Origin of the sequence: Corallococcus aberystwythensis (assembly GCF_003612165.1) — a bacterium.
GTDB lineage: Bacteria > Myxococcota > Myxococcia > Myxococcales > Myxococcaceae > Corallococcus > Corallococcus aberystwythensis.
In genome coordinates this window covers 1-55362 of record NZ_RAWK01000017.1, presented here as the reverse complement: position 1 = coordinate 55362, position 55362 = coordinate 1, and the positions used below count along the sequence as shown (strand labels likewise).

The following is a 55362-nucleotide window of genomic DNA, read 5'->3' as shown; positions in this document are numbered from 1 at the left end:
CCTCCGCCCCGTCGCAGGACGAGCCCGCCCCGGTTGCCCGGCCTGGACTCGCGAACACGCGAGGGGCCTTCGTGGTGGCGCTCGCCGTGCTCGTGGGCGGTCTCATGCTCTGGCACTTCATGACTCCATCTGAGTCTCGTCCGGCGTTACAGCAAGCGCTGGTAACACCCTCCTCCGCACGGCAGGAGGCCCCAGCGTCGAAGCCACCTGTTCCCCCTCCAGCGCCCGCCACGACGCCCCCTGAAGTAGCCTCTCCCGTGTCCGCACCCGAGCCGAAGGAAAGTCCTCCCGTGAAGCGCGCTCCCGCTCCTATATCGTCTCCGCCCGCTCCCTCCTCCGGGAAACCGCGGCCTTTGGCTGTCTCTCAGGGCTGGCCCTCGGTGCAATGGGGTGGATTCCTTAAGACGTGCGCGGGCCTGACGGCCGCAGCCGCCCTCCAGCTGGGGTGCCCGGGAGCCCAGGTTCGGCCCGAGCCTGCGGAATGTCCCGAGGCCGCACGCCGGGCGATGTTCAACAGGAAGAAGGACGGCGGTCTGGCGATGGAGAGGGAGGCCACTGTCCCCTTCTGGGTGGACGCGCGTCAGAAGGGCATGGGGGACTTTGGGGTCTACCGCGAGGGGCCTGTGACGGGCGAGGTGTATACCGACGAAGTGACCGCACTCCCCAAGGGCACGCTGCTTTCCGGCTACCTGTGGACGGGGAACAAGGACCGGCTGTTAGCTCGCTACACCGAAGCCCGACTTCCGAATGGCCAGAGGGTGCCGGTCTGCATCGAATTGGGAGATCGGAATGAGTCCGGTTGGCCCACTCTCGAAGAAGAGTCCAAGCCGGGCGAGATCGTGACCCGCCGTAATTTGGCCGGCATCGCCGTCGAACGTTGGCGTTGAGGCGTCTGCCCGACGTAACGCCTGTTTACGATTCAGGCCCGGTCCTTCTCACCCGGAGTGCGAGGGATTTCGGAAAACGTTGAACCCGCCGCGTCGTTCCCCTTGGGCGGTGCGAGCCCTACCTTGCACATTCCTTCGCGCGAACTCCTATCGCGCGGTCGCAAGGGGGTATCCGCATGGCCCATCCATCTGATCCGCCGCTCTCCAGCGGTGTCGTGCTCTTCACGCAGGGGGACACCTCCTACGAATTCTTCCGGGACCTGGGAGTAGGGCGGCTCGGAGAGCGCGTTCTGCTCGCCTTCGTCAGAACGCCCCAAGGGCTGGGTGATTGCGTGGTGCTCAAGTGCATCCCGCTGCCGCAAGGCGAAGAGCCGCCCGAAGGCTTCCAGCGCACGCGGATACGGTTGGAGGAGGAGGTGCGGCTCGCGCGCTACCTTCAGCACCCGCGCATCGCGCGCGTCCATTGTCTTGTCGAGATGCCACATGGGCTGTGCGTGGTGATGGAGAAACTGGAGGGCTTGTCCCTCAACACGCTGCTGTCGGTGGCCCAGGCGCGCGGACGCTACTTCTCCGAGTCCTTCGTCCTCTACGTAGGCGCGGAGGTGGCGGCAGTGCTGGATCATGCGCATACGCGCACGGATGAAGCGGGCACGCCGCTGGGCATCGTCAACCGTGACGTCAACCCGGGCCGTATCCGCCTGGGGCCACGCGGCGAGGTGCGCATGACGGACTTCGGCGTGGCCCTCTCCCGGCTGACGGGACGCGTGGCGACGTCCTTCCCCAGGCCCCAAGGTGAAGTCCTCTATGCTGCGCCCGAGGCATTGCTGGGCGACGAGGTGGACGCGCGGGCGGACCTCTTCTCCCTGGGGCTGACGCTGCTGGAGTTCGCCACCGGCCGACACCTCTACGACCCGGGCCACCTGCTCGCGGAAGGGGTGGAGGCGCGGCTGTCGCGGGTGGAGCGGGAGAAGGTGCTGGCGGCGTCCGTTGCCTCTCTGGGGCTGACGCTGCCTCCCTTCGCGGAGGACCTCATCCGGTGTGCCATGTCCTACCGCTCCGTGGACGTGGAGCGCGCGGCGGAAGGGCTGTCTGTGCCCCTGCGCGACATCCTCCACACGCTGCTGAAGCCCGAGCCCTCGGAGCGCTTCGCCACGGCATCGGAGTTGGAGGGCCTCTTGCGTGCGCGGCTGGCGCAGTTGGGGCCCTACATGGGTGAAGACGCGGTGAGGGAGGTTCAGCGGGCGCTCGTAGAGGCAGGTGACAGGCTCTGGGATTTGGAGATATCGGACGACGAAGGTGGCATCACTCCTCCCGTCGCCGAGACGCGCAGCCCGGACGAAACTCCAACAGAGGATGCGTGAATTTCATCAGGCGTGGGGACAGCCCGGAAAACGCCTCGCGCTGTAGCACCGCTCACGGTTCCTCGCTGCTCATACCCTGTGCCGCCGCCAGCACGCGCAGCCTCTCCCTTGGCGTCCACTTCTTCGGCGCAGGCCTCTTTTCTGAAGGCGAGGCGTTATGGCCGCCACTCCATCTGCTTCGCGCAGCCACTGTGACAGCGTCAACTGCGAGACTACCGCGTGGCGGGTCAAGGCTGCGGCACTCACCGAAGCCGAGCCCACCATCGGCTTCACCAGCTGCGCCTTGAGCCCATCCGTGCACGGCACCTCGTCCTGCCTGCTCTCGCCCCCAGGGCGTCGCTAGCTCGGCACGTTATCCGAGGCGACAACTTCCCTGACACCGGGGGCTGGCGGGGGCGTCGCCGGTAGACTCCACGGGGAAGAAGTGGAGCTTACCCGGTGGCAAAAGGCACCCATCCCCGCGAATGGTGCCGGTGCAGTCGTGGTGGGCATCGAGGGGAGCGCGCGCAACTCGGCTGCCCCTGTACCCTCAAGCTGTGGGAGACAGGGGCCGCGCACCGTCACTCACAGGAGCGTCATACTCCCGGCCGGGTCGAAGACGGAGCATTGAGCAAAGCCCGCCATGTACTCCCAATGTGCTCCTCCAGTATAGACGTCTAAAAGTGAAGCCCAGTTGTAAGCTTCATGTGGAGTTCAATGAATTCTTCGGCTAGTTCGCGCAGTTCACGCTGCTGTTTAGTTGTACTCCTCTTCATGCGCGCAGCGTGATAGGCGATTTCTCTATTCAATTCATCCATACGAATCAGCAATGCCAGAACCCTCTTAAGGGCTTTAGGCTGTCCCAATTTCAGATCATTTTGCGCCAAGTACACAGACAGAAGCTCCCCGAATCGCTTCACAAGTGCGCTGAAACGCTGGTCGTGTATATACTCATACTCTGCGTCTTCATCGGACTCGTCAGGTCCGAGAAAGGCCATAATTGAACCATGGAGCCGGTGAAATACGGCATCTAGGTCTAGTGTTTCTACATTCGCAATCGCCGTGAGGAAGTCACTGGCTATCTTAGCTGCGAAAGACGTACTCGGGACATCCGTGGTGGACGCGACCTCAACTACAGTTCCTGGCGCAGCACCAAGCAACTCAAGGAACCGATCGAACGGAAGTATCCAGAAGCGATGTCCTGTCGTACGATGGAATTCTGCAATCAATTCAAATTTCGGAAACAGTCCTTCGTCTCCCCCTCTGACCATCCAATCAGGCTTGGCATCGTTGGACACGAAGATGACATCGCGTTTCCGATCACTTCCCAACTTCAGGATTGTATGCCAGATGGCCACGTCGCCAATCCCACCGTCCGGTTTCGCCTTGTCCTTGAAACCCGGCGGAATGCCATGGGTTGTGCGCCGCTCAAGGTCGACTGACAAGTCTTCCAAGTTCTTACCATGCTCGATGACATGAGACTCAAGGAATATGCTCGCATATAGCGTGCTGACCGGATCGTCGCCGTGCCAATTCCGAACTTGAGATAACAATTCTTGCAGCTTTGACTTGTACTCTTTAACCGCACTGCGCACTTTGTCGGCCCCCTCCCCAACCGCTGTGTATGCCGGAACATCCTCGAACATGGGAATTGCCAGCGGTTGAGGATTGGACGGCAAAGAGGAGAGCTTCTGCTGAATGTGCGTGTAGATGTCCGCGATCTTTGATGCCCGATGTTTGGCATACTCACGGACTGCCTGCGCAGGCAGAAATAGACGATCTTGGCTAACTAGGCTTGCGAAGACCTTCTTTACGTCTTTTAAGCTTTCTTTCCCGATTGAAAATGGCGCGAGTAGCGTGTTCGCATCCAAGACGAACAGACATTCCTTCGCCATGACGTTCACTGCCGGTTGCTTGTCCACCAGAAGGGCTGCTGGGGCAGGAAACACCTTCTCGATGACAAGGGGATCGTATTTAGAGTCCTTTTCCGCCATGGCGGCGTAACCTACCCGAGCGTTCTAATAAGCGCCCGCTCCTTCTTTTGAGAGTTCCCCGGTTCCGTGGACACCCCCGATGTGATGGAGGTGTGTTTAATGGAGGAACGCGCTGTGTTGAGGGTGGTGGGTAGGTGTATAGACGCCAAGGAGAGCTGCGGCTGGATGCCTCCTGGCTGTGCGCCGAACCGGTTCAGAAGCCGAGCAGCCCTTGGGGTACACACCTGCCTATGCGGCCCACTCAGGTGGCAGGCAGCAGTGGCGTGGGCTTGTGCGGCAGCGTGAGAGCTTGGGGCGCAACACCATGCGCTCTGGTGCAGCCCTTGCGCTGGCGCCATCTGAACCCCGGCCGCGTAGGCAGAGCCAAGTGCTCAAGAATGGCGCTTACCCTGTCGAGGGCCGTCAGTTACTCCAGCAACCGGCGCCGACCTCCACACCGAACGCAGGTCAACACGTCCAGCACGAACGGCCTGTGTAGCAGTCCCGCCCAATCCATGTGGGGCGTGCGCTCCTTCTGCAACTCCTCCACTCTGGCGCCCACCAACGCGCTCTCCTCCTGCGGCCCCGGCTCCGCCCTCGCTTGAGGGGCGCCCTACGCCTCGTGCTCCAGCGCAATCTCGCGGTACGGGTAGAAGGGCTCGGCCGCCAAGTTCAGCCTCTTCCTTTTGGCCCTGAGGAGGTCCTGGAAGGAGATGCCACCGCTCAGTACGGCGTACAGGTCGACCCCGTCGGTCAGCAGGATGGACTTGTTTGGGTTCTGCTTCAGGAGGGGCACCACGTTCGGCGACCAGCCGTTCATCGACAGGAAGAGCCCCATCGTCTGCCTGCCCGAGCGCGCCACTTGGCCGAGCAAGCCATCCAGGTCCCGCCCATCGGCCGGTTTCCGGCGCCAGCGGCACTCCACGAGGTAGTACCAGCCGTCCAACTCGAACGCCCCGTCAATCTGCTCCCCACCCTCGCTCCGGGTGAAGCTCTTCGCCGCAGGCACTTGGTGCAGGGCGAGCAACTCATTCAGCAAGTCCTGGAGCGCGTAGCCGCGCGTCTGGGCGAAGCCCGAGGTTGCCAGTTCCTCGAAGCGCGTCAGCAGGGCCCCCCGCGTGCGCTCAAACTGCGCGCGCCGCTTCGCCCGCTCCTCGTTCTGGAGCGCAGTGACATCCGGAGGGGCGGCCGTGGTGCCCGGGACGTCGAAGCTGGCTCGGCGAAGTGCATCGTCCAGCCTGGTGCACAGTTCCGGTTTGTGGTGGGCCAACTGGTGAAGGAAGGTGCGCACCGCCTGAGAGCGAGCCGTCGGCTCCATCTCCGTGCGCCCAACGGTGCAGAGCCAGTTGAAGATGCTCTTCGCCCGCTGTGAGGTGATGCCCACCATGGGGAAGGGCTCGACTGCAACCCGGAACACGGCTGCGCCGAAGCGGTCAATCTCGTTGAGGGCCGTCTCGGACTTCAGCAGATCGCCGGCTTCGACGGCGAGGACGCGGATGTCAGGCTTCATGGCACGGGCTCGCGCTCGGGGAGGCCAAAAGGGTACGCGCCCGGCGGACGACTGCAAATAAACCTCTCCGCACCTGACTGCAGTCCGAGAGCAGTCCCACATCCTTGAGTAGCCCCCACCGGCCCCAGTGCGGAAAAGACAGCGTTCACTTCCGGTAGGGCACGTGCGGCAGCACCCGCTCCACCAAGTGCACCGCCGTCACCTGTGCGCCCATCGCGTTGCAGGAGGGAACACCCCTCGCTCCTTACATACGGCGACGAGAAAGCAGTGTGGCGAGGTTGTCCCTCACAGCCTCGTACAGCACCGCCCCCTCCGGCTGTCTCCGCCGGTACGCGCACCCGCGATCCTTCACCTGCCCCTCCCCACCAGTCACGCCTTGCCAGGGCACACACTACCGTCAGCCTCCCACGGGCTTCTCATGAGCCCTGGGAGACCGGGGAACCCTGGCCGCTTGCGTCCGTGAGCGGATTGACCTGATTGGGCTGCATGTGCCCCCAGTGTGCCCCTCCGACGTGGAGCGAGGCGGAACATGGGGGCACGGCGTGGGACGGAACGGGATGACGAACCCGAGGGAAATCAAGGCGATGGCGGGTAACAGCGCGTCCTGCTTGAGGTTTCCTATCGCCTTGCCCACGGGTTCAAGTCCCGTACTCCTCGCCACTGAGAAGGGCCCGGAATCGAAAGGTTCCGGGCCCTTTGCTTTTCCGGCCGCCTTCGTCGCACCGCCGTCTTCTTCAGTGGGAACGCGCCTGGGAACGGCGGGAATCGAATCCGCCACGGCCTCTTGGGGCTCGGCGGCGGCCTTCGCCTCCGCTTCCCGCCTCGCGAGGATGGAGGCGCTGGCGGGAACCACCACGAGACTGCCCATCCAGCAGAAGAAGCCGAGGGTGGGATAGGACAGCTCGAGTCGGCTGCTCCGGCTCCCGCCACCCTGCGCGGGGCGCGATGGGGCCCATCCATCCGTTGATGAGCAGGGTCAGGCCCCACATCGAATCCGTCTCCCGGGTGCCGGTGTTGTACGCGACGACGGTGGGCAGCGCGCAGGACACGACGAAGAGGAGCCTCGACACGAGCACGGCTTTGCCTCGCGTCAACCGAGGAACGGCGGGGGCGGCAGCCTCGGAGCCGGCAACCCCTTCACCGACAGTGAGCGGCGGGGAAAGCCCCGCCGCCACCTCAGGCACCCGAGCCGGTGGGCTTCAGGGGGTATACAGGTCCGCCGCCCGCAGCTCGCTATTGGTTACTTGGGCGCTCCATCCCCCCAGGGCGAGCACCTTTCCATTGGCCAGTAGCGTCGCCGTGTGCTCGGCGCGCCGTTGGACCATGGAGCCGGTGGCGTTCCAGGTGCCCGTGGCCGGGTCATACAGCTCCGCCGCCGCCAAGGGGAGACCACTGCCACCGGGGGTGTATCCCCCCGTGGCGAGCACCTTGCCCGTGTTGAGCAGCGTCGTCGTGTGGAAGTGGCGCGGCGCGGTCATGGAACCGGTGGCGCTCCAGGTGCCCGTGGCCGGGTCGTACAGCTCCGCCGTCGCCAGGTTGGCACTGCCCGCGCCCCCCGTGACGAGCACCTTGCCATTGGGCAGCAGCGTCGCCGCGTGATAGCCGCGCGCCGAGGTCATGGAACCGGTGGCGCTCCAGGTGCCCGTGGCCGGGTCATACAGCTCCGCCGTCGCCTGGTAGCCGACGTTGTTGCTCCCCCCCGTGACGAGCACCTTGCCATTGGAGAGCAGCGTCGCTGTATGGGCATAGCGCCGGAAGACCGTGGAGCCGCTCGGGGCCCAGGTGCCCGTGGCCGGGTCGTACAGCTCCGTCACCGACGCAACGCCGCTGGCGTCGAATCCCCCCACGGCGAGCACCTTGCCATTGGAGAGCACCGTCGCCGTGTGGCGCTCGCGCGGGGAGACCATGGAGCCGGAGGTGCTCCAGCTATTCGTGGCCGGGTCGTACAGCATCGACGCCGCCGGATAGCCCGTGTGGTTGGTTCCCCCCGAGACGAGCACCTTGCCATTGCCCAGCAGGACCGCCGCATGTTGGCCGCGATTCGAGGGCATGGATTTGACGGGGCTCCAGGTGCCCGTGGTCGGGTCGTACAGCTCCGAGTACTCCATGCTGCCAAAGATGTTGTTGCGTCCCCCCGACACGAGCACCTTGCCATTGCCCAGCAGGACCGCGGTGTGGTCGCTGCGGAAGTCGAACATGGGGTTCGCCGCGGCCCAGAAGGCCGAGGGGCACGCCGGCAGTCCCGTCACCGTGAAGCTCTGGGTCGCCTTCAGGCCCAGGGTGTTGCCCACCGTGGCGATGAGGGTCGGGGTGACGCCCGTGTTGAGACACGAGGGCGCCGTCCAGGTGAGGATGCTGCCGTTGGCCCCCGTGCTCGGGGGGCTGCTCGTGCCCACGTTGGCCGCCCAGGTGAAGCTCAGGGCCAGGCCCGCGGGATCCGTGGCGTTCACCTCGAAGGTGAGCACCTGGCCGGCCGTGGCCGTCTTGCTCGACTGGGTGGCGCGGGTCATCGTCGGCGGCGCACGCACGACGGCGTCCTTGGACACGCACAGCATCAGGCTGCCCGTGTTCTGTCCCCCGCGGCCGTCCTTCACCACCACGTTCAGCTGGCAGTTGTTGCACGCCCCCGTGGGCTGGGCCGAGGGTGTGAAGGTCGCGGTGGCGGTGCTCGCGCCCGTGAAACTGCCCGCGCAGGTGGCGCTCCACTGATAGCTGAGCGGGTCGCCGTCCGCGTCGGTGGCCGAGGTGGACAGCGCCGTCTGCGCGCCCACGTTCAGATAGGACTGGGTGGACGTCAGGGTCACCACCTTGGGCGCGACGTTGAAATCCGCCGTCACGGTGCTCGCGCCACTGCCCGCGGAGACATTCAAGGTCAGGTTCACCGACAGGGTCGCGCCGCGCGAGTCGCTCACCGTGAGCACCAGGGTCACCGGGGCCTGCAGGGTGGGCGCCGTCCAGGTGGTATTGGCCGAGGTGGGCGCGGAGAAGCTGCCCGAGGGAGCCGCCCAGGAGTAGCTCACGGTGTCACCCGCGTTGGGATCATGGGCCGTGGCCGTCAGGGTGACGCTGCCCCCCGGGGCCACGGTGGTGGGCGTGGCCAACAGGGAGTCGAGGATGGGCGCCTCGTTGGTGAAGGGCGGTGGGCCGGAGACATCCTGCAGGGTGAGGGTCACCAGCCCCGTGGCGCCGGCGGTGACGGTGACGTCCTCGACGCGCCCCTCGTAGCGCAGGGTGTTGGACGAGGTGAAGGCCTGCGCCACGAAGGTTCGCTGGAGACCCGCGGGAATGTCACTGATGACTCCGCTCCACGCTCCGCTGGTGAGCACCAGGTCCTTGGAGCGCGAGACCATGTCCGCGCCGGAGACGGTGACGGTGACGCGCGAGACGTCCCCGGGCACGACCGCTGCGGTGTAGACGGTCAGCTGCATCGCACCCGAACCGGGCACGCTGGTGGGGGGCTCGGAGTCACAGCCAGCGAGCAATGCCAGCACGAGCGGGAGGACTGCGGACAAACGCAACGAAGACACGGGATTTCCTTGTCTGACGGCAGAAGGCCGCACGCGGCAATGAAGCGGCGGGCACTGTAGCGCAACGGTGTGCCAGCACCTCCGGGGTTGACTCCAGGTAGGTGCCCCTCTGCCCCGGGGTACGGGGATGGGGGAGGACTTCCTCGCCGCGCTCCCCAAGGTCCGCCGAGGCAACGTGCTCCAGTTCGTCTGGGCCTTCCTGCCCGACACCTGCACGCAGCGGCAGATCGTCTACGAGCCCGAGGAGCCGGCACAGCCCCGCAGGGCGAGTGACATCAACGCTGCCCTCCACACCACCACGTCGCGCTTCAAGAAACCCTTCATCACAAACATTCCTTGTTGTTGGTGGAAAGATTTGCCATGGCATTGAGATGATGATGTTTCATCATCCGTCGCGGAGGGCTTGGCCTTCGCCCTGCGATGATCCGTCCCAGGCCTGATAGAATCCTCGGATGGACTGGCCGCTTCTGATCGAATTCGTCCGCCAGCGTGCCCCGGCGTTCCTGGCGCAGCTGGAGGGTGTCCCGGATGCCTCCATCTGGGCCCTGGCGGCCGACCGCGGCGCGGCGCTGCCCGCCTCCTATGTGGAGTTCTTGCGACGCATGGGCAGCCACTGCAGTGGCTGGGCTCCGTTCGGCGCCACGCTCGACCACCATTTCGCCGCCATCGTCGAGCGCCTCGACGCAGAAGATGAAGACGCCCCACCGTCCGACCGCTTCTTTCCCGTCGCCATCGAAACGGACGAATCCCTGGTGGCCTTGTACGATCACTACCTCGATCTACAGCGCGTCGAAGGGGACGATGCTCCGCTCGTGATGCTGGAGGCCGGCGTTCCCTATCAATGGCAAACGCCAATCGAAACCCACGAAACCTTCAACGAGCGGGTCACCTTCAGCCTGTTCCACCGCTTCCAGTTGCGCCTCTGCGCCGAACGCGACGTGGTGACCCTCGGCGGCACCCTGCGGGCCGGTGAAGGACGCGCCGGGTTGCAGCAGGCCCTGGTGCTGCTGCAACGCGCAGGGTTCGAGCCAGCCCTTCCACTGCTGGGCCGGACAGCCTGTTTACGAGCGGGAACCCTCAGCGTCCTTGCTCGCGTGAACGAAAACCACGAGCTGCTGACGCTGCTGCTTGGCAGCGACAACCGCCTGTCCTTGAAAGCGCTGGCTGATCAGCTGCTCGCGGGCCTGCCCGGTGCGAGGCGTCCATCGGGTCCGTTCGTAGGCTGAGGCAAGCTCCTGCTTCCCATGGGGAGCACACGCCGGGCTCAGTCCTGTTTCAGGATGCGGAACACGGCGCGCAGCTCCTGCTCACCCAGGCACGCATAGGGGGGAATGGGAGGGTGTTGAGGGGGTAGCAGGGGCGTGAGCTTCTGGAACAGCGCGACTGCTTGAGCCTCAACACCCCGCCAGGTGCGGTGGTCCCTGTGTTGGGGCAGGGCGTGCGCCACGGCATTGCGAATACTTCGCTGCCCATCGGGCACCGCGCCGACGATGGGCACCCGGCCCAGAGCACGCTTCACTTCCTCCTGCAGCGGCACGAGTTCCTGCTCGCCGCCAGCCAGCAGGGGGCGCGCCAGCAGCACCGTTGTACGAGGTACCTCAGGGACCTTGAGCATCCCGCCTGGGGTAGAACCACCGGCGCAGGCTGTCAGACCGCGAGGGCATGCTCCCTTCGACGGACACCCGAGCGAAGGACGTTCATGGCAACCCTGAAACAGCTGGCGTTCCGGATGGCGCGGACCCCTGCCTCCGGCTCCCTGGTGCGCTTTGGCTTCGCGCATGCGGACCGGCTCCTGCCCCTCACCTCCGTGGACCGCTCGGAGCAGGCTGCCCTCTATCGCCACCCGCGCCCCGTCTACGGCACCTTCCACCACATCGCCGTCCCCCTGCGCGGTGTGCCGGACATCTTCGCCCTGGCACACCCTCGCCACTCCGCGCTTCGCGCGAGCCTCTTCGCGCTCATCGCGGCTGCACGGCAGCGCGCCCCTGCTTCGGTGCTCGTCAACGCGGGCCCCCGGCAGGACGTGGGCCAGGTGCACTTCCACCTCACGGACGACACGCCCTTTGGCGACGCCGTCCGTTCGGAGCAGCTCACCTGGCCGGACTGGGACTCGGCCGTCCGCGCACTGACCTCCGTCCCCGACATCCAGGAGCGCTACCGCGTCGGCTTCTCCCTGCTCCAGGACGCGGGGGACCCTCGGGTTCGACTCATCTGACCGCTGTGGGGGACCAGAAGCCCTTCAGCGCTCCCGAGGCGTGGGCCTCGGTGTAGCGGCGCAGGTCCTCCGCGTTGTCCGCCTCCAGCCAGCCGGATGCGATGGGGACGGCGTGGACCGCCACGCCCTCTGTGATGAGGTCCTGGAGGAAGGCGGTCATGGAGATGTTCCAGTAGCGCGGATCCCTTGCTACGCGCTGGTCGAAGCGCTCCAGGAGCGCGTGCAGGACTCCGGGCCCGAACCGCAGCAGCCCGATGTACTGCCCCTGCACCTCCTCCACCGAACGCACCCTCGCGCCGATGTCCACGATGCGCTCGCCTTCCAGCCGCAAGGACTCACAGTCCGTCGTGGGGTCCTCCATCCTCAGCTCCCAGAGCCTGCGCCACTGCGTGTCGATGGCGACTTCGACGTCCCGGGACGCGGCGAGCATCCGCGCCAGCACCTCGTGCGAGAAGACGATGTCCCCGTAGGAGACGAGCACCGGCTCCGTCCGGGACACCACCGGCAGGCTGAAGCGCAGTGTGGAGACCATGTTGCCGGTGGTGTAGGCCGGGTTCACCACCACGCGCACGTTACGGCCTGCCCCGGTCAGCTCGGGATACGCGCCGGCCATCACCGTGACCTCCACGCCAAAGTGCTCGTAGACGGCCAGTTGATGGTCGAGCAGCGGGGCTCCCGCCAGCTCCACCAGGCACTTCGGCCGGTTCGCCGCGAGCGGTCCCATGCGGGTGCCCAGGCCCGCGGCCAGGATGATGGCTTTCATGGTTCGTATGTCTCCATGACTTCGAGAACTGCGGGAAGGTGACGGGGCTCGCGCTCGGGGTGCCAGAGGATGCCCAGTGAGCGCCGCTCCCTGTTCGCGAAGGCCTCCACCGCGCCGTCCTCCGAGCGCGCGAGGACGTCCCATCCGTCCGGCAGGGAGTCCTCCGCCACGCCCCAGTGGTGGAAGCTCGCCACCTCCGCCGGGCCCCGCCACTCCCTGGCGAGTGGCCCCGTCAGCCTGTGGCGCGCGCGCACGTGGCCTTCAACAGGCACCAGCCGCATCCCCGCCGCAAGCGCGAGCATCTGCGCGCCCCGGCACACGCCCAGCACCGGCGTCCGCGTCCGGGTGGCGAGCGACAGGAGGACGGACTCCGTTTCATCGCGCGCGGGAACCAAATCCGGCCCCGTTCCCGGCGCGTCGTTGCCTCCACTCAGGATGACGAGCCCCGGACGGAGGGCTTCGAATTGGGCCTCGGCCGCGGCGGCCACGTTCACCACGGGGAACGGCACCCAGCCGGCCTTCCACAGGCCCGAGGCCCAGGAGTCCTCGAGCCCATCCCGTACCTCCGGCCGGCCCGGGACCCGGTCGCTGCGCTGGGTCACCAGGGCCACGCGGCGCTCACTCATGGACGAGCCTGCGCCCCCCGCAGTCCAGCGTCATCACGCGCCCACCCGATAGCCGCCGGAACTGCTCGCGTCCCACTCCGATGGCGGCGGGCAGTTGCAGTTCGGTGCAGCGCACCGCCATGTGCGAGTTCGCGCCCCCGTATGCCGTGACGATGCCGGCGACGCCCAGCGCGAGCAGCCCGTCGTAGCCGGGGTCGGCTCGCTCCAGCAGCACGATGTTGCCGCGCACCCGCTCCGGGTCTGGCAGCCCGTCCGCGACCAGCACCGGCGCGCGCACGCACGCCTGGGTGACGAACAGGGGCTGCTCTCCACTGCTCACGTGGAAGAGCAGGTGCGACGTGCGCACCAGGATGTCCGGCAGCTCGATGAGGTTGACGGCGGCGGCGTGCTCGCGGGCCTCCTCCACGGCGTCGCGGCACCACGACCGGGCCTCGCGCGGCGGAAGCGCCAGGGCGGTCTCCACCTGCTTCAGTGACAGGTGCGACAGGTCATCCCGGCTCAGCCCCAGCGGCTCGCCCCACTCCGCGAGGTATTCGAGGACGCCACTCAGCGTCTTCGTGAAGACGTGCTTGCCGTACTCGCGCCCCGCGATGCCCGCGCCCAGGTGCGCGAGGAACACCTCGCTGGTCATCGACAGGCCGGCGCTCCGGAGGCCTGCGCCCAGGCGGTCGTGGAGACTTCGGGATAGGGGAGCCTCGTGCCTGAACGGCTCCTCCGCTCCGGAGATGAGCGGGCCAAAGTAGCGCTCCGGATCCGCGCCATAGCGGGGCATCCGGATGTCATAGGTCCCCGGGCGCAGGTGCCCGAACTCCGCGACGAGCGCCTCCAGGCCCAGCTCGCCCCGCCGCACTCGGAACGCGTCCGCTTGCAGCTGCCCCGCCACCGTCCGGATGCGCTGGAGCACTTCGCGCTGCTCGCCCGAGTCCATTACGCCTTCGCGCACGAAGCTCTTGAGCAGCGCAGTCACGACGAACGCCGTCCGCGCCAGGTGCGCGAAGGGCAGGGTGCCCAGCTCCCGCAGGCGCGCGAGGATGGGACCGAGCCCGGCCTCGAAGCCCGGCGCGAACGGATGGGACCGCAGCCGCTCCACCTGCTCCACCTGCGCGGGCAGGTCGGCAAGCCCGTGCAGCGTGATGTCCCTCAGCGCGGTGGCCAGCGCGTCCAGCTCCCCTGCATCCAATGCGGACGCGTAGAGCCTCCGGAGCCGCTCGCGCAGGCCGAGGCTCGCGCACGTGTCCGCGATCTCGAACTCCACCTTGTCATGCAGCTCGGGGGCGTGGGCCAGCCGGGCCAGCTGCCGGGTGACCAGGACCTCCGCCACCCGCGCAGGGGTGACGGCCGGAATGAAGGAGTTGAGCGAGGCGCGCACGTCCACGTAGGCGTGCCCCGCGAAGTCGCGCAGCAGGGGAATGCCGCGCAGGTCGCGGTACCCGTAGGCCGCGCGCTGCTCCGCCCAGGTCCGGTCCGTGATGAGCCTGCCGTAGAGCGTCCGCGCGAGCGGAAGCGGGCGCCGGCCAATCATCTCCGCCGGGTTCCAGTCCGTCATCGTGCTGTAGACGGGCCCGTCTCCGACGACGGGCGCCTGGGGCCGCAGCAGCGCCTGGTGCGCCGTGCAGGCATCCGCCAGCAGCATCGCGCGGCGGACCTCGCTTCCCTCCGGCAGCGACGCGCCCCTGGCGATGGGTCGCACCTGGAAGAGGTGGAAGTCGCCGCCCGCCAGCGCGAACTCGATGTCCAGCGCCTCCACGCCCATGAGCTTCACCAGCTCACGTCCCACGGTGACGACGCGACGGAGCGAGTCCGGCAACAGGCCCCGGGGCACGCCGTGCTCCACGTACGCGGAGGAGGGCTTCTCCAGGGCGCCGGAAGTAATCTGATCCGTGCGCCCGCTGGAGACATCCGACGCCACCACCCAGTACGAGGCCAGCGTCTCCGGGTGCCGCGCCATCAGCACGCCGCTCTCGCTCACCGGATGCACATAGGACTGGAGGAAGACCTTCTCCTTCGCCGCCCCGGGGCCGTACGAATCGAAGACATCCGAGATGGCGCCGCCCACGGCCACGGCATCGTCCGCGTCCACGTCGAGCACCGAGAGGAAGCGTCCCGCGTTCGACTCGGTCCACGCATCCTCCGCGGAGCAGGAGGAGCGCACCACGACGCGGTCGCTCCCGAAGCGCTCCCGCACCCGCCGGAGCACGGCGTCCCGGTCCCGGGCCCAGTCCTCGCCCCTCACGATGTGCGGCGGGGAGATGCACCACGGCCCGTGCAACTCAGACAGGAGGTCGAGCGTGCGCGCCTTGTCCCCCAGGACGAGCCGGCCCACGGGGGCCAGGGGCTCGCTCGAAACCTCGTCCTCTTCCAGTTCGAAGCGTGCCACGTCTCCAGCCTGGCCAAGCCGGTCCGCGGCCTCGTCCAGGTCCCATCCCTCCAGCGCCTCACGCACCGCCTGGGTCCTCCCGACGATGAAGCGGCACTCTCCCCGCCAGGTCGCGATGACGGCGGAGGCAGCCTGGAGCCGCACACGGATTGCTCGCGGACGCGGGAGCACCGTTCCCTTGAACACGAGCGTCAGCGGCACGCCGTCGTACGTCTGGGCGAGCGTGTCCAGGACGCGCTCGGCCCAGATGCGCATGGATGCGTGCACGGGGCCGACGCCACGGATGCGGCAGTCAGGAGGGATTCCAACCAGAGGGGTGAGGCGAAGCGTCGCGGCTTCGCGTTCCAGGGCTGTCACGGGCGACCTCGCACGAGCGGACGTGGTGCATGGCGCGTGCGCGGCATCGCATTGTGGCCACTGCCCACGTGTGGTGGATTCAATGCATGAGAACCTTCGCCACGGATGAGCGGCTGGCGTACCGCCGCGCGGGCAACGAGCTTCAGCCCCGCCCGTCCGAGGACCATGTCCTCTCCTACGAGTACCGCTTGATGCAGCTGCCGCTGGTGCGGCCCGACCACCCGGAGGTCGTGCCGTTCGACCTCAAGGCCGGCTACGACTGGCTGGGCACCTACCGCGCGCCCCGCGTGTCGCTGGTGGGCTTCGTGGACTTCGGCGCCTTCGCGCAGAGCCCCCAGTTCAACCGCTTCATGAACGCCGTGGCCATGACCGCCGCGGCGCGGAAGATCTCCTGGGAGACCGTCGAGCGGCGCAAATACAGACACCACTTCACCATCTGCAACGGGCTCCACGAACGGATGCCCATCGCGGACATCGTGCCCTTCGTGAGGCAGCGGCTGGAGGGCTTCCCCCGCTTCCGCGTCCAGGTGAAGGGTGGCTGGTTCTGGGGCAAGAAGAACGGCCGCATCTACTTCCCCGTCTACCCGGAGCTGACGGACGGCCCGAACCCCGTGGACCACCTCACCGAGGTCCAGACGCGCCTGGGCCACTCGCTCCACCCGGGCTTCTACATCGGGTGTCTCCAGTTGATGGACCACCTGCGCTTCAACTCCGAGCTGGACGTGCACGAGGCGGACGAGCTCTTCGGCGTGCTGCAACGCTTCCGGGAGACGACCATCGTGGAGCTCGACGTGACCGAGCTCTCCATCCTGCGCACGCACGACGACCTCATCCTCAAGAGCCGCGTGCTCGAACGCGTGCCGCTGGCGGGGTGAGGGGCTCATTCGAACTCCTGGAGCGCGCTGCGCAGGAGCACGCGCTCGTAGGCGTTGCGGACCAGCGCCCCCAGCGGACCGATGATCCGCGTGAGGTCCGTCTCGCGGTACAGCGCCGGGTGGTGGAGCAGCTCCAGCACCGTGGCGCCGAGCGCCGGCTCCACGCGGTAGTCGAACATCCCGGGCCGGCGCGGGTGCGAAAGCCCCGCCTGGACCGCGTCGTTCACCAAGGCCGCTTCGCGCGCCACGACGCGCAGATACACCTCGCGGGACGCGGCGGGGTCGGAGCGAAGCCCCTCCAGTTCGCCAGCTGCTTCCCGCCAAGGCGAGATCAGTTCCTCCGGCAGGGGAGCGACGAGCTCCACCTCTTCAGCAAGGCGCAGGCGGAGGTGGACCAGGAACTCCAGGGGCGAAGGCCGCCATGCCCGCCCCACGACGGCCCCCGGCAGTTGCTGGACGGCGGAGCCCGCGCGCCGGGTGGGACGCCCTTCCGACTCCAGGAGCATGCGCAGCTCTCGCGGATCGAACGCCGTGGCGGCCTCTTCAATCATGGCGCGCGTGTCGTCCGAGGAATGCATGAGGCTCAGCGCGCGCGTTGGCGCCTGGAGCCGGCTGCGCAGGTGGTGCGGTGAGCGCTTGCTCGGATTCGCAGACCCCTTGAGCGACTTGAATGCCTCGCAGGCGGACCGGCCCGGGGTGCGGAGGATGAGCGCGCAGGAGGACTCCAGCAGGTACACCTCGCTCGGGACGGCCCACGTCTTGTCGACCGCGATGGGGCGGTTGGGGCTGTAGACCGCCTCGATGCTGCTCTGCGTGTATTGGACGAAGCGCCGGTCCACGGCGCGGAAGCCCTCGCGCTCCAGGAACGCGAGCGCCTCCTCCGCGAGCCCCAACCCGATGGCGTACGGGTCGAAGAACGTGAAGACGAACTCCTCGCTCCCCGGACGCGAGCCGAAGGACTCCACGAGGCCGGACACACTGGCTGCGTTTCTCATGTGAGGTCTCCACTCCCGGCTTCCACCAGCCACAGTGCTTCTGAAGGCGCGAGCAGGACGTCCCCTCGCCCCTGACGCCCGCCGAGCAGGTCCTTCCACTCCTGCGGCGGCACGGGGACGGACACGGGCTCCGCGCCGAAGTTCACCAATACATGCAGGGGCTGACGGCCATGGCTTCGCGCCAGGTGCAGGACCCCGGGAGCAGGCATCCGCGCCTCGCAGCCGTGGTCCTCCCGCAGCGCGGGTGTCCGGTCGCGCAGGCGGATGAGGCCAAGCATCGACTTCAGGATGCGCGCGTGCACCGGCTGCCGCACCAGCGCACGCAGGGCGCCCTCCGTGTAGCGGTGCCGGTTCGCGGCTCGGGGATTGGAGGGCTCGACGCCCACCGCGTCCGGCAACCCGAACAGGGTGGGGAAGTAGAGACACGGCGTGGCGGGGAGCGCGAAGAGCAGCGCGTGCGCGGCCAGGTAGCGCTCGACGTCGAGCCCTGCCTCCGTGGAGAAGATGCGATGCAATGAGCTGTTGAGCTCGTACGGCCGGGGCTCTCCGCCCACGTCCGCGTGGGACACCCGGACACCGGCGCGTTCCATCCGCTCCAGCACCCGCCGCAGGGTGGAGGCATCGAGCGGCGGGTCCATGGGACGCAGGTGCACGCCGTCATGCGTCTGGAGGAAGGCGTAGCCGTCGCGGCCGTGCGGATCCGCCGCGGACGCGTTCACCCAGTCCACCAGCGGACCGCCCTCGCCCGCGAGCGCCGCCGCGAAGACAAGCAGCGGCACCGCGAGGTGGTTGTCGTGCTGCGCCAGCGCCTCGCCCAGGTAGCACCGCTCTCCTGTGCGGTGGTCCGTCTCCGCGAGCAGGCGCACCGAAGGATCCACCAGGTCCGCCACGGCGCGCAGCGCTCGCACCAGCAGCTTCGCCTCCGGCTGGTGCGGCCCTCCGGGAACGCGCTTCCACACGTGGGGAATGGCATCCAGGCGCACGACCCGCGCGCCCGCCTCCACCAGCCGCAGCAGGGTCTCCGCCATGGACCGGAAGACGTCCGGCGAGCCGTGGTTCAAGTCCACCTGCGCGCGCCCGTACGTGCACCACGCCCAGACCGCGCGGGTGCCCGTGCCGAAGCGCTGGAGGATGGAGGAGGTCCGCACCCGCGTGCCCCATTCAATGTCCCGCGGCTCGGAGAAGAGGTGGAAGTCCCCGGGCCGTCCCTCTCCGCGCAGCACGTCCCGGAACGCCGGGTGCGACGTGGACACGTGGTTCATCACCAGGTCGAGCATCAGCCCGCCGCCCACCTCTGACAGCCGCTCCAGGTCCTCCCATCCCCCCAGGCGCGGATGCACGGCCTGGTGGTCCACCACCGCGAAGCCGTCATCCCCGTCCGACACATAGGGCGGGAGCACATGCAGCAGGGCTGGCCCCACGCCACCCACCTCCTCAAGGAGGAAGCGCCGCAGCGCCGCGAGCGGCGCCAGGTCCCCGCTGAGCACATGGTCCGGGTACACGGCGATGACCGCGGGCCGTGCGTCCACCGCCGCGCGCCCGGGCTTCAGGCGCGCGCGGGCGCCCTCCGCCGCCGGGGCCAGCTCCCGGACGAGCGCCTCCGCGCGCTCCACTCCGTAGAGCTGTCCCAGCGAGTCCCCCAGCCGTGCCAGCGCGGCTGGGGTCGCCGTGTTCCCGGACGTGCTCATCCCTGGTGCTCGAGGACGTAGGTGATGCTGCCCTGGAGGAACTCCACCGCGCGCGCCAGCTCCGGCTCCGCGGCCATGCGCTGGGCCATGCGCTGGTGGAGCGCTTCGATGCGCGTGAGGCATCCGCCCAGCGGGCCCGTCGCGCAGTCCGCGTGGATGGAGAGCCCTTCGGCCAGCAGGGCCCGGTCCACCTCGCCCGCGGTGGCCATGGCCTTGCGCGATTCGATGAGCAGCCACTTGCGCGCCGCGCTCGTCACGCCCAGGGCCGCGAGGATGGAGACCAGCGCCTCCTCCACCGCGATGCGCGCCACGTGCCGGCTGGACTCCTCGCTGACGGCGCGGTGGCCAATGGCGTCCTCCAGGTACTCGTGGACCTCCATGAAGTGCCGCACGGTGAGGTAGGTGGGCAGCAGCTCCACCAGGAACTCGTCCCGCCAGCTGGCCACCAGTCCCGGGTTCATCAGCGGAAGGCCCGTGCGCAGCCGGTGCAGGAAGCGCAGCTCCGGGCCGTCGATGATGGGGATGAACTTCAGCTCGGACGGCTTGTAGAGCGCCGGCGCGATGGCCGTCATCCACGTCATGATCTCCGCCACGCGGCCGCGCTCCGCCAGCTCGATGTTGACCTCGATGCCGTCGCAGTACTGGAGCGCTTCACTGAAGCGGCTGTTCTTGAAGCGCACGCTTCCCTTTGTCGAGATGAGCGACGTGCGGTGCGGCACCAGCACCATCAGGTCCACGTCCGAGCTGGGCGTGCCGTTGCCGGCCGCGAGCGAACCCGTCAGCAGCACACCGCACGAGGCGGGGTCGCTGACCAGCTCCGACAGGATGTGCTCGACGTCCACGCCGTGGGCGCGAAGCGTCTGCGTGGTGAGCGTTTGACCACTGGAGAGCTGATGTGTGCGCTTCATGATGCCACCTTCCCGCGTCCCTCATGGGACAGCTGCAAGTCCGAAAAAACGTCCGCGCACGCGTCCGCGACGGTGCGCACCATCTGTTCCTCATGCGTCCGCATCACGCTCAGGCGCAGCAGGCCGTGGCCCGCCGGGACCGCCGGATGGATGACCGGGTTGGCGTAGATGCCCCGGTTCCACAGCAGCCTCCACGCCTGGAGCGTGTCGAAGTCCGCGCCCACCTCCACGCTGACGATGGGGCCGTCGGACGGAATGGGCCGCAGCCCGCGCGCCACCAGCGCCTCGCGCAGCGTGCGCACCCGTTCCTTCAGCTGGGCCACCAGCCCCGGGTCCTCGTGGAGGATGCGCAGGGCGGCCAGCGCCGCGGCCACGGAGGCCGGCGTGTTGGCGGCGGTGAAGAGGAAGGGCCGCGTCAGGACGCGCAGCGCTTCAATCTGGTCCTTGTCCCCGATGATGGCGCCGCCGCAGGAGCCCAGGCTCTTGGAGAAGGTGATGGTGATGAAGTCCGCGTCCTGGACGACGCCGTCCTCCTCCACGGTGCCCAGCCCTCGCGCGCCCACCGTGCCCAGGCCGTGCGCCTCGTCCACGACGAGCGCCAGCCGTGTCTCGCGGCACACCTCCAGGAACCGGCGCAGCGGGGCCCGGTCCCCGCGCATGGAATAGACGCCCTCCACGACGCAGAGGCCTGAGGCGGTGTCTTCCTTTGCCTGGGCCAGCAGGTGCTCCGGGTCGTTGTGGCCAAAGCGCTTCATGGTCGCGCGCGCCAGCCACACGCCGTCCAGGACGGAGGCGTGCATCTCCTCGTCCACCCAGGCGCGGTCATTGCGGCCCAGGAGCGAGCTCATCAGGCCCAGGTTGGCGCCGTAGCCGGTGGAGAACACCATGGCGCCGGTGCGGCCATAGAAGCGCCGCAGGGCGTCCTCCAGCTCCTCGTGGAGCGCCAGGTTGCCGTTGAGCAGGCGCGAGCCCGTCACGCCCGCGCCCCAGCGGGCAGTCGCCTCCTGCGCGGCGGCGATGACGCGCGGGTCGTTCGCGAGCCCCAGGTAGTTGTTGGAGCCGAAGTTGAGGATGTCCCGGCCCTCCATGCGGGTAATGGGGCCGGTGGCCGACTCCACCCGCGTGAAGTAGGGGAGGCGGCCAATGCGCTTGCCCAGACGGGCCTGCGCCACGCGCGGGTCCCCGAGCAGCCGTTGGATGACGGGCGCCGGAGCGCGGCCCGCCGTGTCTTGTTCAGGTCGTGTCATGTTTTTGGTCTCGGAAGTCGAACGTGAGGCTCGCGGCGGTAGCGCAGACAGCGGTGAAGGTGAGGATGACGGCGGTGCTCTGGAGCACGACGCTCCAGCGGCCCTGGCCGAAGGTGGCTTCGTTGAGCGCACGCAGGGCCCAGTAGTGCGGCGTGGCGTAGCCGAGCGTGCGTGACCAACCCGGCAGGGCTTCGGTGGCGACGATGGCGCCACCCACCGCGCTGAACGTCACCAGCACCAGGTAGGAGAGGTTGGAGAGCGTGGCGGTGCTGCGCGTGATGGCGAAGAGGAGGAAGCCCAGGGCCGAACCGCTGGTCACCAGCGCCGCGCCGGTGAGGGCCACCTGGAGGACGTTGCCGTTCAGTGGCAGGCCCAGGAACACCGCCGCGAAGCCCGTGAAGAGCAGCAGCTGCACGAACGACATCGCGCACGCGGGCAGCACCTTGCCCATGGCGAACGCGAGCCGGGCAGGGCGGATCAACGCCTGCCTGCCGTGGGTGTGGTACCAGAAGTCCCGGTAGAACGCGTGACCGGAGTAGGTCACCACCATGTAGCTGAACATCACCGCGAAGCCGATGGTGGCCCGGCCCATGGCGCCGGGGGCCGTATCAAGCCCTGACACACCCGGGCCCAGGATGGCGGAGAGCACCGCGGGCAGGATGAAGATGAACACCATGGCCGTGCGCTCGCGCGCGAGCACGCGCCACTCCGTCAGCGCGTAGCAACGCACCACGTTGACAAAGCCCTCCACGCCGCTGGGCGCGGTAGGGGCACTGGAAGCGATGTCTGGATTCATGGCCCTTCCGACTCCCGGGCGAAGGCGCTCAGGGATGGGTCCCGCAGCAGGATGTCGCGCAGCCGGTTGCCGGACAGGCGCAGCTCGGACAGGTGGATATCGGAGGGGACCTCGCCCAGCTTCGTGCGGACCTCCTCCAGGCTGCTGGTGGCGAGCGTGAGCTCCCACGAAGCATCGGGACGCGCGCCCCGCAGTGACAGGGTGCGCGCCTGGTTCGACAGGACCGTTCCCAGCGCCCCCAGGTCGCGCGTCTTCCCATCCCGCAGCAGCACCAGCTCCGTGGACAGCTCCTCGATGTCCTCGGGGTAGTGTGCGGTGACCAGCACCGCGGCGCCCTCCTCGCGCCAGGCGCGCACCCGGCGCACCACCAGCTGGCGGGCCTCGAAGTCGAGCGCGACGGTGGGCTCATCCAACAGCCGGATGGGTGGCGCATGGACGAAGCTCGCCGCCAGGTGCACAAGGCGCCGCTGCCCCCCTGACAGGTGATGCACGCGCGTGCGGGCAATGGGACCCAGCGCGAACTCCTCCAGGGTCCTGGCGATGGCGGCCTTCGCCTCCGCACGCCCCAACAACAGCCGGGCCAGGTGCCCGACGTTCTCCTCCACCGTGAGCACGGGATAGAGCGCGATGGCCTGCGTCGCGAACCCGATGGCGCGGCGCGCGGGCAGCCCGCCCACGTCGAGCCGCACCGAGCCTCCCGTCGTGCCCCGCACGGTGCCGGTGAGCGCCCCCAGCAGCGTCGTCTTGCCCGCGCCGTTGGCGCCGAGCAGCCCCACGGAGCTTCCCCCCTTCAAGTGAAGGGAGACATCGCGGAGCACGGGCGTCCCCTGGGCGAAGGCGAAGGAGAGCCGCTCCGCGGAGAGCAATGTCTTGGTTCGATCCTGAAAAGCTGACTTCTCAGGAAAAATTGTTTTGTCGGTCATCGTCGGGATGACCTTCTACAGACGCGGTCTGACATCCAGCGTCAGCACGTCGCGTCGACGATGACGCGCCCGCAACCCATCACGGCGCCCGCACGGAATCGTTTTCCAACCCGGCGCGTGACCCGAGGACTCCATCTGTACACAGGTCGCCATGGAAGGCCGGCGTCCCGCTCTTCCGGCTCGGGTCCGTAGTAGGAACGGCCCGATGTCCCAACCCGACGACTCCTCGCTCCTGGAACTGCTGGACCTGGCCTTCGACGCGCTCTGTGCGTCCCGCGTCTCGGATTGGGTGGACCCCGACCGGGTTCTCGCCGCGGCCGACCTCGCCCTGACGCCCGAGCGGGTGACGGGTTGGCATACCCGGCTGATGGTCCCCCTGCGCACGCGCCTGCTCGCGCGCGCGGCGAAGAGCGACATCAAGCTGGGCGCGTGGCTCCCCGCCGGGGCCACCGCGTCCCTGACAGAACTCCTGGGTCAGCCGGTGCGCCTGCCTCGCAAGGCCATCGACGAGATGGTGGCGTCCGAGCAGGTGCGGGAGACCGTGCGCACCACGCTCCAGGAGACCCTGTCGTCCCTGGTGAGCAAGGTCATCGCGGGAGCTCCCGGGGCGGGCGTCTCCGGCGGGCTGCGGGATGCGCTGAGCTGGGGCGCGCGAGCGGCGGCCTCGGCCGGCAAGGGAATCCTGGGAGGCCTGGGCGGCAGCTTGCAGGACCGCGTGCGCGAGGTCATCGACGGCTCGATGGCCATGGTGCAGCGGCGCATCGCCGAGCGGCTCGCCAGCGAGGAGACCGCCCGCGCCCTGGGGGCACGGCGCCAGAAGCTCTTCCTGTCCACCCTGGAGAAGACGGAGGCCGAGGCCGCGGAGGCGCTGGGCCGCGTGCCCCATGAGCACCTCGACTCCCTGGCGCCCCAGGTGATTGCGCACAACCTCGCGCGCCCCGAGGTGCGCGAGGGGCTGAAGGCAGAGCTCCACGCGGTCCTGGAGGACCTGTCCCGGCACACCGTGGGGGAGTTGTTGGATCAGGCCGGGCTGCGCGACGCGACACGCCAGTGGCTGCACGCGCACGGCCTGCCCTTCGCGCGCACGCTGGCGCGCTCCGCACCCTTCATCGCCCGGTAGCCGGTGCTTGAGGCTTGGGGACCGGCTTCACGTCCGTGTTCTGGCCCACGACGATGCGCCACTGCTTCTGGGTGCGCTTGAGCACATACCGCATCTGTGTGCGCAGCAGCCCCGCTTCGGTGTTCTGCACGCCCGGAGGGAGGCCCGTGTGGCCGGTGACCTCGTGCACCGTGTCCACCACGGCGATGTCCTCGCTGGGGAAGCGGATCTTCCGCACGGTGACTTCGGCGTGGCTGGTCTTGAAGATGCTCGCGAAGATGGCGGCGTGGCGTGTTTCAATCTCCGCGCGGCCCTGGAAGACCGTGCCGACGATGTTGATGAAGTCGGCGTCGTCCGTGAAGTCGCGCGTCCATGCCGTCGCGTCGTGGGCGTTCCAGGCCTCGGTCTGTGCCTTCACCAGCTGACGGAGGTCCTGCTCGTCCTGGGCGTGGTTGGGGGACGTGCACGCCGCGGACACCCACACCAGACTCAGTGCCACGACGACTGCAAGAGAAGAGCGTGTCATGGCCGCACTCTGCCATGAGGGACGGTGATGGACGTGACGCGAATGACCGCCAGCCCGCACTCGGGCTGTTCCTCCGGCCAGTACTTCCCCAGGCCATCTGTTTCCACCTTCGCTCCGGTCAAGACAGACAGGATGGGGGCAAGATGAAGAAGATGAAATGGGCGCTGGGGGTCGTGTCGCTGCTCGCAATCACCGGCTGCTACGACGACGACTACTACGACCCGTACTACTACGACGCCGCCTATTACGACCCGTACTACGGGTCGTACGACGCGGCGTGGAGCTACTCCTACGTCGATCCGGTCTACAGCTATTGGTACTACAGCATCGGCGGGGTGCTGCCCCAGTCCACCGGCAGCGGGCTGCCTCAGGCTCCCGTCGACGTGAACGCGGCGGCCGCCCAGCTCGCGGCGAACGCTTCCTCCACCTTCACACCCGCCGGGTGCGCCACCGCCACCGCGTCGGGCGCGACGGTGAACTACACCTTCAACAACTGCGAGGCGCAGATCGCGCTCCAGCAGATCTCCGGCGACGTGCAGGCGGTGCTCGCGGACAACGCGGGGCAGCTCACCATCAATGCCACCTCCTCCAACCTCACCATCAACGGAGCGCCGTACAACCTCTCCCTGCAGATCGCCACCTCCCCTCCTGACGGCGACCAGCGCAAGGTGACCATCACCTCCAACAGCTACTCACCGGAGCGCTTCGACACGAGGTCCTCCGAGAGCACGGTGACGTGGGTGTCGGGCAGCGGGTGCTTCACCATGGACAGTCAGTCACAGTCCACGCGGGGCGACCGCAACTCGACCACGACCGTCTCGGGCTACCAGCGCTGCGCCAACCAGTGCCCCTCGGCGGGGACGGTGACGTCGGAGACGAGTGAAGGGACGTTCAACACGACGTTCACCGGCTCCAACGTCATTGAGGTCACCTCGCCGGGTGATGAAACCCAGACGTACACGCTCGACTGTTGAACCCAGGGGCACGGGCGGGAGCGTTCGGCTCCCGCCCGCCAGGCCCTTGTCTGCCTCCCCAGACACACGTCGCGCGCATGCCGATATTCAGCGGATGCCGCGGCTCGTCATGAGCCGCGGCCTCAACTGAATCGGCGCGCATCCGGCGCGCGAGGAGGTGCAACCGTGCTGAACACCGAACCCATTGGCGAGCTCCTTCCGCATCTTGAAAGCCGCCGCCTGCTTGCCGAAGCCCGGAGAACCGTCCCGGAAGCCTTCGACGCTCAAGGCCGGCTGCTCTCGCCCATCGCTGGAAGGTGGGTCCATCCTCCCGCCTGGTTCCATGCCGTCTCGCCCATCGATTGCAGTGTCCTCGCGGAGCTGCCGCTGCTCGGCGCTGGACAGGTCGCCTCGGGCGTAGAGCAGGCAGCGGCGGAGTTCGAGCCCTGGGCGGCCCGCCCGCTCGAGGACCGCGCCCGGACCGTCGCGGAGGCCGTGGTGCTGCTCCATGCACACCGCGACCTGCTCGTTCGAATCCTGGCGTGGGACATCGGCAAGACGCTGCCCACGGCCTCCAACGACGTGGACCGGTGCCTCGCGGGCGTCGCGTGGTACCTGGAGCGGATGGGCACGATGATCGACGGCCGGAAGCCGCTCGGCCTCGTGTCGAACATCGCCTCCTGGAACTATCCCTTCTCCGTGCTGCTGCTCAACGTGCTCGTGCAGACGCTCGCGGGCAACGCGGTCATCGCGAAGATTCCCACCCAGGGCGGCGGCGTCTCACTCACGCTCGCCTTCGCGCTGCTGCGCCGCGCGGGCCTTCCCGTCTCGCTCGCTGGCGGGCGGGGCAGGGACCTCTCCGAGGCGCTCGTCGGTCACCCGTGCATCGCGGGCGTCGCCTTCATCGGAGGCCGCGCCAACGGTGCGGAGGTCCACCGCCGCCTTCGTGACACGGACAAGCGCTACGCGCTGGAGATGGAGGGCGTGAACGCCTACGCCATCACGCACTTCACGGACTGGGACGCGCTCGCAAGACAGATTCGAGCGGGCTTCGACTTCGGCAAGCAACGCTGCACGGCCTACACCCGGTGGGTCGTCGAAAAGTCGCTCGTCCCCAGGTTTGTCCGGACGTATGTCGACACCGTCTCGGCGTTGCGCGTGGGCAATCCGGTCCTGGGCGCGCACGTGGACTTCGGGCCCCTCATCTCTCCCAGCAAGGCCGAGGAGCTCCGTGCCCTCATCGCCGAAGCGCGGGAGCAGGGCACCGCGGTGCTGCATCAGGGGGAGCTTGCGGAGGACGCCTTCACGCCGCGACAGGAGCGCGGCGCGTACCTGCCGCCCGTCCTGCTCTTCGGCGTCCCGCGCGACAGTGAGCTCTACCGGCGCGAGCCCTTCGGCCCCGTCGACGTCCTGGTGTCGGTGGACTCCGAGGAGGAGCTGGTGCGCGAGGCCAACGTCTCCAACGGCGCGCTCGTGGCCTCGGTGGCGACGGACGACCCGGCGCTCGCCCAACGCATCGCCGCGCGGCTCCACGCCTTCAAGGTCGGCATCAACGCGCTGCGCTCGCGCGGCGACCGCGAAGAGTCCTTCGGCGGCAAGGGCGGCTCCTGGGCGGGGGCCTTCGTCGGCGGCATCCACCTGGTGCGCGCCTTCACCGACGGGCCCCATCCCACGGAAGGCAACTGGCCAGACTGAAGCCGGCCCTCGCGTCGCCAGGAGACGTCCCCCGGCGGTCCAGGGGATTCAAGTCATGCGTCGTGCCCGGGCGCCCTGGCGGCGTCCGGGCCGGGCGGGCTCGCGCCGTTGCCTCCGTTGTTGCGCACCGGGGCGGGGGTGTTCTGGATGGCCACACCCTCCAGGGTGGCGAAGGTGCGGAAGGCCCACCAGGCCAGGTTGAACCACGGCGGGCGGGACACCCTGCCTGTCACGGCCACCTCCGCCGCGCCCGCCACCGCGAAGCCCATGGCCGCCAGCACGCCCAGGTCCATGCGCCCCTCGGTGGCACGCAGCAGGTCCAGGTTGACGCCCTTGAAGAACTGGCTGGCCGCGCGCGCCACGCCGCTGCCCTCCGAGAGGGCCCGCAGCAGCACCTGCTCCTCCTCGGGGGGCTCCTCGCCGGGGCGCAAGACCTCGTCCACGCCGGTGCGCCGGCGCACCTCCTCCAGCACGCCCTCGACGCCCAGCTCCTGGGGGTCGCTGATGCACAGCACGCTGCCGGTGTAGGGCCGCACCTGGACCTCGCGCACGCCCTCCACCCGCATGAGTCCTTCCGCCAGGGAGGTGGCCTGCTTCGCGTCGTGCCGCAACCACGGCAGCCGCAGGCGCGTGCGCCCCGGCGAGGCGTGGATGACGTAGATGGCTGTCCGCATGTCGGCTCCCTAGGCCTGGGCCTCGCCCACCGGGCGCGTGCGCTCGCTGCCGCGGGCCCGGGCCTTCGCCTCGGCCAGCAGGTCCTCGATGTCCTCCTGCTTCATGGCGGCGCGCGCGGCCACCCTGTCGACGAAGCGGTAGGCCGCGGTGGCCACCTCCATGAGGAGGGGACGCAGATGCTTGCCCAGGAGCATCGTGCCCGCTCCCGCGCCATAGCCCATGAGAAAGGATGGAAGGTCGAACTTCACGGCGTTGCCTCCGGAGGGGAAGTTGCATCAGTCATGGGCCTTGCCTCGCGGCACCGCGCTCATCAGGGCTGGCAGGACGAGGCCCACGGCCAGCCCGCCGAACGTCAGGATCGTGGGCGCCGGAAGGCCCAGCACCCGCCGCAGTGGGGGGAGGGTGAGCGCCGCCACGTGCACGGCCGCGGCCCCTCCGATGAATGCGGGGAGGCGCCACTCGCCGTCCGCGGGGAGGTGGCGCCGCGTCTGCGTTGGCGCCCGGCACACGGCCGAGTAGCCCAGTTGCACCGCGGTGAGCGTCCCGAAAGCCAGCGGCGGCCCGCCCAACGCCAGCCCCAGCCCTCCGACGCCCGCCATCAGCGCTCCGTCCCGCACCACGCGCCGCACCGCGGGGCGCGTCAGCAGCGGCATCCCTGGCGGCGCGGGCGGCCGGTCGAGGACGGCCGGGTCTCCCGGCTCCATGGCCAGGGCGATTCCCGGCAGCGTGTCCGTGAGGAGGTTGATCCACAGCAGCTGCAGCGGCGTGAGCGGTTCCGCAAGCCCGAGCAGGCCCGCGCCCAGCACCAGCGCCATCTCCGAGAGGTTGGTGGCGAAGAGGAAGCGCAGCGCGCGGCGCAGGTTGTCCTGGACGATGCGGCCCTCGCCCACCGCGGACATGATGCTGCGCAGGTCCTCGCTGGCCATCACCACGTCGGCCACCGCGCGCGCCATGTCGCTGGAGCGCACGCCCACCGCCACGCCTACGTCCGCCGCCTGGAGTGCCGGGGCGTCGTTGATGCCGTCCCCCGCCATGGCGACGGTTTCTCCGTGCGCGCGCAGCGCCTTCACCAGATCCCGCTTGTTCTCCGGCGTCACGCGCGCCAGCACCGCCGTGCGCTCGAGCCTCCGCGCAAGCTCGGCAGCCGGCAGCTCGAGCATCCGCGCCAGCGTCGCCGGCGTGAGCGTGTCGCCCTCCAGCCCCACCTGCCGGGCGATGGCCTCGGCCGTGCGGGGCTGGTCTCCCGTCAAAATCACCGTGCGGATGCCCGCGCCGCGCGCCTTGCGCACCGACTCCGCCGCGCCCTCGCGAAGCGGGTCTCTCAACGCCACGAAACCGATGAAGGTGTAGCCGTCCGTGGGCGCGTGTCGGCCGTCTCCGGGAAGCCTCCGCCATGCCAGCCCCAGCACCCGCAGCCCGTCCGCCGCCAGCGCGTCGTTGCGCCGCGCCAGCCGCTCCCGCGTGCGCGCGTCCAGCGGCCCCTTCAGGTCCCGCTCGCACAGGGTCAGCACCTGCTCCGGAGCCCCCTTGACGAAGGCCACCATGCCGCCGCCGGGCGCACCGTGGACGCTCACCACGTAGTGGATGCCCTCGGAGCGCTCGAGGAGGTGGCAGCGAGGAAAGGCGCGACGCAGCGCGGCCCCGTCCAGCCCCGCTGCGTGCGCGGCGTCCACCAGCGCCTTCTCCGTCGAGCTGCCGGACACCGCCAGCTCCTTGCCGCTGCGGTGGACGTCCACGTCGCTGTTGAGCAGCGCCAGCGCCAGCGCCAGCGTGGGTGGGTCCTCCAGCACGGCGTCGGGCCTCGGGCGCAGCGAGGACAGCTCCAGGGCCCCGTCCCCCAGGTCCATCACTTCCAGCCGCATCTCGTTGCGGGTGAGTGTGCCCGTCTTGTCCGTGCAGATGACGGTGACGCCTCCGAGCGCTTCGGCGGAGGAGACGCGCCGCACCACCAGTCCGCGCGCGTGCAGCCGCTGCATGGCGCGCACCAGCGCCGCGGTCGCCACCAGGGGCAGGCCCTCTGGCAGCGCCGCCACGCCCAGCGCCACCGCGCCGCGCAGCACCTGGGCCCCGGAGCGGCCGTGCGCCAGCCCCACCAGGGCGGACAGCCCCGCCGCGCCCACGGAGGCCACCGCCACGCGCCGGTCGAGCTGGCCCAGCTTGCGCGTCAGCGGCGTGGGGGGCGCGGACTCCTGGGCCACCAGCTCCCGCACGCGCGCCTGCTCCGTATCCGCCCCGGTGGCCACCACCAGGGCGCGCCCATGTCCCGACGCCACCGCGGTGCCCGCGAACAGCAGGGACGTCCGCTCCGCCAGCGGCGCCCGCGCATCCACGGGCGCGGCCTGCTTGGCCTGCGGCTCGCTCTCGCCGGTGAGGGGCGCCTCGTCCGCGGTGAGCCGGTGCGCGTCCAGCACGCGCACGTCCGCGGGCAGCACGTCCCCCGCGCGCAGCAGCACCACGTCCCCGGGCACGAGCTCCGCCACCGGCACCGTGAGGAGGACGCCGCCGCGCAGCACCTGCGCCGCGCCCGCCTCCAGCTTCTGCCAGGAGGCGAGCAGCTCCTGGTTGCGGCGCTCGATGCGGTAGCCGATGCCCGCGTTGAGCCCCACCACCGTGAGGATGGCGGTCGCCTCCACCGTGTCTCCGGCCAGCACCGAGGCCCCCGCCGAGCCCATCAGCAGCAGCGTGGGCACGGTGGCCAGTTGCGAGCCCAGCATGGACAGGCGCGAGCGCGGCTTCTCCGCCACCACCAGGTTGGGGCCGTAGTGCTTGAGCCGCCGCGCCGCCTCGTCCGAGGTGAGTCCCTGGTCCGTGCCGTCCAACCGGGCCAGCACCGCCTCCACCGTCATCGCGTGCCACGGCTCCTGGGGAGCGCTCCGCGTGCCCAGCACCGGGCGGGCCTGGTGCGGGACGGGCCAGGGGACCGGCTCGTCGGATTGCTGACGCAGCCGGGCCAGCAGCGGGGCCTCCGGCGCGTAGCGCACCAGCAGGCGGCCCGTGCGGGGCTCCGCGCGGGCCTCCTGGATGCCGGGCCAGGTGGCGAAGGTGCGCTCCAGCCGCTCCCCGAGGACGTGGTTCCACTGCAGGCCGGGGACCTCCAGACGCAACCGCCGCGCCGTGGTTGAGTGGCGGACCACCCTCGCGGGCGCCGCCTGCCCATCCATGAGGAACACCATCATTCGCCGCCCCCCGACCTGGCATGAGAGGTGGGACTGGCGGTCCGCCCGGACAAGGCGGCCCGGCGCGCAGGGAGACGGTGCGGAGGTGACACCCGCACGCCGGCCGGTCCACCTGTCAACTCCCTGTTCCACCTCCAGGGCCTGGCGGCAGGGCTCGGCGGCAGGGCTCGGCGGCAGGGCCTGGCGGGACGGGGTTGGGGGCTCAGTGGTGGAGGTGCGCTGACGTCTCCCGTGCCTTCGCCGCCCGTGGGGCCCGCGCCCCCTTGCTGCCGGCCGGCTTGCGTGCGGGCTGCGTGGCAACCCGTGCCGGGGCGGCGAATGCATGTGTCACGCCCTCCGCGCGGTAGCGCCGCACCAGCGTGTCCAGGTGCTTGCTGTCCATGGAGGTGTGCAGGGCCTCCGCGGCCTTCCGCAGCAGGTCCCGCTCGGGGGCGGACACGGTGAGGTCCGCGGCGGAGAGCTGGTTCAGCGACCACATGAGGACCTCGCGCGCCCTGGCCGGCGCCGAGCGCAGGCGCTTGAGCCACGCGGAGGCGTCCTCCACGAAGCGGTCCGTGGTCTCCTGGCGCCGTGATGGGGGGAGCCGGGCGAGCTGGTGGGCGAGCACGGCGGACTCCTCCTCCCTGAGGCGGCCGTCGGAGACGAAGAGGAACCAGGCGCTCTCCAGCAGCAGGCTCACGGCCTCCGGGGCCACGCTGCGGATGGCGGCGTTGGCGTCCTCCAGCGAGCGGCGCAGCCGCACGTACCCCAGCACGGCGTCGCCCAGCCGCCGCGTGCGCCGCCAGTTGGCCACGGAGGACGTCACCACGTTCAGGAAGGGCACGATGTTGCGCGACACACTCTCGCCCAGCAGCTTCGACCCCAGGTCCTCGCCCAGGTGGGTCGCCTGCGCCCGCGCCAGGTGCTCCACGCGCCCCAGGCCGAGCGAGTCCTCCTCCTCTTCGTCCTCGTCGTGTTCTCCCTGGCCGCGGATGATGGCGTAGAGGCGCGAGAAGTCGGAGGGGTCCTCCGGGTCGAAGCGCACTTGGAAGGCGCTGGCCAGGTCACACGCCATCCGCAGGTTGATGAGGGCATTCACGACCATCTCCGTCGTGACGGCCAGCCCCGCGGCGGGGATGCCCACCACCAGCCCGGGGACGCCCGCATCCGCTGAGACCGCGGTGATTCCGGTGGTCACCGAGCCGCTCCCCGCGCCGGAGAGGAAGGCGGCTCGGCAGGCGCGCCGGATGATGGCTTCGGTGGTGTCCGCTCCCGTCCCCTTCGTGGCGGCGGCCCGGTGCAGCCGGTGCGCGTCATAGTGCCGCAGGTAGGTGGCCAGCAGCTTGGTGAACCAGCTCCCCGTGCGCACGTCCCTGGGGGAGAGCTCGTGCGTCAGCGCCCCCACCAACTGCCGGGAGCGCTGGAGGAGCGCCGCGTCTTCCCCTCGCTCTCGTGGGGCCAGTTCCATCGTGTCCGTCATGGTTCCTCCTCGACGACTCGCGCCAGCAGGGCCGAACCCTGCCTTTCCGTGCGGCATCGCCTCGCAAGAACGTTGAACACGCGCGCATGCCCTGGCAGGCCCTGGCGCCAGGGGAACAGCCCCTCGAAGGCCCCCACCCGCGATGCCCCCGCCGCCGTGCCCGCGGGCATGAGACATGCGCAAGGATGGCTTCCTCCCCCTGGGCCGGGCCGCCGGGTTGAGTGGTCACAACCCCATGGTACTTTCAAGGGCGTAAACACCGGGCGGTTCGGCTACAGGGCTGCGCAATCCCTGACACGGCTGCGCCCGCCAGCCCGTTCGAGTGCCCACGATGGATGCCCCTTCTCTTGAAGTCCCCCTCTCCCCGCCGCGCCGTGCCAGCCGCGTCAAGCGGTGGGTCATCGGCGTGCTGCTGCTGCTCGCGATCTTCATCGGGCTCGCCGCCGTCAAGGCGGGTCAGATCATGGCGATGATCAGCGCCGGTGAAACCTTCGTGCCGCCGCCGGAAACCGTCACGTCCACCAAGGCGGAGTCCTTCGGCTGGCAGGGGACCCGGAGCGCCGTCGGCACGGTGCTCGCGCTGCGCGGCGTGACCCTGAGCGCGGAGCTGCCGGGCGTCGTCACCGACATCCGCTTCGAGAACGGCGCCACGGTGAAGAAGGGCCAGGTGCTCGTGCAGCTCGACACCTCCAGCGAGCAGGCCCAGCTGACCGGCGCCGAGGCGGACGCGGAGCTCGCGCGGCTGACCAAGGATCGCGCCGACAAGCTCCATGCCCAGGGCGCCAACACCCAGTCGGACATCGATATCGTCCGGGCCCGGGCCATCCAGTCCGCCGCCACGGTGGCGCACCTGAAGTCCCTCATCGCCAAGAAGACCCTGCGCGCGCCCTTCGATGGCCGCATCGGCATCCGGCAGGTGGAGCTGGGGCAGCTCGTCTCCCCGGGCAACCCCATCGCCTCCCTCCAGTCCAGCAACCCCGCCCTCGTGGAGTTCCAGCTTCCCCAGCAGGCGCTGGCCCAGGTGAAGCAGGGCCAGAAGGTGCGCCTGCACGTCGACGTCTTCCCGGGTGAGTCCTGGGAAGGGGACCTCACCACCATCAACCCGGAGGTGGAGCTGTCCTCGCGCAACGTGCGCATGCGCGCCACCGTGCCCAACGCGGACGGGCGGCTCTTGCCGGGCATGTTCGCCAGCGTGGAGGTGCTCTCCGACGCCAGCCAGCAGGTGGTGGCCATTCCCGCCACCGCGGTGCTCTTCGCCCCCTATGGGGACTCGGTGTTCACGCTCTCTGAAGGCAAGGACGCCGCGGGCAAGGCGGCCCTGCTGGCGCGGCAGCAGTTCGTGCGGCTGGGCGAGCGCCGGGGCGACTACGTCGCGGTGACGTCCGGCCTCACGCCCGGGCAGACCGTGGTCAGCAGCGGCGTCTTCAAGCTGAAGAACGGCGCGGCCGTCGTCGTGAACAACGCGCTGGCGCCCCCCGTCGAGACTGCCCCCCAGCCGGTGAACCCATGAACTTCACCGACCTGTTCATCCGGCGCCCCGTCGTGGCGCTGGTCGTCAACCTCATCATCATCATCGCCGGCCTGCAGGCCCTGCGCTCCCTCAACGTGCGGCAGTACCCGCGCAGCGAGAACGCCGACATCACCGTCACCACGGTCTACATCGGCGCCAACGCGGAGCTGGTCCGTGGCTTCATCTCCACGCCGCTGGAGCGCGTCATCGCCGCGGCGGACGGCATCGACTACGTCGAGTCCACGAGCTCGCAGGGCGTCTCCATCATCCGCGCCCGGCTCAAGCTCAACTACGACTCCAACCGGGCCCTGAGTGAAATCAGCGCCAAGGTGGATCAGGTGCGCGGCGACCTTCCGCCCGAGGCCCAGGTGCCCATCATCGGCATCGAGTCCGCGGACAGCCAGTTCGCCATCGCCTACCTCAACTTCACCTCCGAGTTCCTGGAGCTGAACGAGCTGTCCGACTACCTGGTGCGCGTGGTCCAGCCCCGGCTGTCCTCGGTGGAGGGCGTGCAGCGCGCGGACATCCTCGGGGCGCGCACGTTCGCCATGCGGGTGTGGATGAAGCCGGACCAGATGGCCGCGCTCAACGTCAGCCCCATCCAGGTCCGTCAGGCGCTCGCCTCCAACAACGCGCTCGCCGCCGTGGGCCAGACGAAGGGCTCGCTCGTCCAGGTGAACCTCACGGCGAACACCAGCCTGCGCTCCGTGGAGGAGTTCAAGCAGCTCATCGTCCGCAAGGACGGCGGCGCGGTGGTGCGGCTGTCGGACATCGCGGACGTGGTGCTCGGCGCCGAGGACTACGACACCGACGTGACGCTCAACGGAAAGACGGCGGTCTTCGTCGGCATCTGGTCCTTGCCCAACGCCAACTCGCTGGACGTCATGCAGCGCATCCGCACGGAGATGGAGTCGCTCAAGAAGGACCTTCCCGAGCAGATCCAGGGCGGCGTCGCCTTCGACGGCACGGATTACATCCGCAACGCCATCGACGAGGTGGTGAGCACGCTCGGCGAGACGCTCATCATCGTCGTGCTGGTCATCTTCCTGTTCCTGGGGTCCGTGCGCTCCATCCTGGTGCCGCTGGTGGCCATCCCGGTGTCGCTCATCGGCACGGTGTTCCTGATGCAGGTGTTTGGCTTCACGGTGAACCTGCTCACCCTGCTCGCCGTGGTGCTGTCGGTGGGTCTGGTCGTGGACGACGCCATCGTCGTGGTGGAGAACGTGGAGCGCCACCTGCGGGACGGGCTGAGCCCGGTGAACGCCGCCCTCAAGAGCGCGCGGGAGCTGGTGGGTCCCATCATCGCCATGACCCTCACGCTGGCCGCGGTCTACGCGCCCATCGCCTTCCAGGGCGGGCTCACGGGCTCGCTGTTCCGCGAGTTCGCGCTCACGCTGGCCGGAGCAGTGACCCTGTCGGGCGTGGTGGCGCTGACGCTCTCCCCGATGATGTCCTCCGTGCTCCTGAAGGCGGGCCATGAGGACAAGGGGTTCGCGGGCGTCATCAACCGCGGCTTCGAGCGCCTGCGGGCCGCCTACGCCCGCTCCCTGGACAGCTCGCTGCTCGTGCGCGGGCCCGTCTACGCGGCGTGGATCTTCCTGAGCTTGCTCGCGCTGATGATGTTCAGCCAGTCGGCCCGGGAGCTGGCGCCCGTGGAGGACCAGGACTTCGTCATCGGCATCGTCAGCACTCCGTCCAACTCCACCCTGGATCAGCTGAAGCCGTCCGTGACCAAGGCGAGCGACCTGCTGATGGAGATGCCGGAGGCCGGCTTCAACTTCCAGATCATGCAGCCGAGCAACGGCTTCTGGGGTCTGGTGCTCAAGCCCTTCAAGGAGCGCCAGCGCTCCGCGGCGCAGGTGCTGGCGGAGGCGCAGGAGCGGGTGAACACCATCCCGGTGGTGCAGACGTTCGCGCTCCAGCCCCCCGCGCTGCCGGGCGGTGGCAACTTCCCGGTGGAGTTCGTCATCGCCTCCACGGCGGAGGCGGAGGAGTTGCTGGGCTTCGCGCAGCAGCTCCAGGAGAAGGCGACGCAGAGCGGGTTGTTCGCCTTCCCGCCCATCATCGACGTGAAGTTGGACCAGCCCCAGTCGGAGGTGGAGATCGACCGTGAGAAGGTCGCGCAGCTGGGCCTGAACCTGGGGACCGTGGGCATGGACCTGGGGTCCGCCGTGGGCGGCAACTACGTCAACCGGTTCAACATCGCCGGCCGCAGCTACAAGGTCATCCCGCAGGTCCTGCGCAGCTCCCGCCTCACGCCGGAGCAGCTCAAGGACATCCACGTCACCGGCCCCGACGGGAAGCTCGTGGCGCTGTCCGCCATCGCGTCCCTGAAGGACAAGGTGGCGCCCCGGTCGCTCAGCCGCTTCCAGCAGCTCAACGCCGTCAAGCTCAGCGGCGTGGCCATCCGCCCGCTGGATGAGGCGCTCACGTACCTGGAGACGGAGGCCGCGAAGATCCTGCCCGCGGGCTACCGCATCGACTACACGGGCGAGTCCCGGCAGCTCCGCCTGGAGGGTGACTCATTCGCCCCGGCGTTCGGGCTGGCGGTGGTGCTGATCTTCCTGGTGCTCGCGGCCCAGTTCAACAGCTTCCGGGATCCGCTCATCATCCTCGCCGGGTCGGTGCCGCTGGCGCTCTTCGGCGCGCTGACGACCACGTTCCTGCGGATGCCGAACCCGACCATGCCGTACTTCACGGACAGCTTCACCACCACGCTCAACATCTACTCACAGGTGGGACTGGTGACGCTGGTGGGGCTCATCGCGAAGAACGGCATCCTCATCGTGGACTTCGCCAACCGCCTCCAGGAGCAGGGCAAGTCGAAGCTGGAGGCGGTGAAGGAAGCGGCCTCTGAGCGGCTCCGTCCCATCCTGATGACGACGGTGGCCACGGTCGCGGGCCACTTCCCGCTCGTGCTGGTGTCAGGACCGGGCGCGGCGGCGCGCAACAGCATCGGGCTCGTGCTGGTGACGGGCATGGCGTTGGGCACGCTCTTCACCCTCTACTTCGTGCCGGCCATCTACCTGCTCATCGCCAAGACGCGCACCGTGGCCGCCACCGAAGCACCGGCGCCGCGGGAGCAGCCCGAGGTCGCGACGTAGCGCAAGACCTTGAGCAGCAGGCGGCTGCGTCTGCTGCTCAAGGGGCCAGGGCGTTCTGCCACGCGGAGAGAGTCTTCTCCCGGTGGTCTGGACCCCTGAACCCGAAAGGTAAGCTGGCAAGGATGAGTCGGACCCTCCTCTTTCCTGAGGCCAGCGTGGCCACGGCGAAGAGAGGGGGCTCCTGGCTCGTGCCAAGATCAGGATAGGCCAACACTGTGTCCACACAGTCCATGGCCGCAAGGTTGGCGTAGGCAAGCGCCTGGTGCAGGTCCGCGCGATGGGCATCCCGGACGGCTTCGGTCAGCCGCCGCCATCCATGCTGGGCCAACTGAGACAGGTGCGCCTTGTACTTCGCGTCCACCCAGATGACGCGGTGGGAGCCCCGAAGTGCCACATCCGGGACAAGCGCCCCCATGGATTGGATACCTCCCGCCCAGTTGAGCCGGTATTGCGCTCCTCCATGAGGCGTTGACTGAAGGCCGAGTCGAGTCGCGAGGTCCGCAGTGAACGCCGCAACCCATGCCTCCCAGACCTCATCAATGGCCAAGTCCCAGGACAGCCCGTCAAGGGACTGAGCTCCTCCGAGGCCTCGTCCGTCTGCGACCCAGTTCATTGCTTGCAGCGCCTCGGCGACGAATGCTGATTCTGAGGCACGGTGATGCGCACGAGGCCGTTGGTGGGGACCCGGCCCAAGTTGAATGGCCAAGCCCCGAGCTCGCTCGAGCAGAACGCGCCCGGTTGATGTCTCAGCAACATGTCCAAGCTCTTCGATGAGACGTTGCACCGTCCATCGCATCTCCGAGAGGAGCACCGGGTCGAAGATGGGCTCTGGGAAAGTGCACGGAAAGCGCTCCCATCGGCCCACGGGGACATTCCGAGTGCCCCAAGTGCGCCAGTCGATACGACCTCGCGGGCTGAGGCGCTCTTCCTCCACCTGAGCGAAACCACGGCGCGGGTGTTGCCAGAGGGCTTCAAGGCGACGCAGCACAGGGGCTGCTAAGAGCCAGGGTGGCACCTCTCGCGCTGACCCCGGCACTGGCAAGGAATGACCGAGCCTGGGTTCGACAGAGAACCCGATGCGCTCGAAGACTGCACCCAGCGAGGTCCACGGGAAGCGTGGTGAAACCACAAGCCCAGCGGCCACCTTTCGCGTGGAAGGCGAGAGCAGGGGAACCGCACCAATGCGACGTCCTGGATGGAGGGCAAGGTGGACGCCGCGTTGCGCGCGGACCTCGGGGCGAATGTCCAGTCGCTCCAGAAGAGGGCGGTTGGCTGCCAAGAAGGGCTCAGCCCAGCGGTCCCCGGACTGGCCCACGGCCTCGGCGGACAGGAGCACCGGCTCCCCGTGGTCGTAGGCGCGAAGGACAGGTTGTGCGGCGGGGAGAGATGGGCGCAGCTTCTCGGCTCGTGCGCGCCCTGGAGCCGTCTTCCGCGTCACGCCGCACGCTCCTCCATGAGACGCGAGGCAATGCGATCAGCGAGGCCCGCGATGGGCCCGCTGGCACTGCCTGCAAGGCGCTCGGAGAGGTAATCGCGGAGAAGCGGAACAAGTTCGAGCTCGAGGCGACGCGCGACGCGTTTTGCTCTCTCCTCGGCGCCTTGGCCGGGCCTTGGGTCGAGGAAGTACGCATGGCCTGGAATGAGCTTCAGCGCCTCTTCATCGGCAAACTCCGTGAAGGTGTAGAGGACGTCGTCGAAGCATTCTTTCGCCAGAGGTATGCCTTCGTCATCAACGGGACGACGGTCCGGCCACATCTCGAGGAAGGCAAAGCGGCGGCGGACGGCCAGATCCATGCGGGCGATGGTCCGGTCAGCGGTATTGCGGGTTGCCAAGACGTGAAGACCCGGAGCCAGGGAAACCTTTCGGTCGCTCCATCCGTCTGGGAGGTGAGGGAGTTCAATTTCGCGCCGCTCGCCGGGCTCCAGAAGGACGATGGCTTCTCCCAGCACGCGCGAGAGGTCGGCCCGGTTGACTTCGTCAATCAGAAGGACGTGTTCACCCGTTGCTGCGGCTGCATTGGCTCGCAAGAAGTCACCCGTCCTGACTTCGAAGGCAAGCCCTCCTGCGGCGGGCTTCGGATACAGCCCGACGACGAAGTCCTCATAAGTGCGAGCCGGATGGAACTGAATACGGGTCGCCTGGCCAATTTGGCGTGCCACCTCGTAGGCCAGCCGTGTCTTCCCGGTGCCTGGTGGGCCCTCAAGGATGACAAAGCGCCGGTCTCGAAGAAGCTCCAACACCTGCGGCAATTCCACCTGCGGAAAGATGGCGCCCAAGATCGCGGAGTGCCGCGCTTCCCAGCGGCCCTTGGCCGGATTGGTCAGCGGGGTGCCATGCTCGGAGAAGAAGAGGTCCAGGAGGTCTTCGACGGCCTCAGCATCCTGGGGCGAGCGAACCGGAACGGCGGCGTAAATGACGTTGCCGTAGCTCTTGCTGACAGCATCCAGTTGGTCTGGCCACTGCGCGATGATGGTCTCCGGCACCCGTGATGCGGGGGCGAGCAAGTCGGGCTTCACCCACACCTTGCCCTTGTGGATGCGAGCCAGCGCGCGAAGGCGGCGGGCATGGCCAGGCCTTCCAAGGATATCGGTGTCCGCACCGAAGCCGTCCGTTCCAATGACGAGGACCGCAATGCTCCCGTCCTTCCCTGGCATCCAGACGAAGGAAGTCCCCTGGTAAGGACCCGAGTTGGGGTTCTCTGCAGTGATGAAGCCAGCGTAAGAGGCGGCCTCGTCCTTCTTCTGGAGATTCACCCGCACCTGGTAGCGCGATTGGTGATGTTCAGCCTTGTGGTAGCGCTCCTCATAAACGCTCCGGAGAAGCTGGCGCACCGACTCCGTGTCTCCCATCTGTTCCCAGGATCGTCCTGCAATCATCCCGGCTAGCAGTGAATCAAAGGCTTTACCCATGTTCTCCCTCGCAGAGGCGAGGGTCGGGCAGGGAGGAAAGGAGGTCAAGGCAGGCGCGCAGCCAGACTCCAGAATTCGGGGACGATGCACCCCTCGGCGTCGACAAGTGTGGCTACTCCAGAACCCTTTCCGGGGTGCGCAGGCGGATGGCAATCGCCCGGCAGCCCGCGTCCGGTTCCGTGTCGGGGGGCGGGGCCCAGGCGCCGAGCGAGTGGTAGAGCCGCCCATCGCGCCGTTCCAGGTAGAGGATCATGTTGAGGGGCCAGCCGCTGCCCTGGAACAGGTGCCGGTCCATGGGCGTGGGCTCCTGGCTGACGCGCAGGCCGCGCTCGTGGGGCGGGCCGATGCGGTGCCAGTCCGGGTGCAGGTGGATGGAGCCGAGCACCTCCAGCCCCTCGGCCTCGGCTTCGGTGGTGATGCGCATCAGCTCGCGCGGCTCACACCAGTAGCCGCGCCTCCCGTTGGCGTAGCAGGCGCCGAAGCGGGGGATGATGGCGGCGTCGAACTCCTGGAGCACGGTGTCGTCCGTCTCGCGGATGTTGGTGGCGAAGCCCACGCGCTCCACGTGCATCGCGTCGTCCGTGAAGCGCCCCAGCAGCACGGCCCAGCTCCGGGGCGGCAGCTCCGGCGTGCACGCCCCGTACTCCCGGATGGCGTCCGCGAGGAAGCCCGACAGCACCTCCGGGTCCAGCAGCACGGTGGCGGCGCTCATTCCCCGGACTCCGGCGTGGGCGTGCGCAGACGGCCCGCGGCCCGGTCCTCGCGCAGCTGCGTGATGAGGTGGCGGGCCATGCGCTCCTCGAAGGCGGCGGCGCTGTCCGGCGTCCACGGGTAGAAGCCCTGGCCCGTCTTCAGGCCCAGCTGTCCCTGGTCCACCTTCTGCGCGAGCACCGGCGGCACCGGGCGCCCGGAGCCGCGCAGGACGCCGGTGATGAAGTCCAGCCCCACCAGGTCCATCCGGTCGAAGACGCCGGAGGCGCCCAGGCGCCGCCCGATGCCCTGGGTGAGCACCTGGTCCACCATCTCCGGCGTGGCCACGCCCTCCTGCACCAGCCGGAAGGCCTCGCCGATGAGCGCCTGCTGGAGGCGCGGGCCCACCGAGCCCGGCACGTCGCGCGCGAACACCACGGGCGACTTGCCCAGCTCCTCCAGGAAGCGCCGCACCGTCTCCACCGCTTCGGGCAGGGTCTTCTCTCCGGGGATGACGTCCACCAGCGGCACCAGATGCGCGGGCAGGTAGTAGTGCGCGGAGAGGACGCGCTCGGGCCGCGCGCAGTCGCGGGCAATGGCCGTCACACTCAGCGCGGTGGTGTTGGTGGCCAGCAGGGTGTCCGGCGACGCGAGCCGGTCCAGCTCTCCAAAGAGTTGCTGCTTGAGCGCCAGGTCCTCGGGGATGGACTCGATGACCAGGTCCTGGTCCACGGCGGCCTCCGCGAGCACCGTGGTGCGACGGATGCGCGCGAGCGCGGCCGTGCGCTGCTCCGCGCTGAGCAGCCCCGTGTCCACCAGCAGGGCCGCGTCGCGCTCCAGCTTCGCGCGCGCTGCCTCGCTGGTGTCCGCGTGCCTGTTGAACAGCACCACCTGCCTGCCGGCGATGGCGAGCTCGAGCGCGATACCGCACCCCATGGCCCCACCACCGACAACGCCAATCCGCATCAGCCGCTTGTGTCCCATGCGGCGGGAGCGTGGACGGCCTCCTCGCGCATGGCAATCACTTGAACGGGGGCTGCAATTGTCCAGGACGCATGCGTGACGCGACGTGCCGCGCTCACGAGTCCCAGCGCACGCGGTAGGCGCAGGCGTGGCCGTTGAAGTCGAAGGGCTCCACGCGGACGTTCTTCGCGCCGGCCCTCATCAGCCCCGCCTCGATGATGCCCATGAGGTAGCCCGGGTTGCCGTTGCACTCGCTCACCTTGATGGTGTGGTCCGCGCGGGCGTGGGTGATGAGCTCGGTCTTCAGATAATTGTTCACCGTGGCGAAGCTCTCCTGCATGCGGGAGAGCACCCGGTCCGGCCCGAAGATGGGCCACAGGGACACGAGCGCCTTGCCCAGCAGCGTGTGCTCCAGGCCGGTGATGATGCCCGTCCCGAGCCGCCGGTAGCCCTCCTGCGCATCCACGTCCGGGTAGAGGTAGTGCGCGGTGATGCCCAGCGCCTCCGCGAAGACGCGGCGGGGCGTGTGGTGCGGCAGCTTCACGTCCAGGTCCAGGCCAATGGTCCGTAGCCGGTCCTTGAGCTCCGGCGTGAGGCGCTTGCCCACGGAGCGCAGGAAGAGCCCCTCGATGGCATGGCGGTAGACGATCTCTTCACTCAACGCGGTACCCATCCCAGGCGTCCGTCCCAGCGCGGGCAGGACGTGACGGAGCATCCCTGGATCGTCCCTGCAATGCACTCGCGCGCGGGGTGAAGTGGCTCGCGGAGGTCAGTCCCCAGAGAGCACCGGAAACGGGCAAAATCCCCACATGCCTGACGTGTACCGCTTCCAGGTCAATGGCCACATCCCGGTCATCAAGGTGCACCACGAGCCCCGGCCGGGTCCCGCCGTCATCGTGTTGCATGGGCTGTACTCGAATGCCGACGACCAGCGAGGGGAGCTGGAGGCGCTGGCGAAGTGGGGCCTGGCGGCCGTCGGCATGGACGCCCCGCACCATGGTGCCCGGCGCGATGGCTGGCTCGATGGGATGCCCTCGCTCGACCCGGCCGGCTACCACACGCGCCTGCTCTCCTTCATCCGCGAGGCCGTCCCGGAGGTTTCACGGGTCATCGACCACGTGGTGGGCGAGGGACATGAGCCCATCGGGCTTGCGGGCGTGTCCTTCGGCGCCTACACGGCGCTGGCCGTGGCGGCCCGGGACTCGCGTGTCCAGGCGACGGTGTCGCTCCTCGGCTCGCCGGACTGGACGCCCCGGGATGGCCACATCACGGAGGAGCTGCGCGGAATGATGCAGGAGGCGCCCGTCCACCGGCCGTGGGACTGCGCGCGTCACCCGCTGCTCCTGCTGAACGCGGGGCGGGACTCGCTGGTCCCCGCGCACCAGGCCCGGGACTTCGCGCACCGGCTCTGGAGGGAGTTCCCTGAGCTGGGCTCCCATGTCAGTCATTACGAATATCCGGAGTCGGACCACACCATGCGGGCGGAGGACTGGTACGACGCCTGGGACCGGGCGCTCGGCTTCCTGCGGCGCACGCTCTACCGGGAGTGACGGCGGGGCTCCCAGGCCGCGAGGCCCGGGATGCCCCCACGCTTCAACTGCTCAGTGCACCTTCGGGGCAATCTGGTCCAGCGGTGGCAGCGGCGGGATTCCGCCGCTCGCGCCCATGGACACGGGGCCGGCGAGGGACATGTCTTCCTGCTGCGCCGTTTCCTCACTGCCCTCGAGCTTCTGGCTCACCTGGTCTCCCAGCTGGGCCAGCCCCTCCTGCGCGCGGCGCTTGGCGGGCTCGATGAGCTGGCGCTCCTTGTCCGTCACCGGCAGCAGGCTCGCGGTGAGCATGCCCAGCGCCACCGCGCCCAGGGCGAGCGCCAGGGGCTGCTCCTCGAGCGCACGGTCGTACCACTGCGAGGTGCGTCCCCGGAGCTCGTGGGGTGACGGCACGCGCTCGCGCAGGTGCGAAGCCTGGCCGCGCACGGCGTCCGCCGCGTCATGGACCCGGCCGCGCACGTTGTCCGCGGCGCCGCTCACGCGCTCCTTCACGTTCTCCGTGGTGGCTCCCACGGTCTCCTTCGCCGTGTGCAGCGCTTCGCTCGCGCGGTCCTTCAGGTGCGAGCCCTCGCTGCCGCGTTCCCCCACGTCCGCGTTGTATTCAGCGCGCGTGTTGTATTCAGGGTAGGGGACGTCCTGGCCCGAACCGTAGGCGCCGTAGTACTCGCGCTCGGAGTCGTACAGGGGGATGCGCTCGCGGCCGTAGGCCACCGGGACGCGCTCATAGCGCCGGACGCGGTATTCGCGCTCCTCGACGCGGGAGCGGAAGGCCCGCTTCATCAACATGGAGCCGACCCCGGCCCCCAGCAGCGCGCCCAGAATCCCCAGCCCCCGGGGCGTGTGGGTGGCCTCATCCGTCCATTCGTACGTCTTGCGCATCGCGGTCTCCTTGGCGTGGGATTTCCAGTCGAGCACCTTCTCGCGGGCCTGCTGCTTCAGCTCCTCGCGCTTCTCCGCGGCGAGCTGCTTCGCGTGCTCCGTCACCTCTTCCTTCTTCTCGAGCGCGAACTCCTTCGCGCGCGCCTTCAAGAGCTCGGGGTTCGCGCGGCGGCCGAGTTCATCCGCCAGCACGCTCATGCGTGCCCGTGCATCTGCGATTTCGCGGAGCGCATCGTCGTGCTCGCCCATTGGCTGTCCTCCTTGAGGGTCTGGATGGTCTTGCGAGGTGCGTGGACCGTCTTCAGGCGTTTCGCGCCCACGGCGGCGAGGCCCGCCCCCGCGGCAATCAGCAGCACCGTCACCAGCAACGCGCTGGCCCACAGCGGCATCACCTCTGCGAGGGCGATGACCAGGAAGGCCACCAACGCCATGGCGCCCAGGAAGAGCACGACGCCCGCCGCGGCGACCATGCCGCCACCGGCCGCTGCCTTCTTCGCTTCGGTGCGCATCTCCGTGCGCGCCAGGGTGAGCTCCGCCCGCAGCAGGTGCCGGCCCTGTTCGATGAATTCGGACACGATGGTTCCGAGCGACTGCTCGCCCAGCCCTCCGTCCGTCCTGAAGCCTTCCGTGTAGGGGCCGGTCCGGGTTTCGTCCGCGTCCAGCCCGATGCGCTCACCGCGTGTTCGTGTGGAATAGGGGTCCATGGGTCATCCCCTCACGCCTTGAGGAATCGCGCGGCGACGAAGCCGAGCAGTGCACACCCCGCCAGCGCCACGCCCGGCCGCTCGCGCATCCGCGTCTGCGCCTGACGGAGCAACTCCTCGGTCGAGTTCTGCTCCAGGGTGTCGGACGCCTTGCGCACGAAGCCCACCGCGCTGCCAATGAGCTGCTGGGGAAGCTGCGTGTCCCCCTGCCCGGAGATGGACTCGAGCTGCTTCGCGAAGCCGTTGAGGCTGTCCACCAGGACGCCCTTGCGGGAGTCGACCTGCGAGAAGGCGCGCTGGCGCGTGATGCCGCCGATGCGCTTCACCTGCTCCTTGCCCTCCTGCTTGAGCCCGACCCGCTCACTGCTCCCTTCAGACGATGCCTGTCCCTGGTTGTAGAAGCCGGTGCTCCGCTGGCCCTCTTCCCCAATGATGCTGCCCATATCGCGACCTCCTCTGGTGTGTTCGGCTCATGCATGTCGTTGCTGGCCTGACACTGAAGCTATGCAATGCGGCATGGGCTGCCTGGAGGGGGGCGGTCGCTGGTCGTAGGGCAGGCGGAATGGCACTCCCGGATATCGGCGGAAATAACGGATCAGCTGAGACAGTGCGTGAATTTCACTGCGTGTCTCGCAGACCGGTTTATCGCCATTCCCCAGACAAAGTGTTCTAGAGAGAGAGCCCGGTCCGCCCCCGTCAGGACCGAAAAGGAAACATCCATGTTCAAGAGAGCCGCAGTCCTCATGGTGAGCTGTGTCGCGTTGCTGTCCGGTTGCGGTGGCGCCCCGCAGCCCGCGAACGAAGAGATCCGCTCCGACGCCCAGGGCCTGGTGTGCGAGGGAGACGGCGTAGCGGTGTGCAACGGCGTGTGCACCAGCACCTACGACGACGTCCAGAACTGCGGCTGGTGCGGGATGCGCTGTGGAGTGCCGGGCGGGAACAACGTGTGCTGGTACGGCACCTGTTACGCCTGCGATTCCAATCAGACGAACTGCGTCGCCATCTAGCTACACGCGGTGTCCGGAACCTCCTGGCGAGCGTGTCCCGCCAGGAGGTTCTGTTCACGCTCGGGCGCCTACCGTCCAGCAGGCCGCCGTGTATTGGACTTCCGTCCGATGCACGAAGGGTTCGAAGGCAGCGCGGACCGTTTCGATGACCCGTGTGCGGGTTTCCATGTCCAGCGTGGGAAGGAGCCGGCCGAGGGAGCCGAACCGGGTGAAGTAACCGACCAGTTCCTTCTCGGGCAGGGTGCAGGTCACATCCAGCGGCTGGATGTCGATGCCTGCCCAGTCGCTCCCCTCCAGGATGCGGTGGACGCGGCGCGAGTCCGCGAAGGCGAACTGCCCTGGCGCGTCCGGCCGGCGGGCAGGAATATTCGGCAGGAGCGGCGCCGCGGCGCGCTCGGCCGTCGTCATGAACGGATTTTCCGCAGGACTTCGCCAGGCGATGAACCGGAGCTCGGCGTCATGCTTCGCGGCCCGCCGCAGGTTGGTGAAGGCCTGGACGGGGTCGTCGAAGAACATGACGCCGAAGCGCGAGAGGATTTTGTCGAAGCTCGCGGATTCGAATGGGTGGTGCTGGGCATTGGCGCGGAGGAAGCTCGCCGGAGTGCCCTCCCGTCCGGCGCGGACCCTGGCGGCGGCGAGCATGGGCTCCGAGATGTCGACGCCAATGCAGCGCCCCTGCGCACCGAGCCGTCTGGCGATGGCGAGCGTGGTGCTGCCCGTGCCGCAGCCGACGTCCAGCACCTGGCTCGCGGAGCCCGCGACGACTGCTTCCACGAGCAGGTCCTCCAACGGCTTGAACATCGAGTCGAGCACCTCCTGCGCCTCGACCCAGGCGTGTCCCGCGGTGCCGTTCCAGAGCTTCGTCTGCTCGTCCTCGGGCTGATGCGTGTCACCCATGGGCATCTCCTCCTGGCTTGCCTTCAACAACCAGAAGCCGCAGGGTGCCACTTCAAGTGGACTTGAGGTCAAGCGGATGACGGCCCTGGACCCGGACAGGAGCACGCGATGATGGCTTCGAGGAATGCGGGCGCGGCATTGCTCATGCTGGCGCTGAGCGGTGCGGCCTTCGCCGAGGAAGAAGAGATCTGGTCTCCCTACGACCGGTTCCACGCGCCCAATGAGGACTGCGAGCTCGTGGCCCTGGTGCCCGCGCCGAAGGGCGCCTGGGGCGTGGTGGGACACACCTGCAATCGATTGAACGGCGAGCCCGTGGGCAGTCTCGTGGTCATCGACGCCCTGGGCAGGCGTGACACGTCACCGGTCTCCGTGGCGCTCGAAGCCGCGTCCGACCGGGACCGGATGAAGGAGCTGGTGCAGCTGCTCCCCGTTCCTTCCGGGGGCTACATCGCGACGTACCATTCCCGTGACGAGAAGGCGCCCGAGGGCGACAGCGGCCCTGCGAGCATCGCCCACGTGCTCGTGCGCCACACGGTGAAGGGGGCCCGGGCCGAGGCCTTCAACCAGAAGGTCCAGCAGGCGCTGCTCCAGAAGGTGGGCGCCTCGTCGTTCATCATCACCGCGGAGGTGGACGCGAAGTCGCGGCTCATCGTCGCGGCCTCGACACCGGATCGGAACGACCGGAAGGAGGCGCCGCTGTGGCTGCTGCGCTTCACCCCCGACGGTGCCCTGGAGCGTGCGCAGCGCTTCGACTCGACCCTGAAGGAGCTGGGGCTGGGCTGGTACGTGTTGAATCAGGTCCGTGCCCGGCCTGACGGCGGCCTCTTCGTCAGCGGCCGGTTCGAAACAGAAGAGCCCCAGGACGTGCCCGTGCTCGCCCTCGATGCGCAATGGAAGCCGGAGGCGCGCTTCAACAGGCCGCTCATCTCCTGGCTGACGGGTGGCAAGGCGGACCTGGAGTTGAGTCTCATCGCCCCGGGGCCTGGGGGTTCGGTCATCGGGGCGGGGGAACTCGTCCAGGGCGAGGTGCGCTCGCACGTGGTGCGCCTGACGTCCGGTGGACGGCTCGACCCTGCCTTCAAGCCCTTCCGTCAGGAGGGCGGATCGAGCGTGCCCCGGATGTGGATGGGACCGGGCGGGACGGTCGTCCTGGCGCAGGACACCCTCCCCGCGGTGGATTCCCCGGAGGGCCCGTCGCGCGCTCCGGGGCTGGTGCGCTTGAAAGCGGACGGCTCGGTGGATGCCCGGTTCCAGGCGGGCCTTGGCGCGGGGCTTCGCTACCGCAAGCTGGCCGCGAAGGAGGCCCCGGAGTCCGAGGGCTTCCTCCAGATGGTGGCGGTGATGCCGGACGGGTCGGTGGTGGTGGATGGCCGCTTCAACGAGCTGGCGGGCCAGAAGGTGACGCCGCCCCTCCGGCTCGCGGCCAATGGCACCCGGGTGGCTGACTTCCAGGCGCGCTTCGAGACCGTCCTTCCGCCGAAGAAGCAGGTCCCGAACGCGACGACGAGCGCGTTCTTCAAGGCGGATGGCCAGTCGCACTTCATCGCCTGCTCCCGGAAGGGGGGCGTGACGGAGACGTTCATCTACTGGATGCAGGGCAACGCCTGGGGCCACACCCCGTCCTGCGCGATCCACCTGGGCGGAAGTGGCGCCTCTCCCGGAGGCGCATGGCAGCACTGCGATGCGCGGATCCGCAAGGCCCAGGCGGAAGGGGCCGACTGCGTGGAGACGAAGCACGACCCGATGGACACCCGCCAGCGCTGAGTGCTTCGCGGTTCAGGTGTCGAAGCGGAAGGCGGTGTCGCGGGCGGAAGGGCGCTTCGAGAACTGCTCACAGAAGCGGCTCAGCGCCGCATAGGGCGCGGTGGGCAGCACGTCCCGGAACTCCAGGTGGGTCACGAGGCAGAAGAGCGTGACCTCCAGGTAGCTCAGGTCCCGCTCCGGCGGGAGGGCGGCGAGCGCCGCGTCCGCGTGCTCCTCCAGCCACGCCATCATGTTGAGCAATGACTTGCGCAGCTTGAGGGCGTGGGTCGTGCCCTCACCGGCGCCCGCCAGCTTCTCCATGACCAGCGTCACCTCCGTCGCCATGGCTTGCAGGGTGAGCTCCTGCAGGTTCGCGAGGAGGGGCACGTCCAGGTCCTCCGGCCACACCACCCGGGGCCTGGGGTTCGACTGGCGCCACAACTCACGGGAGACATTGAGCGCGCCGAACCAGGCGCCCCGGGAGGTCTTCAGGACGGGAATCCGGAGCGCGGGGTTGCCGCCATAGTCCGCCGGGTCGGTGGACAGCAGATCCCTCACGACCTGGAAGGAATGCTCGACGCGCAGCTCCACGGCGAAGAGCCGCGCGATGCGGGTGAAGTGCGAGCTTGAACGGCCGATGATGACAGGCGTGTCGTGCGCGGACATGCGGGGCCCTCCGGTGGGGATTGGCGTGGCAGGCTACCGCACCGGGCCCCCTGCCGTTGTCAGGGCCCCAGCAGGGCCGCCCCGATGATGCGCACGGCGATGTCCGGCTGGTCCCCGCCCATGTGGAGCGTGTTGACCGAATAGATGAGGCGCCGGCGCAGGTCCCGCGTGGCGCCCATGCCGCTGCTGTAGCCGTGCCGGTCGCCGCTCTTGCCCCAGAAGGTGACGCCGCCCATCTCATAGCGGGTGAGGCCCGCGCTGTAGGTGGCGCCGGGCAGGTCCGGGACGGTGAACAGCTCCTCGCGCTGCTTGCGCGGCAGCAGCCGGCCCTGGAAGAGCGCGACGAGGAAGCGGTCCAGGTCGTCGGCGGTGGAGATCATCTCTCCGGCGGCCCAGGGCACGGACTGGCTGGCTTCGGTGACGTCCACCAGGCACCGCGTGCCGTACGTGATGGCGCCCGACGGGCACCCCGCCTCTTCTGGCGCGACCTCCTCATAGCCGCGCACATGCCGTCCGGGAATCGTCACGTCGTTGCCGGGCACGAAGGTGTCCCGCAGGTGCAGCGGACGCAGGATGCGCTCGCGCACCGCGTCCCCATAGGGCCGGCCCGTCACCTGTTCGATGAGCAGCCCCGCGACGATGTAGCCGATGTTGCCGTACTCCTGCCGCGTGCCCGGGGCGAAGCGGGGGCCTGGCGGGAGCGCCAGCGAGACGAGCTCCCGGGGGCTGAAGCGCCGGAAGCGGTTCTCGAAGAACCAGTCCGGGTCCTTCTGGGGCACCGGCACGCCGGGCAGGCCGTGGGTGTGATTGAGCAGCTGGCGCACGGTGATGGGCGCGTAGACGCCCGCCGGCAGCAGGCGCGGCAGGTAGTGCTGGACGGGCCGGTCCAGGTCCACGCGCCCCTCGGCGGCGAGCTGCAACACGACGGTGGCCGTGAACGTCTTCGTCATGCTGCCAATGCGGAAGTGCGCATCCGCGGGCACCGGGGCGCCGGTGCGGAGGTCGGCCACGCCGGAGGTCCCCAGCCAGCGCCCGTCCGCGCCGCTCACCCGGACCAGCGCGCCGGACACCTCCGCGTTCGGCAGCCCCGCGATGGCCTGCCGCAGCGCCTCGCGGTTGAGGGGTGGCAGCGCCGTCTCCCGCCCCAGCTCCTGGGCCTCCAGCTCGCCCAGCTCCAGCTCGCTCCCGAACGGCAGCTCTGGCCCGCACGCGGGGGCCATGACGCTCGCGAGCAATGCCATACCCACCCGCAGTCCTCGGTGCAGGACAGCCATGTTCCATCTCCAGTCAGGGAAGGGCCGGTGCTTTTTCCGGCCGGCGGATGGAACACCGGTGCTCTCCGGCGGTGTCACCGGAGGCGGTGGGAAACTCAGTCCACCGCCACGTACAGCTCGCCGTTCTGTCCGATGGCGCCCGGGGCCAGCGACCAGCCTGGGTGTTCGGGCATGAGATAGAGCGTGCGCTTTCCATCCGGAGCGCGCGCGGCCCCGATGAACAGGTACCGGCGTGTCCGCTTCGCTCCGGTGAGCGTCAGCACGTCGTGCTTCGCGCTCCAGGTGCCCTCGTCGTCCTCGGAGCCGAACTTCATCGCGCCCACCTGGCCGGACGCGCCCGCGTACTTGTATTGGAATGAGTGATTGGCGCCGAAGGTGTAGTCGATGCTGTAGGAGACCGCCGTCATGGTGGTGCTCCCGCTATAGGTGTTGACCCACTGGGCCGCCGTGCTGGTGCCGTAGACGAAGTGGCCCACCACCTCCGCGTCGTCCACCAGCGGCAGTCCCACGGGGCTCCCGCGCACACCCTTCAGCGCCTCCTCCACCCGGGCGTAGGACGTGTTCCAGGAGAACGAGGCCGACATGGCCTCGCCCGCACTGCCCGGCGGGCTCATGAAGCTCTGGATGAACACCAGCGGCTCCAGGCGGTCCTGCGCCTCCACCAGGTAGAGGCTCACGCGGAAGGACCGGTCGTTGTTCTTCGCGCGCACCACCGCCGCGGTGAAGAAGGCGCGGGCCCCGTTGGCCACGAAGCGCCGCATCACCATCGGGTTCGGCTTCACGTCGTTCCAGTCCGCCCCAACGCGCTCCTGCCACAGCCGCGCGAGCTTGCCCTCGGCGTCGTCGAGCCCTGGCACGGCCGGCAGCCGGAGGGCTTCCACGCCCAGGGTGTCACCCCGGTCGTCCCACTCGAGGATGAACCGCCCGTCCGCCTGGGTCTTCCAGCCCTGGGGCGCGTCGAACGCGAAGCCGCCGGGCTCACCGGGAGTCCCGCTGCGCGACAGGTTCGGGGTGCCGCCGGACGTGCCGCTGTCGTCTCCCGCGAAGAGCCCAAGGGCCATGAGCCCCAGGGTGCCGGTGCAGCAGAACGCGCAGGCGCCTCCGGCGGCGAGGAGGATCCAGACGAAGGGGCTCTTGGGACGGGCCATGGTGGGGTGCCGGGAAAAAGGGGTCCTCTGCTTCTACGCCGCCGGGGTCCAATCTTCCCTCCCAGGGCCGCGCTTCAGCGTCCCGCGCGCCGGAGGACAGCGGGCGTCAGGCCCGTCACCCGGCGGAACACCGTGGTGAAGTGACTCTGTGAGCTGAAGCCGACCTCCAGCGCGATGTCTCCGAGCGAGCGGGTCGTGTGGCTCAACAGGCCGCGCGCCCGCTCCACCCGCCGCTGCTGCACGTAGGCATGAGGCGTCATGCCCATGGACTGCCGGAAGGCGCGGGTAAAGTAGAACACGCTCAGGCCCGAGCGCTGGGCCAGCTCGCCCACGCGGATGCTCCGCGCGAGGTGCGCTTCAACGAAGAGCCGTACGCGGTGGAGCGCGGCGGCGGAGAGGCCACCGCGCCGCCGTGCGGCTCGCGTCCCTCCGGGCTCCTGGAGCAGCTTCGCCACGCGGGCGGCATGGCGGTCCTGCGACGCCCGCGCCGCGCTGAGGAAGCGGGCAATGACCTTCAGCTCCGCGTCCGGCAGGGAAGACATCAGCTGCAGGCCCTCCGCCTGGACGGGACCCCAGAGGGTCTCGATCCATTCGCGCGCATGCCCGGTGAGCGCAATCCGCCTGCCATGGCCCGAGCCTTCCCGCTGCACGTAGCCGGCGAGCTCCAGCCGCGCCACGTCGGCGCCTCGCGCGACCGCGCTCAAGGGCGCGGGGCCTCCGAAGTGCAATTGCGCCAGACACGTCAGCTCCGCGCGGCCCAGCGCGAGCACCTCTCCCACGGCCGCGTCGAACTCCGCGGAGGCTTCCTGGAAGCGGACGATGTCGCCGCCAATCTGGGCGAGGAGGGAGTGCCGGGGACTCATGGGGAACACCGCAGGAACGAGAAAAACAGCACAAGGGCACGAAAGACGCTCGCGGGCCCGGGACGCATGCTGCCCCCATGATGAACCTGAAGCTGTCGGCGGCGGAACTCCTGTTGTGGCTCTTCGTCATCAACCTGGGCGTCGCGTTTGGCGCGGGGCTCTATGAACACCGCATCTCGCTTCCCCGCTGGCTCGACACCCCGGGCGCGCACTGGTCCGCGGAGGCGGCGCGGCAGGACGACGTGGGGCGGCGCTTCTGGGGGCTCGTCAGCACGGGGCCGCTGACGCTGCTCACCCTGGCCAGTCTCTATTTCGCCACGCGCGCCACGGGGCCGCTGCGCGCCTGGTGGCTTGGGGCCGCGGTGATGGCGCTCGCGGACCGGCTGCTGACCTTCTCGTACTTCATCCCCACGATGATCCGGCTGATGCAGTCCCCCGACTCCCCCGCCGCCGTGGAGACCGCGATGCGGTGGGCCCGGGTGAATCACTTGCGCCATGCGCTCACGGCGGGAGCGTGGTTCGCGGCCCTTCAAGCCCTGTCTTGGATTCGGGTGAAGGTGGGTGCATGAGCTGTGAAAGCCTTTGAAATGGATTAGGCTGCTGCCCCAGGCGGAGTCAGGTGTCGGTCCGCCAAAGAGGGGATTGATGGAAGTGCGGATGCGATGGGCAAGGCGTTGGGCGGTGGTGTTCGCGGTGGGCAGCGGGCTGCTCGGAGGGTGTGGGGACTCGGACCCGCCGAAGAACCCCGTCCCGGATGCGGGGACCATCGACGCGGGGACCTCGGATGCGGGGACCATCGACGCGGGGACCTCGGACGATGGCGGCACGCAGGCGGATGACGGTGGCACGCAGGTGGATGCCGGCACCGACGCGGGTTCCCTGGGGGAGCCCCTTCCCTGTGAGCGGACGCAAGGCATCTGCGCGGGGGCCCGGCGGGCCGTGGTGGATGGGGCCTACGAGCCGGTGTGCACCGCGCGCTCCTACGGTGCCAGCTACGAAGCCACGGAGACGCGTTGCGACAGCCTGGACAATGACTGTGATGGCGTGACGGATCCCCCGTCCTGGTCGCAGGTCGCGTCACTGGGATATCCCCCGCATGCGGGCCGCGTGGGCAGCCTCCGTGTGACGGACGGTGTCCTGGCGGTGGTCTTCGACAGGCTGGCGCGGGCCCGGGTCATCCAACTGGACACCGCGCTGACGCCGCTGGGCATCACGGAGGTGCCGGTGGAGGTGATGGACGACAACCTCGCGCTGGACTCGGTGAGCACCCGGTTGCTGCGCACGGCCCAGGGGCCCGCGCTGTACTACGCGTCGGCGGGACCGGCGCACGACCACACCCGGGGCCATCTCATCCTGCTGGATGAGCAGGGTCACCACGTGCCCAGGGAGGGTGAGCCGGAGGGCGGTGCGCTCCTCTTCGACCAGCCCGTGGGGGACAGGGCCACCGCGGCGGCCGTGTCGGCGGACGGGACCCGGGTCTTCGCGGCTTGGCGGAATACCTCCCAATCCGTCTCCGGTGGCCGCGAGCTGTGGGGGACGGTGACGGCGCTGGACGGACAGGCCGTGGTCTCGCCCCGCATCCTGATGCGGCCGCTCTCCGACGACACGGCCCTCTACGGCGTGGACGTGCTGGGGCTGCGGGACGGGGGCTTCCTGGTCCTGGCCCGGGAAACCCTGAGCGGGCAGTTCGAGGGGCTGTTGCGGCTCCAGCGCTTCGACGGTGCCCTCCAGGCCGTGGGGGCCGAGCGGACCTTCTCCATGGATGTGGACCCGGTGGCCCGGCTCGTGGACCTGGGGGCGGCGGCGGGTGACGCCCTGGAATCGCCGGCCATCGTGGTGCGCGCGCCGCAGGGCGATGGCCGCGCGCTGAAGGTCCTGGGCAACCTCTTCGGCGAGGAGACCTCCCGGACGCTGGCCGTGACGACCCCGGGGGAGGCGCCCTGGTTCGGGACCGCGGTGACGTCCCGGGGGCTCCAGACGGCGTGGCTCTCCGTCTCCGAGGATCCGCAGGGAGGCGACTCCTGGTTCCGGTGGCGGGGCCAGTTCTGGGCCCTGGGGCATGGCGGCAACGAGGAGGTCTTGTCGCCCGGATCCGACATCCTGCCTCTGCACCGGTACGCGCAGTGGGTCCTGCTGGAAGAACTCCCGGAGCGCTGGATGGGGGCGCTCGTGATGACCTCCACGGAGAGCCCGCTATCACACACCCTCCAGGCGGTCCGTTACTGCGCTCCCTGAGTCACGCCTTGTCCGGGAGGGTGTACTGGAAGTCGTAGGAGTGCTTCCCGCCCGGAGCGATGTCGATGGTCATGGAACCGGCGAGCCCCGTGAGCTCGCCGGTTCCGGAGTCCGGCACCACGGAGATGACGAGGTGGGGCGCACCGCGCGTCATCACCCCGAAGTGCTGGAGCGCGAAGGTGCCGCCGCGGCCGTCCAGCGTCCCGCTGACGCGCTCCATCGCGACGTACCCCGCGGACCCCTCCACCGGCGTCCGCACCGCGAGCATCTGCCCCTGGCTCGTGGCCTCCAGCGCGCCGTGAAAGCGCTTGTCGAGCGCCATCCGGCCCGGGGCCGCGTCCACCGCGCCCGCCTCCGGCGCCATGGGGGTGAGCTTGACGTCGAAAGGTCCGTTCGCGCGCTTCGTCATGGGTGCCTGCTCCCTTGCTGGATGGACGGACAGATATGCCAGCGGCCCGTCCTTGGATTGCAAAAACGCGTCAGCGCCCGGGCCTTAGGACTCGCTTAGAGCCTATTTCGGTAGGAGCGAGTGGAACCAGGTGATGATGCCCAGCGCGAAGTGCAGCATCGCGACGTAGGTGTCCTCTCGCTTCTCCCAGCGCACCAGCAAGCGTCGGAAGCGGTTGAGC

47 protein-coding genes and 2 pseudogenes are annotated in these 55362 nt (G+C 69.0%); 16 read left to right on the top strand and 33 right to left on the bottom strand.

The window, feature by feature from the left end:
• Positions 1–506 precede the first annotated feature (506 nt).
• Positions 507–887: a hypothetical protein gene (locus tag D7W81_RS42940; RefSeq protein ID WP_208721162.1), complete on the top strand. Its 381-nt coding sequence runs from the start codon at positions 507–509 to the stop codon at positions 885–887.
• A gap of 176 nt (positions 888–1063) precedes the next feature.
• Positions 1064–2248 (top strand): serine/threonine protein kinase, encoded by a 1185-nt coding sequence (locus D7W81_RS04715; RefSeq protein ID WP_120554103.1) that lies wholly within the window; start codon positions 1064–1066, stop codon positions 2246–2248.
• Between the two features lie 656 nt (positions 2249–2904).
• On the opposite strand, the gene D7W81_RS41815 is transcribed toward D7W81_RS04715, so the two are convergent.
• The 3 genes from D7W81_RS41815 to D7W81_RS04700 all read right to left on the bottom strand — a co-directional run bounded on the left by D7W81_RS41815 (position 2905) and on the right by D7W81_RS04700 (position 9237).
• Positions 2905–4221 carry a PIN-like domain-containing protein gene (locus D7W81_RS41815; RefSeq protein ID WP_147445340.1) on the bottom strand — a complete coding sequence of 439 codons (1317 nt, stop codon included), beginning with the start codon at positions 4219–4221 and terminating at the stop codon, positions 2905–2907.
• Positions 4222–4813: 592 nt separating this feature from the next.
• Positions 4814–5710, bottom strand: coding sequence for a hypothetical protein (locus D7W81_RS04710; RefSeq protein WP_120554102.1), 897 nt, complete (start codon positions 5708–5710; stop codon positions 4814–4816).
• A 1199-nt stretch (positions 5711–6909) separates the two neighbouring features.
• Positions 6910–9237 (bottom strand): Kelch repeat-containing protein, encoded by a 2328-nt coding sequence (locus D7W81_RS04700; protein WP_167508032.1) that lies wholly within the window; start codon positions 9235–9237, stop codon positions 6910–6912.
• 133 nt (positions 9238–9370) lie between these two features.
• On the opposite strand from D7W81_RS04700, the pseudogene D7W81_RS43285 reads away from it, so the two are divergent.
• Both D7W81_RS43285 and D7W81_RS04690 read left to right on the top strand, forming a co-directional pair.
• Positions 9371–9607 (top strand): annotated as a pseudogene (locus D7W81_RS43285) (hypothetical protein); the annotation flags it as partial.
• 82 nt (positions 9608–9689) lie between these two features.
• Positions 9690–10463: an SMI1/KNR4 family protein gene (locus D7W81_RS04690; RefSeq protein ID WP_120554100.1), complete on the top strand. Its 774-nt coding sequence runs from the start codon at positions 9690–9692 to the stop codon at positions 10461–10463.
• 38 nt (positions 10464–10501) lie between these two features.
• Here the strand turns inward: D7W81_RS04690 and D7W81_RS43280 are convergent, their stop codons facing one another.
• The gene (locus D7W81_RS43280) at positions 10502–10852 is read right to left on the bottom strand and encodes a hypothetical protein (protein WP_244226968.1); all 351 of its coding nucleotides are present in this window, start codon (positions 10850–10852) and stop codon (positions 10502–10504) included.
• Positions 10853–10936: 84 nt separating this feature from the next.
• Between D7W81_RS43280 and D7W81_RS04685 the strand changes: the two genes are divergently transcribed.
• On the top strand, positions 10937–11452 hold the full coding sequence (locus tag D7W81_RS04685; RefSeq protein WP_147445339.1) for a homoserine O-succinyltransferase: 516 nt from the start codon (positions 10937–10939) through the stop codon (positions 11450–11452).
• On the opposite strand, the gene D7W81_RS04680 is transcribed toward D7W81_RS04685, so the two are convergent.
• The 3 genes from D7W81_RS04680 to D7W81_RS04670 are packed head-to-tail and all read right to left on the bottom strand — an operon-like array spanning position 11445 to position 15485.
• Entirely contained in the window at positions 11445–12215 is a 771-nt protein-coding gene (locus tag D7W81_RS04680; protein ID WP_158621432.1) for a phosphocholine cytidylyltransferase family protein, read from the bottom strand. The genes D7W81_RS04685 and D7W81_RS04680 overlap by 8 nt on opposite strands.
• Positions 12212–12841: a gamma-glutamyl-gamma-aminobutyrate hydrolase family protein gene (locus D7W81_RS04675; protein WP_120554097.1), complete on the bottom strand. Its 630-nt coding sequence runs from the start codon at positions 12839–12841 to the stop codon at positions 12212–12214. The genes D7W81_RS04680 and D7W81_RS04675 overlap by 4 nt, the downstream gene beginning before the upstream one ends.
• On the bottom strand, positions 12834–15485 hold the full coding sequence (locus D7W81_RS04670) for a PEP-utilizing enzyme (protein WP_120554096.1): 2652 nt from the start codon (positions 15483–15485) through the stop codon (positions 12834–12836). The genes D7W81_RS04675 and D7W81_RS04670 overlap by 8 nt, the downstream gene beginning before the upstream one ends.
• 176 nt (positions 15486–15661) lie before the next feature.
• On the opposite strand from D7W81_RS04670, the gene D7W81_RS04665 reads away from it, so the two are divergent.
• Positions 15662–16450 (top strand): hypothetical protein, encoded by a 789-nt coding sequence (locus tag D7W81_RS04665; RefSeq protein ID WP_120554095.1) that lies wholly within the window; start codon positions 15662–15664, stop codon positions 16448–16450.
• Positions 16451–16455: 5 nt separating this feature from the next.
• Here the strand turns inward: D7W81_RS04665 and D7W81_RS04660 are convergent, their stop codons facing one another.
• Genes D7W81_RS04660 through D7W81_RS04635 form a run of 6 tightly spaced genes read right to left on the bottom strand, consistent with a single transcriptional unit; the run spans position 16456 to position 23007 of the window.
• Entirely contained in the window at positions 16456–17445 is a 990-nt protein-coding gene (locus tag D7W81_RS04660) for a nucleoside-diphosphate kinase (protein ID WP_120554094.1), read from the bottom strand.
• Entirely contained in the window at positions 17442–19133 is a 1692-nt protein-coding gene (locus tag D7W81_RS04655; protein WP_120554093.1) for an alpha-amylase family glycosyl hydrolase, read from the bottom strand. Before D7W81_RS04655 ends, D7W81_RS04660 begins: the two co-directional genes overlap by 4 nt.
• Positions 19130–20041: a nucleotidyltransferase domain-containing protein gene (locus D7W81_RS04650; RefSeq protein ID WP_120554092.1), complete on the bottom strand. Its 912-nt coding sequence runs from the start codon at positions 20039–20041 to the stop codon at positions 19130–19132. Before D7W81_RS04650 ends, D7W81_RS04655 begins: the two co-directional genes overlap by 4 nt.
• Positions 20038–21288 (bottom strand): aminotransferase class I/II-fold pyridoxal phosphate-dependent enzyme, encoded by a 1251-nt coding sequence (locus D7W81_RS04645; RefSeq protein WP_120554091.1) that lies wholly within the window; start codon positions 21286–21288, stop codon positions 20038–20040. The genes D7W81_RS04650 and D7W81_RS04645 overlap by 4 nt, the downstream gene beginning before the upstream one ends.
• Complete coding sequence (locus tag D7W81_RS04640; protein WP_120554090.1) at positions 21275–22084, bottom strand: ABC transporter permease; 810 nt, start codon at positions 22082–22084, stop codon at positions 21275–21277. Before D7W81_RS04640 ends, D7W81_RS04645 begins: the two co-directional genes overlap by 14 nt.
• On the bottom strand, positions 22081–23007 hold the full coding sequence (locus tag D7W81_RS04635; RefSeq protein ID WP_120554089.1) for an ABC transporter ATP-binding protein: 927 nt from the start codon (positions 23005–23007) through the stop codon (positions 22081–22083). The genes D7W81_RS04640 and D7W81_RS04635 overlap by 4 nt, the downstream gene beginning before the upstream one ends.
• Before the next feature lie 205 nt (positions 23008–23212).
• Here D7W81_RS04635 and D7W81_RS04630 point away from each other — a divergent pair, with 205 nt between their 5' ends.
• A complete protein-coding gene (locus D7W81_RS04630) occupies positions 23213–24127 on the top strand; it encodes a hypothetical protein (protein ID WP_120554088.1) in 915 nt (304 codons plus the stop codon).
• Here D7W81_RS04630 and D7W81_RS04625 read toward each other — a convergent pair.
• On the bottom strand, positions 24114–24632 hold the full coding sequence (locus tag D7W81_RS04625; RefSeq protein ID WP_120554087.1) for an SgcJ/EcaC family oxidoreductase: 519 nt from the start codon (positions 24630–24632) through the stop codon (positions 24114–24116). The genes D7W81_RS04630 and D7W81_RS04625 overlap by 14 nt on opposite strands.
• Before the next feature lie 143 nt (positions 24633–24775).
• On the opposite strand from D7W81_RS04625, the gene D7W81_RS04620 reads away from it, so the two are divergent.
• Positions 24776–25606, top strand: coding sequence for a hypothetical protein (locus D7W81_RS04620; protein WP_120554086.1), 831 nt, complete (start codon positions 24776–24778; stop codon positions 25604–25606).
• A gap of 165 nt (positions 25607–25771) precedes the next feature.
• Positions 25772–27280 carry an aldehyde dehydrogenase family protein gene (locus D7W81_RS04615; protein WP_120554085.1) on the top strand — a complete coding sequence of 503 codons (1509 nt, stop codon included), beginning with the start codon at positions 25772–25774 and terminating at the stop codon, positions 27278–27280.
• Between the two features lie 53 nt (positions 27281–27333).
• Here the strand turns inward: D7W81_RS04615 and D7W81_RS04610 are convergent, their stop codons facing one another.
• The 4 genes from D7W81_RS04610 to D7W81_RS04595 all read right to left on the bottom strand — a co-directional run bounded on the left by D7W81_RS04610 (position 27334) and on the right by D7W81_RS04595 (position 32590).
• Positions 27334–27954: an HMA2 domain-containing protein gene (locus D7W81_RS04610; protein ID WP_120554084.1), complete on the bottom strand. Its 621-nt coding sequence runs from the start codon at positions 27952–27954 to the stop codon at positions 27334–27336.
• A gap of 9 nt (positions 27955–27963) precedes the next feature.
• Entirely contained in the window at positions 27964–28203 is a 240-nt protein-coding gene (locus D7W81_RS04605) for a hypothetical protein (protein WP_120554083.1), read from the bottom strand.
• A 27-nt stretch (positions 28204–28230) separates the two neighbouring features.
• Complete coding sequence (locus D7W81_RS04600) at positions 28231–31131, bottom strand: cation-translocating P-type ATPase (protein ID WP_120554082.1); 2901 nt, start codon at positions 31129–31131, stop codon at positions 28231–28233.
• Between the two features lie 202 nt (positions 31132–31333).
• Complete coding sequence (locus D7W81_RS04595; RefSeq protein WP_120554081.1) at positions 31334–32590, bottom strand: tellurite resistance TerB family protein; 1257 nt, start codon at positions 32588–32590, stop codon at positions 31334–31336.
• A 331-nt stretch (positions 32591–32921) separates the two neighbouring features.
• Here D7W81_RS04595 and D7W81_RS04590 point away from each other — a divergent pair, with 331 nt between their 5' ends.
• Together D7W81_RS04590 and D7W81_RS04585 are read left to right on the top strand one after the other, a co-directional pair.
• On the top strand, positions 32922–34100 hold the full coding sequence (locus D7W81_RS04590; protein WP_120554080.1) for an efflux RND transporter periplasmic adaptor subunit: 1179 nt from the start codon (positions 32922–32924) through the stop codon (positions 34098–34100).
• Positions 34097–37204: an efflux RND transporter permease subunit gene (locus tag D7W81_RS04585; RefSeq protein WP_120554079.1), complete on the top strand. Its 3108-nt coding sequence runs from the start codon at positions 34097–34099 to the stop codon at positions 37202–37204. The genes D7W81_RS04590 and D7W81_RS04585 overlap by 4 nt, the downstream gene beginning before the upstream one ends.
• A 37-nt stretch (positions 37205–37241) precedes the next feature.
• Here D7W81_RS04585 and D7W81_RS04580 read toward each other — a convergent pair whose 3' ends face one another.
• The 5 genes from D7W81_RS04580 to D7W81_RS04560 form a co-directional block, all read right to left on the bottom strand.
• Complete coding sequence (locus D7W81_RS04580; protein WP_147445338.1) at positions 37242–37817, bottom strand: McrC family protein; 576 nt, start codon at positions 37815–37817, stop codon at positions 37242–37244.
• 821 nt (positions 37818–38638) lie between these two features.
• Positions 38639–40114, bottom strand: a complete 1476-nt coding sequence (locus tag D7W81_RS04575; protein WP_158621427.1) for an McrB family protein — start codon at positions 40112–40114, stop codon at positions 38639–38641.
• Between the two features lie 112 nt (positions 40115–40226).
• The gene (locus tag D7W81_RS04570; RefSeq protein WP_120554076.1) at positions 40227–40826 is read right to left on the bottom strand and encodes an MPN domain-containing protein; all 600 of its coding nucleotides are present in this window, start codon (positions 40824–40826) and stop codon (positions 40227–40229) included.
• Entirely contained in the window at positions 40823–41788 is a 966-nt protein-coding gene (locus tag D7W81_RS04565; RefSeq protein WP_120554075.1) for a 3-hydroxyacyl-CoA dehydrogenase family protein, read from the bottom strand. Before D7W81_RS04565 ends, D7W81_RS04570 begins: the two co-directional genes overlap by 4 nt.
• Positions 41789–41882: 94 nt before the next feature.
• Positions 41883–42482 carry a DUF2378 family protein gene (locus tag D7W81_RS04560; protein ID WP_244226966.1) on the bottom strand — a complete coding sequence of 200 codons (600 nt, stop codon included), beginning with the start codon at positions 42480–42482 and terminating at the stop codon, positions 41883–41885.
• Positions 42483–42576: 94 nt separating this feature from the next.
• Here D7W81_RS04560 and D7W81_RS04555 point away from each other — a divergent pair, with 94 nt between their 5' ends.
• Positions 42577–43317, top strand: coding sequence for a dienelactone hydrolase family protein (locus D7W81_RS04555; RefSeq protein ID WP_120554073.1), 741 nt, complete (start codon positions 42577–42579; stop codon positions 43315–43317).
• Positions 43318–43368: 51 nt separating this feature from the next.
• Here D7W81_RS04555 and D7W81_RS04550 read toward each other — a convergent pair whose 3' ends face one another.
• From D7W81_RS04550 to D7W81_RS04540, 3 genes are read right to left on the bottom strand one after another with little or no spacing between them, the layout of a single operon-like run.
• Positions 43369–44445, bottom strand: a complete 1077-nt coding sequence (locus D7W81_RS04550; RefSeq protein ID WP_147445337.1) for a hypothetical protein — start codon at positions 44443–44445, stop codon at positions 43369–43371.
• A complete protein-coding gene (locus D7W81_RS04545) occupies positions 44391–44900 on the bottom strand; it encodes a phage holin family protein (RefSeq protein ID WP_120554071.1) in 510 nt (169 codons plus the stop codon). The genes D7W81_RS04550 and D7W81_RS04545 overlap by 55 nt, the downstream gene beginning before the upstream one ends.
• 11 nt (positions 44901–44911) lie before the next feature.
• The gene (locus tag D7W81_RS04540; protein WP_120554070.1) at positions 44912–45343 is read right to left on the bottom strand and encodes a hypothetical protein; all 432 of its coding nucleotides are present in this window, start codon (positions 45341–45343) and stop codon (positions 44912–44914) included.
• Positions 45344–45619: 276 nt separating this feature from the next.
• Here D7W81_RS04540 and D7W81_RS04535 point away from each other — a divergent pair, with 276 nt between their 5' ends.
• Positions 45620–45907, top strand: coding sequence for a hypothetical protein (locus D7W81_RS04535; protein ID WP_120554069.1), 288 nt, complete (start codon positions 45620–45622; stop codon positions 45905–45907).
• A 54-nt stretch (positions 45908–45961) separates the two neighbouring features.
• On the opposite strand, the gene D7W81_RS04530 is transcribed toward D7W81_RS04535, so the two are convergent.
• Complete coding sequence (locus D7W81_RS04530; RefSeq protein WP_120554104.1) at positions 45962–46804, bottom strand: class I SAM-dependent methyltransferase; 843 nt, start codon at positions 46802–46804, stop codon at positions 45962–45964.
• A 111-nt stretch (positions 46805–46915) separates the two neighbouring features.
• Between D7W81_RS04530 and D7W81_RS04525 the strand changes: the two genes are divergently transcribed.
• Positions 46916–48568, top strand: a complete 1653-nt coding sequence (locus D7W81_RS04525) for a hypothetical protein (RefSeq protein WP_158621425.1) — start codon at positions 46916–46918, stop codon at positions 48566–48568.
• A 12-nt stretch (positions 48569–48580) separates the two neighbouring features.
• On the opposite strand, the gene D7W81_RS04520 is transcribed toward D7W81_RS04525, so the two are convergent.
• The 4 genes from D7W81_RS04520 to D7W81_RS04505 all read right to left on the bottom strand — a co-directional run bounded on the left by D7W81_RS04520 (position 48581) and on the right by D7W81_RS04505 (position 52498).
• Positions 48581–49213 carry a glutathione S-transferase N-terminal domain-containing protein gene (locus tag D7W81_RS04520; protein WP_120554067.1) on the bottom strand — a complete coding sequence of 211 codons (633 nt, stop codon included), beginning with the start codon at positions 49211–49213 and terminating at the stop codon, positions 48581–48583.
• Between the two features lie 59 nt (positions 49214–49272).
• Entirely contained in the window at positions 49273–50487 is a 1215-nt protein-coding gene (locus tag D7W81_RS04515; protein WP_120554066.1) for a serine hydrolase domain-containing protein, read from the bottom strand.
• A gap of 95 nt (positions 50488–50582) precedes the next feature.
• Positions 50583–51635: a lipocalin-like domain-containing protein gene (locus tag D7W81_RS04510; protein ID WP_120554065.1), complete on the bottom strand. Its 1053-nt coding sequence runs from the start codon at positions 51633–51635 to the stop codon at positions 50583–50585.
• Between the two features lie 74 nt (positions 51636–51709).
• On the bottom strand, positions 51710–52498 hold the full coding sequence (locus tag D7W81_RS04505) for a helix-turn-helix domain-containing protein (RefSeq protein ID WP_120554064.1): 789 nt from the start codon (positions 52496–52498) through the stop codon (positions 51710–51712).
• 77 nt (positions 52499–52575) lie between these two features.
• Between D7W81_RS04505 and D7W81_RS04500 the strand changes: the two genes are divergently transcribed.
• On the top strand, positions 52576–53067 hold the full coding sequence (locus D7W81_RS04500) for a DUF1772 domain-containing protein (protein WP_120554063.1): 492 nt from the start codon (positions 52576–52578) through the stop codon (positions 53065–53067).
• Positions 53068–53155: 88 nt separating this feature from the next.
• Positions 53156–54733, top strand: coding sequence for a hypothetical protein (locus D7W81_RS04495; RefSeq protein ID WP_147445336.1), 1578 nt, complete (start codon positions 53156–53158; stop codon positions 54731–54733).
• Between the two features lies 1 nt (position 54734).
• On the opposite strand, the gene D7W81_RS04490 is transcribed toward D7W81_RS04495, so the two are convergent.
• Entirely contained in the window at positions 54735–55142 is a 408-nt protein-coding gene (locus tag D7W81_RS04490) for a DUF3224 domain-containing protein (protein ID WP_120554061.1), read from the bottom strand.
• Positions 55143–55244: 102 nt separating this feature from the next.
• Positions 55245–55362: pseudogene (locus D7W81_RS04485) on the bottom strand (IS5/IS1182 family transposase); the annotation flags it as partial.

What these genes read in the sequence shown, in the direction of transcription:
- D7W81_RS42940 (WP_208721162.1), top strand. Translation starts at nt 507, where the DNA reads ATGTTCAACAGGAAGAAGGACGGCGGTCTGGCGATGGAGAGGGAGGCC.
- D7W81_RS04715 (WP_120554103.1), top strand. Translation starts at nt 1,064, where the DNA reads ATGGCCCATCCATCTGATCCGCCGCTCTCCAGCGGTGTCGTGCTCTTC.
- D7W81_RS41815 (WP_147445340.1), bottom strand. Translation starts at nt 4,221, where the DNA reads ATGGCGGAAAAGGACTCTAAATACGATCCCCTTGTCATCGAGAAGGTG.
- D7W81_RS04710 (WP_120554102.1), bottom strand. Translation starts at nt 5,710, where the DNA reads ATGAAGCCTGACATCCGCGTCCTCGCCGTCGAAGCCGGCGATCTGCTG.
- D7W81_RS04690 (WP_120554100.1), top strand. Translation starts at nt 9,690, where the DNA reads ATGGACTGGCCGCTTCTGATCGAATTCGTCCGCCAGCGTGCCCCGGCG.
- D7W81_RS43280 (WP_244226968.1), bottom strand. Translation starts at nt 10,852, where the DNA reads ATGCTCAAGGTCCCTGAGGTACCTCGTACAACGGTGCTGCTGGCGCGC.
- D7W81_RS04685 (WP_147445339.1), top strand. Translation starts at nt 10,937, where the DNA reads ATGGCAACCCTGAAACAGCTGGCGTTCCGGATGGCGCGGACCCCTGCC.
- D7W81_RS04680 (WP_158621432.1), bottom strand. Translation starts at nt 12,215, where the DNA reads ATGAAAGCCATCATCCTGGCCGCGGGCCTGGGCACCCGCATGGGACCG.
- D7W81_RS04675 (WP_120554097.1), bottom strand. Translation starts at nt 12,841, where the DNA reads ATGAGTGAGCGCCGCGTGGCCCTGGTGACCCAGCGCAGCGACCGGGTC.
- D7W81_RS04665 (WP_120554095.1), top strand. Translation starts at nt 15,662, where the DNA reads ATGAGAACCTTCGCCACGGATGAGCGGCTGGCGTACCGCCGCGCGGGC.
- D7W81_RS04660 (WP_120554094.1), bottom strand. Translation starts at nt 17,445, where the DNA reads ATGAGAAACGCAGCCAGTGTGTCCGGCCTCGTGGAGTCCTTCGGCTCG.
- D7W81_RS04655 (WP_120554093.1), bottom strand. Translation starts at nt 19,133, where the DNA reads ATGAGCACGTCCGGGAACACGGCGACCCCAGCCGCGCTGGCACGGCTG.
- D7W81_RS04650 (WP_120554092.1), bottom strand. Translation starts at nt 20,041, where the DNA reads ATGAAGCGCACACATCAGCTCTCCAGTGGTCAAACGCTCACCACGCAG.
- D7W81_RS04645 (WP_120554091.1), bottom strand. Translation starts at nt 21,288, where the DNA reads ATGACACGACCTGAACAAGACACGGCGGGCCGCGCTCCGGCGCCCGTC.
- D7W81_RS04640 (WP_120554090.1), bottom strand. Translation starts at nt 22,084, where the DNA reads ATGAATCCAGACATCGCTTCCAGTGCCCCTACCGCGCCCAGCGGCGTG.
- D7W81_RS04635 (WP_120554089.1), bottom strand. Translation starts at nt 23,007, where the DNA reads ATGACCGACAAAACAATTTTTCCTGAGAAGTCAGCTTTTCAGGATCGA.
- D7W81_RS04630 (WP_120554088.1), top strand. Translation starts at nt 23,213, where the DNA reads ATGTCCCAACCCGACGACTCCTCGCTCCTGGAACTGCTGGACCTGGCC.
- D7W81_RS04625 (WP_120554087.1), bottom strand. Translation starts at nt 24,632, where the DNA reads ATGACACGCTCTTCTCTTGCAGTCGTCGTGGCACTGAGTCTGGTGTGG.
- D7W81_RS04620 (WP_120554086.1), top strand. Translation starts at nt 24,776, where the DNA reads ATGAAGAAGATGAAATGGGCGCTGGGGGTCGTGTCGCTGCTCGCAATC.
- D7W81_RS04610 (WP_120554084.1), bottom strand. Translation starts at nt 27,954, where the DNA reads ATGCGGACAGCCATCTACGTCATCCACGCCTCGCCGGGGCGCACGCGC.
- D7W81_RS04600 (WP_120554082.1), bottom strand. Translation starts at nt 31,131, where the DNA reads ATGATGGTGTTCCTCATGGATGGGCAGGCGGCGCCCGCGAGGGTGGTC.
- D7W81_RS04595 (WP_120554081.1), bottom strand. Translation starts at nt 32,590, where the DNA reads ATGACGGACACGATGGAACTGGCCCCACGAGAGCGAGGGGAAGACGCG.
- D7W81_RS04590 (WP_120554080.1), top strand. Translation starts at nt 32,922, where the DNA reads ATGGATGCCCCTTCTCTTGAAGTCCCCCTCTCCCCGCCGCGCCGTGCC.
- D7W81_RS04585 (WP_120554079.1), top strand. Translation starts at nt 34,097, where the DNA reads ATGAACTTCACCGACCTGTTCATCCGGCGCCCCGTCGTGGCGCTGGTC.
- D7W81_RS04580 (WP_147445338.1), bottom strand. Translation starts at nt 37,817, where the DNA reads ATGAACTGGGTCGCAGACGGACGAGGCCTCGGAGGAGCTCAGTCCCTT.
- D7W81_RS04575 (WP_158621427.1), bottom strand. Translation starts at nt 40,114, where the DNA reads ATGGGTAAAGCCTTTGATTCACTGCTAGCCGGGATGATTGCAGGACGA.
- D7W81_RS04570 (WP_120554076.1), bottom strand. Translation starts at nt 40,826, where the DNA reads ATGAGCGCCGCCACCGTGCTGCTGGACCCGGAGGTGCTGTCGGGCTTC.
- D7W81_RS04565 (WP_120554075.1), bottom strand. Translation starts at nt 41,788, where the DNA reads ATGGGACACAAGCGGCTGATGCGGATTGGCGTTGTCGGTGGTGGGGCC.
- D7W81_RS04560 (WP_244226966.1), bottom strand. Translation starts at nt 42,482, where the DNA reads ATGCTCCGTCACGTCCTGCCCGCGCTGGGACGGACGCCTGGGATGGGT.
- D7W81_RS04555 (WP_120554073.1), top strand. Translation starts at nt 42,577, where the DNA reads ATGCCTGACGTGTACCGCTTCCAGGTCAATGGCCACATCCCGGTCATC.
- D7W81_RS04550 (WP_147445337.1), bottom strand. Translation starts at nt 44,445, where the DNA reads ATGGGCGAGCACGACGATGCGCTCCGCGAAATCGCAGATGCACGGGCA.
- D7W81_RS04545 (WP_120554071.1), bottom strand. Translation starts at nt 44,900, where the DNA reads ATGGACCCCTATTCCACACGAACACGCGGTGAGCGCATCGGGCTGGAC.
- D7W81_RS04540 (WP_120554070.1), bottom strand. Translation starts at nt 45,343, where the DNA reads ATGGGCAGCATCATTGGGGAAGAGGGCCAGCGGAGCACCGGCTTCTAC.
- D7W81_RS04535 (WP_120554069.1), top strand. Translation starts at nt 45,620, where the DNA reads ATGTTCAAGAGAGCCGCAGTCCTCATGGTGAGCTGTGTCGCGTTGCTG.
- D7W81_RS04530 (WP_120554104.1), bottom strand. Translation starts at nt 46,804, where the DNA reads ATGGGTGACACGCATCAGCCCGAGGACGAGCAGACGAAGCTCTGGAAC.
- D7W81_RS04525 (WP_158621425.1), top strand. Translation starts at nt 46,916, where the DNA reads ATGGCTTCGAGGAATGCGGGCGCGGCATTGCTCATGCTGGCGCTGAGC.
- D7W81_RS04520 (WP_120554067.1), bottom strand. Translation starts at nt 49,213, where the DNA reads ATGTCCGCGCACGACACGCCTGTCATCATCGGCCGTTCAAGCTCGCAC.
- D7W81_RS04515 (WP_120554066.1), bottom strand. Translation starts at nt 50,487, where the DNA reads ATGGCTGTCCTGCACCGAGGACTGCGGGTGGGTATGGCATTGCTCGCG.
- D7W81_RS04510 (WP_120554065.1), bottom strand. Translation starts at nt 51,635, where the DNA reads ATGGCCCGTCCCAAGAGCCCCTTCGTCTGGATCCTCCTCGCCGCCGGA.
- D7W81_RS04505 (WP_120554064.1), bottom strand. Translation starts at nt 52,498, where the DNA reads ATGAGTCCCCGGCACTCCCTCCTCGCCCAGATTGGCGGCGACATCGTC.
- D7W81_RS04500 (WP_120554063.1), top strand. Translation starts at nt 52,576, where the DNA reads ATGATGAACCTGAAGCTGTCGGCGGCGGAACTCCTGTTGTGGCTCTTC.
- D7W81_RS04495 (WP_147445336.1), top strand. Translation starts at nt 53,156, where the DNA reads ATGCGATGGGCAAGGCGTTGGGCGGTGGTGTTCGCGGTGGGCAGCGGG.
- D7W81_RS04490 (WP_120554061.1), bottom strand. Translation starts at nt 55,142, where the DNA reads ATGACGAAGCGCGCGAACGGACCTTTCGACGTCAAGCTCACCCCCATG.